At 34.2% G+C, this 57,671-nt stretch carries 50 protein-coding genes (2 of these 50 cut by a window edge); 24 read left to right on the plus strand and 26 right to left on the minus strand.

Features of this window, described 5'->3' with window-relative positions:
* Both DNU06_RS08135 and DNU06_RS08140 read right to left on the minus strand, forming a co-directional pair.
* Positions 1–476 carry the beginning of an FAD-binding and (Fe-S)-binding domain-containing protein gene (locus DNU06_RS08135; protein WP_111062758.1) on the minus strand. The gene continues 2,464 nt to the left of window position 1, outside the view, so the window shows 476 of its 2,940 coding nt (coding positions 1–476); its start codon is at positions 474–476; its stop codon lies off the left edge, out of view.
* A 124-nt stretch (positions 477–600) separates the two neighbouring features.
* A complete protein-coding gene (locus DNU06_RS08140; protein WP_111062961.1) occupies positions 601–1,239 on the minus strand; it encodes a cysteine hydrolase in 639 nt (212 codons plus the stop codon).
* A 169-nt stretch (positions 1,240–1,408) separates the two neighbouring features.
* Here DNU06_RS08140 and DNU06_RS08145 point away from each other — a divergent pair, with 169 nt between their 5' ends.
* From DNU06_RS08145 to DNU06_RS08160, 4 genes are all read left to right on the plus strand, one after another.
* Entirely contained in the window at positions 1,409–2,338 is a 930-nt protein-coding gene (locus tag DNU06_RS08145; RefSeq protein ID WP_158526850.1) for a helix-turn-helix domain-containing protein, read from the plus strand.
* 166 nt (positions 2,339–2,504) lie between these two features.
* Positions 2,505–3,416, plus strand: coding sequence for a hypothetical protein (locus tag DNU06_RS08150; protein ID WP_111062760.1), 912 nt, complete (start codon positions 2,505–2,507; stop codon positions 3,414–3,416).
* 47 nt (positions 3,417–3,463) lie between these two features.
* Positions 3,464–4,243: a HipA family kinase gene (locus DNU06_RS08155; protein WP_111062761.1), complete on the plus strand. Its 780-nt coding sequence runs from the start codon at positions 3,464–3,466 to the stop codon at positions 4,241–4,243.
* The gene (locus DNU06_RS08160; protein WP_111062762.1) at positions 4,233–4,616 is read left to right on the plus strand and encodes a DUF3037 domain-containing protein; all 384 of its coding nucleotides are present in this window, start codon (positions 4,233–4,235) and stop codon (positions 4,614–4,616) included. Before DNU06_RS08155 ends, DNU06_RS08160 begins: the two co-directional genes overlap by 11 nt.
* Positions 4,617–4,851: 235 nt before the next feature.
* Here the strand turns inward: DNU06_RS08160 and DNU06_RS08165 are convergent, their stop codons facing one another.
* The 6 genes from DNU06_RS08165 to DNU06_RS08190 form a co-directional block, all read right to left on the minus strand.
* Positions 4,852–5,667: a ZIP family metal transporter gene (locus tag DNU06_RS08165; RefSeq protein WP_111062763.1), complete on the minus strand. Its 816-nt coding sequence runs from the start codon at positions 5,665–5,667 to the stop codon at positions 4,852–4,854.
* A gap of 5 nt (positions 5,668–5,672) precedes the next feature.
* Entirely contained in the window at positions 5,673–6,338 is a 666-nt protein-coding gene (locus DNU06_RS08170; RefSeq protein ID WP_111062764.1) for a metal-dependent transcriptional regulator, read from the minus strand.
* Between the two features lie 81 nt (positions 6,339–6,419).
* Positions 6,420–7,058: a pyridoxamine 5'-phosphate oxidase gene (gene pdxH / locus DNU06_RS08175; protein ID WP_111062765.1), complete on the minus strand. Its 639-nt coding sequence runs from the start codon at positions 7,056–7,058 to the stop codon at positions 6,420–6,422.
* 9 nt (positions 7,059–7,067) lie between these two features.
* The gene (locus DNU06_RS08180) at positions 7,068–7,604 is read right to left on the minus strand and encodes a DUF4494 domain-containing protein (RefSeq protein ID WP_111062766.1); all 537 of its coding nucleotides are present in this window, start codon (positions 7,602–7,604) and stop codon (positions 7,068–7,070) included.
* A 113-nt stretch (positions 7,605–7,717) separates the two neighbouring features.
* Complete coding sequence (locus DNU06_RS08185) at positions 7,718–8,806, minus strand: hypothetical protein (RefSeq protein ID WP_111062767.1); 1,089 nt, start codon at positions 8,804–8,806, stop codon at positions 7,718–7,720.
* A gap of 99 nt (positions 8,807–8,905) precedes the next feature.
* Entirely contained in the window at positions 8,906–10,468 is a 1,563-nt protein-coding gene (locus DNU06_RS08190) for a S8 family peptidase (RefSeq protein ID WP_111062768.1), read from the minus strand.
* A gap of 164 nt (positions 10,469–10,632) precedes the next feature.
* Here DNU06_RS08190 and DNU06_RS08195 point away from each other — a divergent pair, with 164 nt between their 5' ends.
* Together DNU06_RS08195 and DNU06_RS08200 are read left to right on the plus strand one after the other, a co-directional pair.
* Entirely contained in the window at positions 10,633–13,191 is a 2,559-nt protein-coding gene (locus DNU06_RS08195; protein WP_111062769.1) for a S8 family serine peptidase, read from the plus strand.
* Positions 13,192–13,233: 42 nt separating this feature from the next.
* Positions 13,234–13,644 (plus strand): DUF5606 family protein, encoded by a 411-nt coding sequence (locus DNU06_RS08200; RefSeq protein ID WP_111062770.1) that lies wholly within the window; start codon positions 13,234–13,236, stop codon positions 13,642–13,644.
* A gap of 23 nt (positions 13,645–13,667) precedes the next feature.
* Here DNU06_RS08200 and DNU06_RS17815 read toward each other — a convergent pair whose 3' ends face one another.
* Positions 13,668–13,826: a hypothetical protein gene (locus DNU06_RS17815; RefSeq protein WP_158526851.1), complete on the minus strand. Its 159-nt coding sequence runs from the start codon at positions 13,824–13,826 to the stop codon at positions 13,668–13,670.
* A gap of 162 nt (positions 13,827–13,988) precedes the next feature.
* Here DNU06_RS17815 and DNU06_RS08205 point away from each other — a divergent pair, with 162 nt between their 5' ends.
* Positions 13,989–14,483: a nuclear transport factor 2 family protein gene (locus tag DNU06_RS08205; RefSeq protein WP_111062771.1), complete on the plus strand. Its 495-nt coding sequence runs from the start codon at positions 13,989–13,991 to the stop codon at positions 14,481–14,483.
* Positions 14,484–14,543: 60 nt separating this feature from the next.
* The gene (locus DNU06_RS08210; RefSeq protein WP_111062772.1) at positions 14,544–15,191 is read left to right on the plus strand and encodes a YiiX/YebB-like N1pC/P60 family cysteine hydrolase; all 648 of its coding nucleotides are present in this window, start codon (positions 14,544–14,546) and stop codon (positions 15,189–15,191) included.
* Here the strand turns inward: DNU06_RS08210 and DNU06_RS08215 are convergent.
* The 5 genes from DNU06_RS08215 to DNU06_RS08235 all read right to left on the minus strand — a co-directional run bounded on the left by DNU06_RS08215 (position 15,178) and on the right by DNU06_RS08235 (position 22,970).
* A complete protein-coding gene (locus DNU06_RS08215) occupies positions 15,178–18,129 on the minus strand; it encodes a T9SS type A sorting domain-containing protein (protein WP_111062773.1) in 2,952 nt (983 codons plus the stop codon). The two genes, DNU06_RS08210 and DNU06_RS08215, sit on opposite strands and share 14 nt — an antisense overlap.
* A gap of 132 nt (positions 18,130–18,261) precedes the next feature.
* Positions 18,262–19,188: a 1-aminocyclopropane-1-carboxylate deaminase/D-cysteine desulfhydrase gene (locus tag DNU06_RS08220; RefSeq protein ID WP_111062774.1), complete on the minus strand. Its 927-nt coding sequence runs from the start codon at positions 19,186–19,188 to the stop codon at positions 18,262–18,264.
* Entirely contained in the window at positions 19,181–20,092 is a 912-nt protein-coding gene (locus DNU06_RS08225) for an AAC(3) family N-acetyltransferase (RefSeq protein WP_111062775.1), read from the minus strand. The genes DNU06_RS08220 and DNU06_RS08225 overlap by 8 nt, the downstream gene beginning before the upstream one ends.
* Positions 20,089–20,850, minus strand: coding sequence for a hypothetical protein (locus DNU06_RS08230; RefSeq protein ID WP_111062776.1), 762 nt, complete (start codon positions 20,848–20,850; stop codon positions 20,089–20,091). Before DNU06_RS08230 ends, DNU06_RS08225 begins: the two co-directional genes overlap by 4 nt.
* Positions 20,850–22,970 carry a WG repeat-containing protein gene (locus tag DNU06_RS08235; protein WP_111062777.1) on the minus strand — a complete coding sequence of 707 codons (2,121 nt, stop codon included), beginning with the start codon at positions 22,968–22,970 and terminating at the stop codon, positions 20,850–20,852. The genes DNU06_RS08230 and DNU06_RS08235 overlap by 1 nt, the downstream gene beginning before the upstream one ends.
* 141 nt (positions 22,971–23,111) lie before the next feature.
* On the opposite strand from DNU06_RS08235, the gene DNU06_RS08240 reads away from it, so the two are divergent.
* Positions 23,112–23,984 (plus strand): lysophospholipid acyltransferase family protein, encoded by an 873-nt coding sequence (locus DNU06_RS08240; RefSeq protein ID WP_111062778.1) that lies wholly within the window; start codon positions 23,112–23,114, stop codon positions 23,982–23,984.
* Position 23,985: 1 nt separating this feature from the next.
* On the plus strand, positions 23,986–25,263 hold the full coding sequence (locus DNU06_RS08245) for a replication-associated recombination protein A (protein WP_111062779.1): 1,278 nt from the start codon (positions 23,986–23,988) through the stop codon (positions 25,261–25,263).
* On the opposite strand, the gene DNU06_RS08250 is transcribed toward DNU06_RS08245, so the two are convergent.
* A complete protein-coding gene (locus DNU06_RS08250) occupies positions 25,264–26,139 on the minus strand; it encodes a nucleoside phosphorylase (protein WP_111062780.1) in 876 nt (291 codons plus the stop codon).
* A gap of 2 nt (positions 26,140–26,141) precedes the next feature.
* Positions 26,142–27,143, minus strand: a complete 1,002-nt coding sequence (locus DNU06_RS08255) for an endo alpha-1,4 polygalactosaminidase (protein WP_111062781.1) — start codon at positions 27,141–27,143, stop codon at positions 26,142–26,144.
* 83 nt (positions 27,144–27,226) lie between these two features.
* On the opposite strand from DNU06_RS08255, the gene pheT reads away from it, so the two are divergent.
* Positions 27,227–29,650, plus strand: a complete 2,424-nt coding sequence (pheT, locus tag DNU06_RS08260) for a phenylalanine--tRNA ligase subunit beta (protein WP_111062782.1) — start codon at positions 27,227–27,229, stop codon at positions 29,648–29,650.
* A gap of 68 nt (positions 29,651–29,718) precedes the next feature.
* On the opposite strand, the gene DNU06_RS08265 is transcribed toward pheT, so the two are convergent.
* Positions 29,719–31,269, minus strand: a complete 1,551-nt coding sequence (locus DNU06_RS08265) for a DEAD/DEAH box helicase (protein ID WP_317048235.1) — start codon at positions 31,267–31,269, stop codon at positions 29,719–29,721.
* A gap of 129 nt (positions 31,270–31,398) precedes the next feature.
* Between DNU06_RS08265 and trxB the strand changes: the two genes are divergently transcribed.
* Positions 31,399–32,349: a thioredoxin-disulfide reductase gene (gene trxB, locus DNU06_RS08270; RefSeq protein ID WP_111062784.1), complete on the plus strand. Its 951-nt coding sequence runs from the start codon at positions 31,399–31,401 to the stop codon at positions 32,347–32,349.
* Between the two features lie 60 nt (positions 32,350–32,409).
* Here trxB and DNU06_RS08275 read toward each other — a convergent pair whose 3' ends face one another.
* The 6 genes from DNU06_RS08275 to recR all read right to left on the minus strand — a co-directional run bounded on the left by DNU06_RS08275 (position 32,410) and on the right by recR (position 38,362).
* Positions 32,410–33,165: a glycosyltransferase family 2 protein gene (locus DNU06_RS08275; protein ID WP_111062785.1), complete on the minus strand. Its 756-nt coding sequence runs from the start codon at positions 33,163–33,165 to the stop codon at positions 32,410–32,412.
* On the minus strand, positions 33,155–33,706 hold the full coding sequence (locus DNU06_RS08280; RefSeq protein ID WP_111062786.1) for a WcaF family extracellular polysaccharide biosynthesis acetyltransferase: 552 nt from the start codon (positions 33,704–33,706) through the stop codon (positions 33,155–33,157). The genes DNU06_RS08275 and DNU06_RS08280 overlap by 11 nt, the downstream gene beginning before the upstream one ends.
* Positions 33,703–34,860 (minus strand): glycosyltransferase family 4 protein, encoded by a 1,158-nt coding sequence (locus tag DNU06_RS08285; RefSeq protein ID WP_111062787.1) that lies wholly within the window; start codon positions 34,858–34,860, stop codon positions 33,703–33,705. Before DNU06_RS08285 ends, DNU06_RS08280 begins: the two co-directional genes overlap by 4 nt.
* On the minus strand, positions 34,844–36,718 hold the full coding sequence (gene asnB / locus DNU06_RS08290) for an asparagine synthase (glutamine-hydrolyzing) (RefSeq protein ID WP_111062788.1): 1,875 nt from the start codon (positions 36,716–36,718) through the stop codon (positions 34,844–34,846). The genes DNU06_RS08285 and asnB overlap by 17 nt, the downstream gene beginning before the upstream one ends.
* A 3-nt stretch (positions 36,719–36,721) precedes the next feature.
* Positions 36,722–37,666 carry an NAD-dependent epimerase/dehydratase family protein gene (locus DNU06_RS08295; protein WP_111062789.1) on the minus strand — a complete coding sequence of 315 codons (945 nt, stop codon included), beginning with the start codon at positions 37,664–37,666 and terminating at the stop codon, positions 36,722–36,724.
* A 75-nt stretch (positions 37,667–37,741) separates the two neighbouring features.
* Positions 37,742–38,362: a recombination mediator RecR gene (gene recR, locus DNU06_RS08300; protein WP_111062790.1), complete on the minus strand. Its 621-nt coding sequence runs from the start codon at positions 38,360–38,362 to the stop codon at positions 37,742–37,744.
* Positions 38,363–38,413: 51 nt separating this feature from the next.
* On the opposite strand from recR, the gene DNU06_RS08305 reads away from it, so the two are divergent.
* Positions 38,414–39,436, plus strand: coding sequence for an o-succinylbenzoate synthase (locus tag DNU06_RS08305; protein WP_111062791.1), 1,023 nt, complete (start codon positions 38,414–38,416; stop codon positions 39,434–39,436).
* On the opposite strand, the gene DNU06_RS08310 is transcribed toward DNU06_RS08305, so the two are convergent.
* Positions 39,402–40,529 carry an NAD(P)/FAD-dependent oxidoreductase gene (locus DNU06_RS08310; protein WP_111062792.1) on the minus strand — a complete coding sequence of 376 codons (1,128 nt, stop codon included), beginning with the start codon at positions 40,527–40,529 and terminating at the stop codon, positions 39,402–39,404. The genes DNU06_RS08305 and DNU06_RS08310 overlap by 35 nt on opposite strands.
* Positions 40,530–40,635: 106 nt before the next feature.
* The gene (locus DNU06_RS08315; protein ID WP_111062793.1) at positions 40,636–41,199 is read right to left on the minus strand and encodes a hypothetical protein; all 564 of its coding nucleotides are present in this window, start codon (positions 41,197–41,199) and stop codon (positions 40,636–40,638) included.
* Positions 41,200–41,519: 320 nt separating this feature from the next.
* Between DNU06_RS08315 and DNU06_RS08320 the strand changes: the two genes are divergently transcribed.
* The 3 genes from DNU06_RS08320 (at position 41,520) to DNU06_RS08330 (ending at position 47,169) form a co-directional block, all read left to right on the plus strand.
* Positions 41,520–42,176, plus strand: coding sequence for a YceI family protein (locus DNU06_RS08320; RefSeq protein WP_111062794.1), 657 nt, complete (start codon positions 41,520–41,522; stop codon positions 42,174–42,176).
* Positions 42,177–42,366: 190 nt separating this feature from the next.
* Positions 42,367–45,972 carry a S8 family serine peptidase gene (locus DNU06_RS08325; RefSeq protein ID WP_111062795.1) on the plus strand — a complete coding sequence of 1,202 codons (3,606 nt, stop codon included), beginning with the start codon at positions 42,367–42,369 and terminating at the stop codon, positions 45,970–45,972.
* 90 nt (positions 45,973–46,062) lie between these two features.
* Entirely contained in the window at positions 46,063–47,169 is a 1,107-nt protein-coding gene (locus tag DNU06_RS08330) for a CotH kinase family protein (RefSeq protein WP_111062796.1), read from the plus strand.
* 48 nt (positions 47,170–47,217) lie between these two features.
* Here the strand turns inward: DNU06_RS08330 and htpG are convergent, their stop codons facing one another.
* The gene (gene htpG, locus DNU06_RS08335; RefSeq protein ID WP_111062797.1) at positions 47,218–49,110 is read right to left on the minus strand and encodes a molecular chaperone HtpG; all 1,893 of its coding nucleotides are present in this window, start codon (positions 49,108–49,110) and stop codon (positions 47,218–47,220) included.
* 246 nt (positions 49,111–49,356) lie between these two features.
* Between htpG and DNU06_RS08340 the strand changes: the two genes are divergently transcribed.
* The 8 genes from DNU06_RS08340 to DNU06_RS08375 all read left to right on the plus strand — a co-directional run.
* A complete protein-coding gene (locus tag DNU06_RS08340) occupies positions 49,357–49,857 on the plus strand; it encodes a hypothetical protein (RefSeq protein WP_111062798.1) in 501 nt (166 codons plus the stop codon).
* Between the two features lie 135 nt (positions 49,858–49,992).
* The gene (gene meaB, locus DNU06_RS08345) at positions 49,993–51,045 is read left to right on the plus strand and encodes a methylmalonyl Co-A mutase-associated GTPase MeaB (RefSeq protein ID WP_111062799.1); all 1,053 of its coding nucleotides are present in this window, start codon (positions 49,993–49,995) and stop codon (positions 51,043–51,045) included.
* Entirely contained in the window at positions 51,038–51,256 is a 219-nt protein-coding gene (locus DNU06_RS08350) for an RNA-binding S4 domain-containing protein (RefSeq protein ID WP_199399004.1), read from the plus strand. The genes meaB and DNU06_RS08350 overlap by 8 nt, the downstream gene beginning before the upstream one ends.
* Positions 51,257–51,279: 23 nt before the next feature.
* Positions 51,280–53,571: a hypothetical protein gene (locus DNU06_RS08355; protein WP_111062800.1), complete on the plus strand. Its 2,292-nt coding sequence runs from the start codon at positions 51,280–51,282 to the stop codon at positions 53,569–53,571.
* Between the two features lie 91 nt (positions 53,572–53,662).
* Positions 53,663–53,797, plus strand: a complete 135-nt coding sequence (locus DNU06_RS18105) for a hypothetical protein (protein WP_262510046.1) — start codon at positions 53,663–53,665, stop codon at positions 53,795–53,797.
* Positions 53,798–53,918: 121 nt separating this feature from the next.
* Positions 53,919–56,435 carry a T9SS type A sorting domain-containing protein gene (locus DNU06_RS08365; protein ID WP_111062802.1) on the plus strand — a complete coding sequence of 839 codons (2,517 nt, stop codon included), beginning with the start codon at positions 53,919–53,921 and terminating at the stop codon, positions 56,433–56,435.
* Between the two features lie 104 nt (positions 56,436–56,539).
* Positions 56,540–57,493 (plus strand): LemA family protein, encoded by a 954-nt coding sequence (locus DNU06_RS08370; RefSeq protein WP_111062803.1) that lies wholly within the window; start codon positions 56,540–56,542, stop codon positions 57,491–57,493.
* Positions 57,494–57,671, plus strand: partial view of a TPM domain-containing protein gene (locus tag DNU06_RS08375; protein ID WP_111062804.1) — the 5' portion only. The gene runs 1,118 nt beyond the window's last position; 178 of the gene's 1,296 nt are visible here — the first part of the coding sequence; the start codon lies at positions 57,494–57,496; its stop codon lies off the right edge, out of view.

Genomic DNA, 57,671 nt, shown 5'->3' on the forward strand with positions numbered 1-57,671 from the left:
CCATAAACAATAGAGGTGGTTCCTGAAGAGTTATTGCCAACCATACCACCAATCATTGCGCGATTAGCGGTGGAAGTAATTGGACTGAAAAATAAACCATGGGCTTTCAAAAAGAAATTCAACTCATCCCTTACCACGCCCGGTTGTACTTTAACCCATTTTTCTTCTGGATTAAATTCTAAAATCTGGTTAAAATGCTTCGAAATATCTACAATAATACCATTACCCACTATTTGTCCGGCCAAAGATGTCCCTGCAGCTCTTGGAATTAAAGAAATATCGTGCTGATTTGCAAAATGGATCAGTTTTTTTAAATCCGTTGTGTTTTTGGGAATCGCCACCGCCAAAGGCATCTCACGGTATACCGAAGCATCCGTCGCATAGATAACCTTCATCATATCACTATCGTGTAGTTCTCCCGCTAAATCTTGTTGGAGTTCCTTTAAAATCAATTTAGTTTTTGCTGAATTTATCATTTAAAATAATTAGGTATCTATACTACAAAAGATGAAACATTAAATTAAATGATTCACCTTTTTTATTAAAATAAAAGGAGCACATTGTACAACAATGGCTCCTAAATATAATCTAAACTTTTTGTTATTCGTATCCTTTTCCTTCTAAAACTAATGCGTCTTTTCCGTTTACTACGTTCATAAATTCAACACTGCTCATGGGCTGACTAAACATTGGGAAATCTTTTTCAATCGCGTTGTTATGCTCTTCTAAACTTAAACCTGCACAACAATCATTTAAAGTAATGACATTATAACCATTTTCATATGCTGTACGCATGGTTGACTCCACACAACAGTTGGTTAAAAATCCGCCTATTGCAATATTTTTAATCCCTTTACTTCTAAGAATGAAATCTAAATTAGTACTGTGAAAACCACAAAGACCACGTTTGCCTTCTATCACAACCTCTCCATTTTTAGGTGCCAATACATCAATAATTTCAACGCCCCAAGTTGTTTTTTTAAAAGCATCATTATCCACAATTCCTTTTAAAATACCATAAGGCGTATTGGTTAATTCACTATAGTTTTCTGCAAAAGAAATTGGAATATGAATTACTTGAATTCCTTTACTTCTCGCCTCTTCTACAAGTGCTACTGTATTGGCTAACATATTAGTCTCGTCCATAACTGTCTTCACTGCATCATGGAATATTCCTCCTTCTGTGGTAAAATCATTCTGAAATTCAATTAACACAATCGCTGTTTCGTCTTTATTCATATATTTAATTTTAAATGTGGTGATTATTCTATTAATAGCAAGATGTGCCATTTATATTTTGTCTAAGTTACTTCCTATAAAATAGAGAAGATGTCACATTCTTGGCAATGAATAGCACATTCTTCCCATTGGATTTGGAATAGCATATTAAATGTATTACTTTTCCATTATGCATCAAATCTCAACTGTTCCTTTAATTCTAAATTCTCAAATCAATCAATTGGTGGAACAGAGAAGTGGTTTTAATCTAAATATTTGTGAACTCAATATTTATGAAACCCGCAAAGAAGTCATGGATTTTCCGCTTAGTTTTAATGGTTTTACCATTACTTCCATGCTGAGAGGTGCAAAAAAAGTGCGTTTTCAAGACACCATCACTAGGGAGTATTTGCCTGGAAATACCATCATTGCTCCTTCTCAAGCCTTATTGAATATCGACTTTCCGAAAGCATCTCTTGAAAACCCTACCCAATGTTCGGCATTGACTTTGGATAATACTTTTGTTAAAAATCAGATTGATGAGTTTAATGAGGTGCTTCAAGATACCGCATTTATCAAAAATTGGCAGGTGTTAGACAATGCAGTATTACTTTATAATAACGAAGAATTAGTCAATATTCACAAAAAGATAACCAGAATTACAGCCACTAACGATCCTTTTAAAGACATACACATAAAAATTTTACTCAAAGAAATAGTGCTCTGTGTCTTAAAGATGCAAAACATAAGTGTTTTAAAAGCAGATGCACAATTGAATGCAAATAACACCCCTTTTGCTGCTATCCTTAATTTTATCCGTCAAAATATTTACAATGAAATTAATATTGCCGATTTGCTCAAAGTTTCTGGCATGAGTAAGTCCACTTTTTACCGGGCATTTGTCAATGAATTAGGTCTTTCTCCTTATCAATTAATTATTGATGAAAGATTAAAAGTGGCAAAAAAACTCTTATTAGAAGAAAACTTATCCATCAAAGAAACGGCCTATGCTTCTGGTTTTTCGAGTGCGAACTATTTCATTAGATTATTTAAAAAACACGAAGGGTTAACCCCAAAGCAATTTGTTAATAGCAAATTGAAATCCCCTTTACTTAATTGATTTTTCCAGCTGATTAAAATAAACAACAAACCATTTTAGCTACTGGCTTAAATTAGAAAAAAAACACCTTTTCGGTTCAGGATAGGTAAATACAACGTTTCTTTGATTAAACGGTACCTTTGTTACCAAATAAACTGTCTATTTTTACCCTTCAAAATATACAATTATGAATATTAAAAAAATTACATTTTACGCTTTAATTAGTCTGAGCTTTATTGCTTGTCAAGAAAACAAAGAAAATTCATCCAAAACAGAAGTCGAAAAACCTAGTATTGATGCCTCCAATTTGGCCGTAAAACCAAGTTCATGGATTGAAGAAAGAGTAGAAAAAGCTAAATCCAAATTAGCCGAGTCAGAAGCAGGTCAATTAATATGGCAGTCTATGGAAGCACATGGAGGTTTAAACCAATGGTTTTCAAATGGCGTTCTTTCTTTTAGATTCGATTATATTCCGGTAAGTGGTCCTGAAAGAAAATCGACACAACAAATAGATACTTGGAGTAATAGAGCCGTGCACCAAAGTGTAATTAACGACCAAGATTCATTTGGTTGGGACGGAGAGAATGCTTGGGTAAGCATGCAAGATTCTGCTTCCTTTCCTTTTAACATGCGATTTTGGGCACTTACACCTTACACTTTCGTTGGACAACCATTCATCTTTGATGGTGCAGGTGTAGTACTGGAAAAATTAGCCGACCAAATGATAGACAGTGTAGCATATGATGTAGTTAAAGTTACCTACGAAGCTGGTACAGGAGACGCGCCAGACGATTATTATGTAAACTATTTTGATAAAAGCTCGCATTTACTAAAAGCAATCAAATACATAGTATCTTACCCTACTTATTTTAAAGATGGTGGTCATTCTCCAGAAAAACTAATGGTCCTTAATGCATACACTACTGTGGAAGGTATCACGTTACCTTCTGCTTACACTACTTATGCTGTTTTAAATACAGAAGCAGAAAAAGGAGATGCCATGACAGAAGTTACTGTTTCAAACCTTTCATTTTTAAAAGAAGTACCTGCAGACTTTTTTGAAGTTCCTGTAGATGCTGAAATTATTTCTGCCATGTAATGGTATAGCCATTTCATAGATTAAAATTCGCTTTTTAAAATAGTAACATGAATAAAATTGATATTCGAACTGCAAATGTAGTACAGTACATCTCACCTTTAAGAGAAGGAGGCTCAATGCCTGCTATTATAAAAGCGGATGATGATTTTTTATATGTATTAAAATTCAGAGGGGCTGGTCAAGGCAAAAGGGCCTTGATCGCCGAACTGATTGGTGGAGAGCTAGCAAGAGCAATCGGCTTAAATGTACCTGAATTAATTTTTTTAAATCTAGACGATAGCTTTGCCAAAACAGAACCAGACGAAGAAATTCAAGACCTGCTAAAATTTTCTGTCGGTTTAAACTTAGGACTTCATTTTTTATCTAGTGCCATCACATACGACCCCTTAGTAAATAAAGTGGATGCACTTACCGCCTCCAAAATTGTTTTATTAGATAGCTTAATCAGTAACATTGACCGAACAGCTAAAAATACAAATTTACTCCAATGGCGAAATGAAACATGGGTGATTGATAATGGTGCAAGTTTTTATTTTCACCACAATTGGGATACTTGGGAAAATCATTTGACCCGTACTTTCCCCTTGATTAAAGACCATGTGCTTTTAAAACAAGCGACTGACTTTGACGGCGCTAAAAAAAGTATTCAAAACGCTTTAACAACGAATAAGATTCATGAAATCATTCACTTGATACCGCTAGACTGGTTAGAAGATGATACTGAAAAAATGTCCCCCGAAGAAAGAAGAATGGCTTATGTTAACTATTTAGAAGGCAAATTAGCAATGATCGACTCACTGATTAAAGAAGCGAAAGATGCAAGATAAAGTAACCTATGAATATGCCATAATTAAGATTGTTCCAAAAGTGGAAAGGGAAGAATTTTTTAATGTAGGGGTATTACTTTTTTCTAAAAGAAAGAAATTCTTAGGCATGGCCTTTCAAATAGATGAAGCCAAACTAAAGGTCTTCAAGTCGGATTTAGAAATGGTACATTTAAATGCATATTTAAGTGCTTGGAAAAGAATTACAATCGGAAATCCGAATGGTAACCCCATTGAACAAATGGAATTGTCGGATCGATTCCGTTGGCTAGCTGCAGCAAAAAGTTCGGTTATACAATGTTCAAAAACACATAGTGGACTATGCAATGAACCTGAAGAAGAATTAAAGCAATTGTTTAAAATGTTTGTCCAATAAAGATAAACCGATTACATTTGGTTTAATACTGCTTTAAAGAGCAATTGAAGATTGTTTTTACTTTGAAATCACCTGTAATTTTAGCATAAAATACTAGTGAATAAATTGCAGACTAATTGATCCCAAATGCACAATTTTGGTCAGAATGGCTTCGTACAAATAACAGAAAATAATACACTACCGCAATTCTACTTGCATTTAGTTCCCCTATCCATAGGGTAAACAGTAATGCAGTCTAACCTAATCCAACGTCTAAAATCATCATTACTACAAAACCAATCATAAATCCCATGGTTGCCAAATCCGTATTTTTGTCTCTTTGTGTTTCAGGAATCACCTCTTCCACTACGACAAAAATCATGGCCCCAGCTGCAAAAGCTAAAGCATAAGGTAAAATTGGCGTAAACACCATTACAGCTGCTGCACCAATCACGGCAGCTATCGGTTCAACAATGGCAGAAAGCTGACCGTAAAAGAAACTCCTCCCTCTACTCATTCCCTCTCTCCTCAATGGCATGGAAACAGCAAAACCTTCTGGAAAATTTTGAATTCCAATCGCAATTGCTAGCATTACAGCATCTTCAATACCAGCTCCACCAGAAATTCCTAATGCCGCTGCACCAAATAAAATACCTACTGACAATCCTTCTGGAATATTGTGGAGAGTAATGGCAGAAACCAATAACATGGTTTTGTGCATTCTACTCTTTGGTCCTTCAGACTCTGACTCTTTAAAGTTAATGTGCACATGCGGAATCACCTTGTCTAAACCAAATATAAAAAATGCACCCAATAAAAAACCGACTGCTGCGGGGACCCAGCTACCATTCGACTCTTCAATTGCTGGGGCTAAAAGTGACCAAAAACTGGCAGCAACCATCACCCCTCCTGTAAAACCTAAGGCTACATCTAACACCGTTCGATTTAATGTTTTAAAGAAAAAGACAAAAGATGCACCAGCCGCAGTTACTAACCAGGTAAAAACACCTGCCACTAATGCGGCGAAAATTGGATCTTGTGCCGTAAACCATTCAATTATTGAATTCCACATATATTTTATTTTACAATGATATTTTTACTTACTTTTTTGGATAAACTCATTTCAAATTCTCCGTCTATTTTAACATACATAGATTGATCGAAATCATATTTTGCAATACAAGTAATAGCAGAACCTATTTGAATGGCATGTTTGGTCAAAAACTTTAAAAAAGATGGACTGTCTATTCCAATGTGATGTACCGTACCGGTCTCACCTTCTTGTAACTCAAATAATTTTGAAGTTTGAATAGATTTAGGAAATTCTCCTTTTTCATTTGGAATAGGGTCTCCATGTGGATCATAGTCCGGATGATCTAAAAATTCACTTAATCGATTGGTCAGTTTTGAAGACTGAATATGTTCTAATTGTTCGGCAATTTCATGTACCTCATCCCAACTAAACTTAAGCTTGTCGACTAAAAATGTTTCCCACAATCTGTGCTTACGGATAATGTTAATAGCGTGGCTAATACCAGAGCGTGTTAAGATACTGCCTTTGTATTTTTCATAAGTCAATAACTCTTTTTTAGCCAATCGCTTAATCATTTCTGTAACAGAAGAAGCTTTAGTGTCTACATCTTCCGCTATGGAATTTGTCGCTACAGGTACATTCTCTATTTCACTTAACCGATAAATAGATTTTAAATAATTCTCTTCGCTTTGACTTAAATTTAGGGCCATATACTATTACTTACTCGACAAAGTTAGTAATAATTTTAAATTATTTTTAGTCTACCCTAAAAATTTTATTAGCTCATCCTTTTAAGGCGCAATTCTTTTGATTTCCCAATCCTCTCCTTTTCGCACATAGCAAATTCTATCGTGCAAACGACCCAATCGTCCTTGCCAAAACTCAAAATAATGGGGTTCAATCAAATAACCTCCCCAATGTGGTGGACGAGGTACTTCATTTGGATATTTAGCTTCAAATTCTTCTACTAAAAGTTCTAATGCTGCACGATTTTGAATGGTTTCACTTTGGTGAGAAGCCCATGCACCGATTTGAGAAATTCTCGGTCTAGAAGCAAAATAAGCATCTGACATTTCAGGTGCTATTTTTATCACTTTACCTTCTAAACGCACTTGTTGTTCGGTCACTTCCCAAAAAAATAAAGCCGAGATATGTGGATTACTTTCCAAATCACGGCCTTTTTTACTTTTATAATTGGAATAGAAAACCAATCCTTCTTCCAATACTTCTTTCATATAAACCACCCTACTAGAAGGTTGACCTATTGCACTTACAGTGCTAATAACCATAGCATGTGGTGAAGGACAATTTTTCTCAAAAGCAGTTTGATACCATTTTTGAAACATCAATAAAGGATTAGGTAAAAACTGTTCGAGACTGCCTTTTAAAAAATCTTTATGGTCGTTTCTTGTGGAATCTAAATGGTCCATATTGTTTTGTTATTCTTCTTCGTTTCCGATTGCGTATGCTACATTTACAGATGAAGTTGGTTCTTCCTCTTCTTCTGTAACAGCTGCAGTTGCTGCAGGATCCTCTCCTTCATCTTCCATAGCTACATATGGGAAAATTTCAACAATTGGCGTCACCGAAATGGTAGGGATTTCGAAAGTAACCATCAAACCTTTTAAGCTTTCTTCGATTCTTTCGTATGCTTCTTTCACATTACCTGCAGAAACTAAATAATTGGTATTTACCTTTTTTTCTTTTCCTGAATCAGCATCTTCAGAGACATAAGAAACTTTAGCTTTATACCACACTTCTGCATCATCATATTGAAAAATATCATTGAAGTCTGTTTTAGCAATAGAAGTTACCATAAATTCACCTCTGATAAACTCACCAACTTCTTGATAAATTCTTGCTTCCGCATCTGTGAATGAAATGGCGCTTACTAAATAAGGTTCTGTTACTCTTTTTAAAGTACCGTCTTGAAATTCTTTCGTATATTTTACTTTTACAGTATGCCAGCTATTCATGTTTGTTAATTTTTATTTCAATGCACAAAAATAACATTAATAAGCTGAGTTTAATTCCTAAATCACAAATTATTTTGACTAATTAAATGCTTTTTTGATTTCAACCGCTTTTCTTAATAATTAAAGCGCTTTCCATTCCACCACACAGCGAAAGAGGAAGGTGTAAACACCAAAGAAACAGTATTGCCATTCAGTGTAAAGGATTGTACCTTTTGTCTGGTTATTTCGGTCTTGACGCCCCTGATTAAAGCATTCACACCATTGCTTGAATTCATGTACGCAATGCTGCCACCACTCACTTGATAATTCTTTACAATATCGTTGTAAATGGTAAATACTTCGCCTTGATACCACACCTTTGCATAATCAGCTTCTTTAAAAAAAATCAATGAATCGTATACCGCAATTTCTTGTAATTCGTATCCCAATTCTTGTATCTCATTATTATAATACACCTTATTGACACCACTATTGTCTTGGTAATAAACAAAATCATGTCCTGCTTTATATTGCTTAGCATATTGATTTTCCAAATCGAGTACTTCTCCATGATCAAATACCGCAAAAGAATAATTCGCATAATCATTAAACGCAATCATATTCATGCCTGCACTAAAAGTAATATCTTGGTTGGTAGCCGTTAAATTATAGTATTGGTTTTGGTAAAAAGCTTTATAATTCCCACCTGTTTCTCTGAAAGCAAATAAATTATCCCCAATTGCTCCTGGATCAAACATATAGTCACCTACTACTTGGCTAAATTCAACAATATTTCCTCGGTAATAATATTTCAAATTTCCACCAATCTTATCTTGAAACATGACAATACTATCTCCAACCGCAAACCCTGAGACAAAAGAACTTAATATGGTACTTTCTCCCCGGTCAAAAACCCGTAATACGGAAGCCAATTGATATACCAGATGATTATTGGTCATTATGATATTAGTTTCTCCTTGGGTCAGCCTAGTTTTTTCACCTTCGTAACAAACCATCACATCTCCCCTTCTATCCGTATAAGTCACATAATGGAATCCCATTAATAAATTAGAGATTTGCTGAAATTCAATAATATTACAGTTTCCTTTATTAAAATAATACAATTTATTAGGTTGCACAGTAACAGCATTAACTGCTTGTGCCCAAGAAGCGACCTGTTGAGATAAACAAATCATGACAAATAATAGGTGTATTTTTTTCATAGTTCAAAAATAATTGATTTAAAGTCCCTGAAGAAATTTAAAGCAAAAAAAATGCCGCAGTTTAAAAACATGCGGCATTAGATATAGAATTTGAGAATTTTAATTTGCTGTAATCACTTCTGCCGCTTTAACTGCATTGTAAGTGTTCGCAATACCTCCAGTAACGGAAAGCTTATTGAATTCAATTTCTTCTTTAGCTCCAGGCAATGGCGTTTCTCTATCTCCTGTACTTTTCGCTGTCGTCAAAATAATATTTTTTATTTCAATCATACTTAATTCAGGGTAGTAAGATTTTAATAAAGCAGCTAAACCAACTACCATTGGCGCCGCCATGGAAGTACCTTGAGTAACTAAATACTCACTTTGTGGCACTGTAGAATAAATCTCTAAACCTGGCGCAAATATATCTACCATTTCATCACCGTAGTTAGAAAATGAAGCTGCAAGACTTTTCTTGTAACGTGTAGATGCACCTACTTCAATCCAGTTGGTGAATTTTTCACTCATAGATGGGTATTTTGGGCTTGGATAGTTTTTTTCAATATCAATATCTTTTGCTGAATTACCAGCAGCATGCACTAATAAAACACCTCTTGATTCTGCATATCTGATCGCAGCTATTACTTCATCTTGGTAAGGAGAATAAGCTTTACCAAAACTCATGTTTACTACTTGCGCCCCATTGTCTACCGCATAACGAATTGCCATGGCAATATCTTTATCTCTTTCATCACCATCTGGCACCGCTCTAACCGACATAATTTTAATGTTTGTTGCAACACCTTCATTTCCTAAGTCATTTCCTCTAACTGCTCCTATTATCCCAGAACAATGTGTACCGTGCATTGCATCCGGACCTTCTACATCATTTGAGCCATAAATTGAATCTGAAAAATCAGAAGGATCATCCCCTTGAATTCTTGCGTTAAAAGCTGTGTTATAATGAAAATCTAAACTATTTTGTAAATAAGCAATATATTTTTCTAGTCCTTCCATTCCTCCTTGCGGAATAATTTTCAACATTTTTTGTGCAGCGTCTCCCATTTCTGGATCTTTTTCAAGACTTTTTAAATCATCTGCCGTATAATCACCATTAAAATGTTTTTTTAATTTTTCATCTATTCCTTGGTAAAAATCTAATGCTTTGTCTAAGTTTTCAATAGTAGATTCTTTTGACTTTACATTTTTTTCTACTTCTTCTCTAACTTGTGTATACAATTCATACTCTTCCTTGTCACTTGCTGGAACATCTACCACACTAACCCCTTTGTACTTTTGGTCTAGTCTTGCATAAATTCTTGTTACTTCAAGTTGCTCTTCTTTTACATTTTCACCCTTTGCGTTTCCTAAAAAACTCCAGCCATGTACATCATCAATATAACCATTGTTATCATCATCAATACCATTACCAGCGATTTCACCTGGATTCGTCCAAATTTGACCTTTTAAATTCTCGTGCTCAATGTCCACACCTGAATCAATTACTGCTACAATTACAGTAGTGGAAGTTTTTTTATTCAAAACTTTCTTATAAGCTTTGTCGGTACTCATCCCGAATTTTTTTCCGTTATACCAATCAACAATTTTTTTATCTACTGCTTGGGCGTGAACTTGACCTGCAAATAATAAAGTAATCAGTATTAAAATACTATTAATTTTCATTCTCTTTAAATTTTAATTTTGGCTAAAAATAAGCAATATTCTCCTATTTTACCACCCTAAAGGATTAATGGTTGATTTTTAATTGTAATCGTACTAAAAATAATATAGATTTGTACAAACGTTTAATAAAAGCAACACGTTTTATAAGTATAACAAATTGTTTGATGATGAGATTACTCCTTTTTTTATTCTATTTTTCTACCTTATCTATTATTGGACAAGAACAGTATAAAGGGAGTATCAGTTTTCAAAAACAATTTGAAAAAGCACCAGAATTAAAAAGTAATTTTGCCGTAAAAGGAGACTTAAACACACTGAAAAGAATGGAAACCGTCCATTATAAATATACCAGTGGTCCATGGCATTATATCTATTGTACTTCCGCAGCACTTGCCAACCTTTTAGGTCAAGGTGGTGTTTCTCAGGTTTACTTTCCCCCATCTATTCCAAAAGTCTTAAATGATTCCATGCGATTATATCAAAATGTAGATTCTATATTTAATGGTAACGCACCTTTGCAAGAAGCTTACACCGGAAAAGGGGTGATTGTAGGTTATGTAGATACCGGAATTGATTTTGAACACGAAGACTTTAAAAATCCTGATGGTTCAACACGGGTTATAGCATATTGGGACCAGGCACTTCCTTTTAATGCGGCTAGAACGCCTATAAAATATGGTTATGGTCAGGTTTGGTCAGAAGCCGACATTAATAATGGAAATTGCACTTCTACCGACAATGCTGCACATGGATCTACCGTGAGTGGCGCAGGTTCAGGAAATGGTTTGGCCTTAAATAAAAATAGAGGAGTTGCTCCTGCTTCTGACCTAGTAATAATTGAAACGAGCTTTAGTCTACCCAATTGGACTTTGACCGTTGCAGATGCTATAGATTTTGTTTTTCACTTGGCGGACTCCTTAAATAAACCTGCTGTAATCAATACTAGCGTTGGCGATTATTTAGGTAGTCATGATGGGTCGGATCCTGCCAGTGTAATTATTGATAGTTTATTGCATGAAAAACCGGGAAGAATTGTAGTTGCTGCTGCAGGTAATTCAGGTAATTGGGACCACTACCATGTAAGGGGAGATGTGACTGCAGATACCACTTTTACTTGGTTGGAGGTGAACCCTAGTTCTGCCTTTGGTGTGCCCGCTGTATTTATGGATGTTTGGGCAGACAGTGTAGACTTTAAAAATGTAAAGTTTGGCTTTGGTGCAAATGATCCCAATAATAATTTTATTACCAAAGGAAAAAGTAACTTTTACGACATTCAATCTTTATTGAATACCACTACCCTAGACTCTATTATGATAGGTGGCGCAAAAGCAACCCCTATTGAATTTTCTTGTGAAGAAATAAATGGCTTATACCACATTGAAATCTATTTTGAAGATCCGGACTCTCTGAGTTTATTGTATAGCTTTTTAACTGTAGGTTCTGGTACCTACGACCTATGGTCTGGATTTAGTATTGGTCTTTCTAAAATTAGAGAGACGAATCTCCCTACGGCTGTTACTTATCCTGCCATTCAACATTACCAATACCCCGACTCATTAATCAGTACTGTAAGTTCATGGGCTTGCTCAGAACAAGTAATTACAGTGGCAAATTACGCTAACCAACTCGACTATATTGACCAAAATGGCAATACGAGAACCTTGAATCATACGCCCGGAAAACTATCGATTAATTCGAGTAAAGGTCCGAATAGAATTGGTGAAATAAAACCAGATATTTCAGCTACTGGAGATGGTACACTCAGCAGTTGTCCCCAATATTTAATTGATGCGTTAATTGCAAATGGTAGTACTTCTTTACAAGCAGGAAAAAAACACGTGCTCAATGGCGGTACCTCCATGGCCTCTCCTGTAATAGCAGGAATTGCTGCCCTTTATCTTGAAAAGTGTAATAATGCAACAAATATCGACTTTAAAAATGATTTGATTAGTGAAGCCCATGCCGATAACTTTACAGAAAGCACCCCTAATTTTGCATATGGTTACGGTAAAATTGATGCCTTTAAATTATTAAATAAAAGTAACTTTTCACCTGCTTTAGTTGGTGATACTTTAATCTGTGAAGATTTATCCACAGTAAACACTGCAGCCAATAATTACAGCACTTATATGTGGTCAAATGGCTCTACTAAAAGTTTTGCTGAAAGTAATAAGGACGACACCTTATCGGCTTTAGTAACAAACTCGCGAGGATGTAGAGCGTATTCCGACACCTTAATTGTAGTGAAAGGAACTGTGCCAATGTACCCTGAAATAAACAACATTGGTGGAGGTTTGGTTGCCACACCAGCTGTACAACACCAATGGTATTTTAATAACGTGATTATTCCTACAGGAACAGAACAATATTATAACCCAGTGGTAACAGGGTATTATTATGTGAAAGTAACTGGACCAAAAGGCTGTTATTTACTTTCCGATTCGGTTGAAATAGATATTGAAAAAATAAAAGAATTAGAAAAAAATCAATTTATTATATTCCCGAACCCTTTTATTGACAACCTTCAAATCATTAAAAAAGATTTTTACACCATAGAAATTACAATTGTTGACGCTATCGGTCGAAAAGTATACGAGTTTAATGAATTTGATGAAACAAAATTATTCGCCTCTTTAGATTTAGCATACTTGACTTCAGGAATCTATTTAATGAAGTTAAAATACAATAACAGTTATAAAGTTTATAAAATTGTAAAAGAATAAAAAATAATTATAAATTTACGCCTCAATAAAATTAAAGCATTCATGGATTTAAAAGGTATTATCTCAATTTCTGGTAAAGCAGGTCTTTACAAAGTAGTTGCTCAAGGAAGAAACAACATCATTGTTAGCGCACTAGGTGATAACAGAAAGTTTCCTATATTCTCAACCGATAAAGTATCGGCATTGGAAGACATTAGTATTTATACTTATGAAGAAGACCTACCACTGATTGATGTTTATGAAAAGTTAGCAACACACGAATCATACAAACCATCCATTAATCATAAAGCAAATGGACAAGAGTTAAGAAATAGAATTGAAAAGTTCTTACCTAATTACGATCAAGAACGTGTTTATGATACAGATTTAAGAAAACTATTTCAGTGGTACAATATACTTATTGACCAAAATATTATTAATGCCGAAGCGGCAACAGCTTCAGAAGAAGAATAAAAAAAAGCCCCTTTGGGGCTTTTTTAATTTAATACCAATTCGATAATACAATGGTTAATCGATTGTTTCACCTCATAAGCCTTAGAAAAATTAAGAATATTTGCTAAGGTTTCATTTTTGGGCGATACTGCCATTTTTACTTTATCTGTTTGTGGTTTTTGAAGAGTGTAGCATTTTGCCATAGGCTGATTTAAATTTTAAATTTATATTTTATTGTAAAACGAACTTACCTAGGTATTATTGTTTCATACTTGATTTTTTTACGAAAATCTTATAATTATCTTTAGTTTGATTTTTAAAAAAAGTAAGTTACATTTGCAACAATAAATTAATTAATTTAAGTTATGAATTTTAAAACTGTAGTATTAGGCGCAATTGGATTATTATTAATTTCTTGTGGAGGCGCAGGTAATGGTCCTGAAAAAGCAACAGAAATGTATGTTAAAGCAATAGCCGAAGGAGCTTATGAAAAAGCTTTAGATCTTTCCACTGGTTCCGCTGCTGAAACCATTAAGCAAATGCAAGAAACAGAAGCTGCAGGATATGAAACAAAAATAGTGGAAGTTCAATGTGAAACAGACAATGAAACAGAGACTGCAAAATGTAAATGTACAGAACGTAAATCTGATTCATTAGCGTTTTTAAAATACAAATATGATTCTTTCCAATACGAATTAGAAAAAGTAGATGGAAAATGGAAAGTAATTTCTCAAAGCAAAGATATGGTGATGCCTGATTTAGGGGACATGGGTGGCTTTGGAGATGAAGACATGATGGAAGACATGCCTATGGAAGAATCTATCATGACGGAAGAAATTATTGAAGTAGAAGAAAATTAAAATAACTTATCCCAATATTAAAACCCATCTCTCTTTTTTGATTGATGGGTTTTTTATGACATGAAATTTATACTTGGCCATATCATTATCCTCCTTTTGTTAAGTTTTGCTTGTACGCCAAGACAACAAAATAAATATGCCCCAATTTCCCAATCTACAATACTTGAATTACCGGACACAGTGACCACGCAATTAAAAAATGGGGATATCGTACTAAGGAGAGGGGATGGCCCCCTATCCTACCATTTAAGTCGCGTAAATGGTGAACCTTTTACACATTGTGGTATTATTTTTAAACACAAGAATAAATGGGGGGTAATTCATTCACTCGGTGCCGACGCTAATCCTAATGGAATTGATGGTGTTCAAACAACCAGTTTAGCTTCTTTTGTAAAACAAACTGCAGACTCGGTACTCTTTATTTGTCGACCAATTTTTAAACCCAATATTGGGGATAGTATTGTCAAGCAAGCCAAATTTTACTTATCGGAAAAAATTCCTTTCGACCATTCTTTTAGCCTACTAGATAAAGATAAATTTTACTGTAGTGAATTATTATACTATACTTTTAAAGCTGTCAATCAGCAAAAGAATGTCTTTAAAATCGAACTCAAAAACAAATCCTATTTATTGAAGTTTTCTACTTTTTTTAATCCAAAAAATTTTAAACCTCTATTTTTACTCAAAGGGAGCATTAATCTTGAATGATAATTTTTTCTAATACACGTATTCCTTGCCCTTTTATACTTAAGTAATATATACCATTTGACAAAGTACTGACATTAATTTTCCCTTCATTTTCCATAAAAACAGTTGGAACCATCACTTGCCCCAATTGATTTAATAGCTTTACTTCATATTGTCCTGAATTGGTAAAGGAAATCGTAAAATCATTTTTAGCCGGGTTTGGATACAGTGAAAAATTAGTCGCTACATTACTTTCCCCTATAGATAAATCATCTAATACAAAAATAGTGTACTTGGCCGAATCTTCACAACCATTTTCATTGGTCGCCACATAGATATAGCTAATACCTGAAGGAAAAGTATTTGGATCGAATAAAGTGGTATTTAGGGTTACCCCTGTGGTGTCTCGCCAATAACCTGTTGTGCTTACACCTGTATTTAAAACATCAAACAAATCAAACACACCACTATATAAACCAACATAAACAGTGGAATCCAGACCAGCATCTGGTAATGCTGTGATATAAGGACTTGGAGCTCCAGGCGGAACATCACAATAACCAAACATATCAAATATTACATAACTAGAATCATAGCAGCCAAAACTATTCTCCGTCACATAAATAAAGGTCGTTGGGTTGCTCAAAGAATCTGCTTTAACCAAATGATTGATGCTGTCTCCTGTAATGGAATCGAGCCAAACACCATTATTTACTGCGCCAGAAGAGGTGTAGTTATACAAATCGATAACACCTTGATATAAGTATACATTAAAACTGGTATCCACCCCAGTATAAGAAGTTGGATTCACACCAATATTTATCGTATCTCGTTCAAAACAATTGAATTCATTGTAAGTGGTTAATACATATTGTCCTGGTACATTCGGACAAATAACCGCATTCGCTTGTTGTGGCAATAGCATACCAGATAAATTACTCCAAGATAAAGAATCTGGACTTCCAGAAATAATGGAAGGCTCTGAAAAATCAATGGACCAGCTAATTATAGCTGCACTATTAATACTCGACGTATTTTCTACTTGCAATTGCCAAATTCCTTGAACATTTTCTCCTACAAACAAATTAGTGAGGGGACCACCTTCTGGAATATAAGTATTTGAAAAAGGAGCAGTTCCATTGATCACATTGGTTACCCCATTAGTTTCAAAACAAGTACCTGAATAATTTGCTCCTGCTCCATTGCCTGTACTCAACTCAAAGCTTGTGCCAGCGGGTGATATTAAATAAATATTCAATGCCCCAGTAAATGCATGATCGATATCAATACAAATTTTAGAAATATTATTAGGACTAATAGTGGCACTACTCAATGCCATAGCAGGAATAAACATGGTACTCAATACCGTTGAATTTGTAGCAACAAACGAATTACTGGTATTAGCAAATGTTTGATTATTATATATTTGATTGTATTGAACAGCATTGACATTCAACTCAATACATTCACCTATACAGACTGTAGTGTCTGCTGTTAAAATAGTCGTTTCCAAATCACCTAAATTGGTATCAAATACATTTATGGTAATGGTATCAGAATCATTACAATCATTTAAAGTCTCTACCAAATAAGTTGTGGTAACTTGAGGAGATGCAACTGGACTACTGCAATTGTTGCAGGAGAAATTATTGCCAATTACAATGGGATCACCAGTTAAAACAGACCATTGATAAGGTGTATTTTGATTGGAATTCAAATTAACAGTCATGTCACCACAAATCTTATCGTCATAAGTAAAACCTATTGGTTTATCGGCTTCAACTCTAAATCTAAAAAATTCAAAACCATATATAGGACAATCATCATCTCTTCCCATGAACATTACATCATAATTCTCAAAGCCAGCTGTAAAAGTCCAACATAGGGTTGCCGTTTTTGGATTAGTCCCCGTGATACTCATTGTTGCATTGGGTAACATATCCGTCAGGTTGGTGATAAAAAATAAACTGTCATTTACATCAGCTGTATCATTTAAGGTAATATCAAAACAAAATTGATCGCCTTCACACATTTTAATCCGATTAGGACCGGTTAAAAATGTAGCATTCGTTCCAAAATTATTGAAGTTGGAGATCGTACTATCAAAAAAAGGAAAATGATTCATTGCGTAATTAGGCTGTGCATTATAATTATTAACAAAAACAGGAAAATCAATGAGGGAGGATCCTGTAAAGACGCCATTAGAATTGTATTCTTCAATTAAAATAACCACCGTATAAACCCCATACATTGTTGGTAAGAAACTGAAAATTCCAGTTTGCGCATCAATGCTCATTCCTTGAATAGGAATTAAAGCGCTATATCCTGTAGCGTATTGCACATAACTATTACTTGCCGTTCTTGTGCCCACTAAAGAATAGACGAGCGAATCGTTATCTGCATCAATTGCACCAAGTTCTAATGAAATTGGTGTATTAATATTAACATATACTGCTTTTGGTGCATGTATTATTGGAGAAGTATTCTGAATACCATTGGAATTGTTTAATTCTACTTCTAGATACAAATTACGTGGACCTATAGTATTGTCGGAACTAAGACCATGAATTATGGTACTCTTGAGCTGATAATTTGAACAATTACTTGGCAAAGTGATATAGCCTGAATAAGTATAAATTTCAACGCCACCTAAACTACTTGTACAAAACTGACTCATTTCCGAAGTACATAAATTGGGCTGTACCACGGATTGATTTAAATATAAAAAGGAATTAGTAACAGTTGTATTACAGTCGTTACTAAATTCTAATGCAACTGTATTTGTAGTTGTAGCCACGTGGCCACATGCTGAAATTACGTCTAACACCACTTTAAATTGATTCGGTTGACCAGTTTTTTCATAACTCAAATGTCCCCCATAAATATGCGAAGCGTACCCATGAATGGATGGAATAATAAATAGTAGAAAAAGTATTTTTTTTGCGAATTGAAACTTCATATCAGTTTGGATTATGGATTCATATTAAAGCCATTCAACCTACTTTCTAAAAAAATAAATTGAATACAACAATTAATACTAGGACGATAGAAACAAAAAATGGTTGCCTTTAAAAACTTTAAAAGCAGTCCTTTAGAAATGCAAACTGGATGAAAACGCTTGATTTCCCTGCATTCCGCCGGTATGAATTAATATAATTTCACTACCTATGGGAAAGAAATCTTCATTTAATAATTTAAAAAATGTATACATCATTTTCCCCGTATAAATCAGGTCTAATTTAAGCTGAGTCACCTGATAAAATTCATTGACAAAATCAATGAGTTCGGGCGTTACTTTACCATACCTCCCAAAGTGAAATCTGTTTTCAATGTGCAATGCATTTATTTTTTCTGCGATATCCTCTTCACTCAACCCACAATACATCAATAATTGCTTGATTTCCTCTAATAAAGATTCACTATTTTTAAAAGCTGGAACACCAATTACCTTTGTTTGATCCGCTTGAAAAGTCAAACCCGCAACAGTTGTACCTGTCCCCATGGGGGCAATCACATAGTCAGGTTGTTTTTCAAATTCATTCATGATTCGAGCACACCCTAAAACACCTAAATAATTAGCGCCACCTTCTTCAATAATTAAAACATTACCAAACTCATTCCGCAAATCGGCCCAATACCATTTTTCATATCGGTATTGATACTTTTCTCGACTGACAAAGACGAGTTCCATGCCGTTGGCTTTGGCCTTTTTTAGCGTATCATTTGAAGTTTCATTCAACTCATCTCCCCTAATAATTCCTATGGTTGGAATATTCATCTCTTTGGATAGACTTGCTAGAGCTGCAATATGATTAGAAAAAGCGCCCCCAAAACTAAGAATGGCATCATAATTACCTTGTTTAAACTTTTCGACGTTCAAATTTAATTTACGCCATTTATTACCCGAAATTTCAGGATGAATTAAATCATCTCTTTTTACAGCAACCTTCACCTTTTTATCCTCAAAAAGTGGATGATGAATAACCGTTAGTTCGGAAGGTATATTGAAATTAGACATTTAACGTTTCTCCATTTGGGGTGTACATGGTAATACCCTTTTCGTTATAAAGCTTGACCATGGTATCAAAAAATCCTTTTGCGTCCACCAGTAAAGTGTTCGCTTGACCAATTTTCACTTGTTTTAAAACGCCTGCAGCAACAAAATGAGGTATTAATTGATCGCATTTACGTAATTTAGAGTATTTAGGATCGTGCACTTTTGTTTTTACTAAATGTGCATTACCCAATTCATCAAACACCTGTATTTCCATTATTTCTGGATAATAAACAGGGTACTTAAAGTCGGGAATCGCATCTTCTAATGTATGCAAACTGGTGCCCGCATTGTCTAATGTTACGCCAACATATAAAATTTTCCCACCCATTTCGCCAACTTTATAAAATGGACTATTTTTATTGTACGGGGTAAGTTGATTAAAGTGATCTTTGATAAAATAATCTCCCAATGGACCAATCGCCGAAACTGGTTCAGTTGGATGTAAACTTCTTTTTGAATCAGGAAGAGCTCTAAAGTATTCTGTAATTTTTCCAGTTTTAGAAGGACTATTCAGGACATCAAAAAAAGGCGTGTTTCGAATGTAATTTAATTGGTAATCTGCATTTGGTGAGGTGGGCATTAATAAGTTTCCATTTGGCCCAATTGCAGACAACAAAGCATCAATAAAAGTTTTTGGACCTTCTGATAGATGACCAATTCTACTTAAAGAAGAATGTACTAATAAAGTATCTCCAGCTCTTATCCCCATGCGTTTTAAGTCATTTAAAATAGTTTGAGCAGTCAAACTTTGACCTGTTTCTGCTAACTTTTGGAGTGTTTTATTTCGCTTGTTTTTTTTTCGCTTTCTATTCCAACTTAATAAATATGCTGGTGTAATAGCGCGTAAGGTATCTTTCCAACTCATTGTCCAATAAACTTATAGATTATTGTTCCTGTCTGAACCCCTCCTTTTTTAAAATCAAAGCGGGCTTTTGCGGCATATTGAACTGCCCGATTAATCAAACACTCTGTGGCATTATAGGACCCTAAGGCCCGATATTTTGCATCTTTTACCGCACCACTTTCGTCTACCTTAATTTCAACTACCACAGTACCTGTATTTTCACAAGTATATCCTGGGTTTGGCAGACTATGTGCTTTTCTGCCTTCTAAATTAAATGAAATCATTACTTTTCCAGCATAAGATTTTGACCCACTTTTACCGCCCGTTCTATCTTGAACCTTAATTTGATCCGATTTAGTTTTTATTTGTACATGTGATTCGGCTTGTATTTGATTGGCTGGATTATTTGCTGCTGCTTCTTCAAAATATGCAGCTTCCAATGCCTTAGCACTTTCGTATGCATCCTCGCTTAAATCTTCACTATTGGTGCTATAATCTTCATAAGACTTCTCTCTACTATCATTTGCATCACTGGCAATATTAGCTACCTTTTCATTCTCTTGCGGAACCACCTCCTCATTTTGCTCTAAAATCTCTTGCATGGCAGGATCGAACTCAATGTCATCTAAAGGAATTTCAATTCTTATTTCTTGCGGTGGCATTCTCGAAACATTTTGGACCTGAGAAAAACTAGAAACGACAAAAATTAATATATGAAACAGCACAGTACCCAAAATGGCCACCCGATACTTTTCTATATTGATTAAAAATTGTTCCATTAGTCGTTTTCTTTTCGAAGATAAGCTTTTGTCTCCAAATTGTAATAATAGGTATTATTACTGTTACTTATTAATACCCAATTGTCTTCAAAAAGTTCAATTTCTTGTACTTTAAAATCTAACAAGGTATCGCCTTGTAAACTAAGTAATCCCGTTTTTCCTTTCCCTTCAGCTAAAATGATATTTTCATTTAAAAAAGTCAAACTTTCATAATAAGCCGGAATTAAAAACTGTCCCTTAGTATCTATCATACCCCAAAGTGGACTTAAAGATACAATTCCTAATCCATTTTTAAAGGACTGTGCATTATCAAACTGCGGCTTTATGACTTCTTTTGGTGGATTTACAGATAAATACCCCCACTTTCCGTCTAATTCAAAAGCAACTATATCACTGAATGTTCCCAAATTATCTTTTTGTTTTTTAAATATTTGCTTCCCATTAATTTCAATAAAATTATAGCCATTTTCATTTAAATATAATATTGGATCACCCGTGTATTGCGCCATTACTTTATATTCTCGGTATACCGGAATGGATTTTTTTAAGAGTAATTGACCTAATATATTACTATAATTAAAGGAATCATTTTTTGTGACAATAAAAAAGCCTTGACTCAAGGGGCCAATATAAGTATATTCGAAGGGAAGAATGGTATCTTTAAAATTACTAATCACACCCCAATTCTCCTCATTTTCTAAGGCAAAAACACTATCCTTAATGCTGCTAATTGAATAATAAATTGCTGGTATTAAAAAATTATTCTCTTGGTCAATAACCCCTAATTTATCACCTAATTCCACTTTTGCGTACCCCGCGTGAAAATTAAATGCGTCCGCATAAGTTGGTGCAATCACAGTCTCTCCTTTGCGATTAAAATATCCGTAATGTTCATTTTTCTCAAAAGGGACAAGCCCTTCGGTCATAGTACCCAGATAGGACAATTCTGGAGAAACAATATATTTGCCTTGTCGATTAATCAATCCGTATTGCTCGTCGATTTCAACAACTGCCGTTCCTTCATTAAAACCTAGTCCTTCTTCATATTGAAAATCAATTTTTACTTTACCTGATTTTTCAATATACCCCACTTTTCCATCTTGTGTAACTGCAGCCAACCCCTCTTGGAATAATTCAACAAAATCATACTTACAAGGGATACTGAAATTGCCCTCCATAGTCGTAAATCCCCACTTTCCTTTATGTTGAATAGGGTAAAACCTTATGCTTGCGTAGCGTAATTCTTCTTCAATAATTTCTCGCATTGGATTATTCGGGTACTTACTCAAAAAAGCAGCTAAAGCATTACTGGTATTTTTATCTGAATTTTCAGCGAGATAAGTATCATATAAATTTATCCAGGCTTTTGCCACATTGCTATTATTTGGATATTGTTCAATAAAATTCTCAAAGGCGCGAATGCTATTGTCTTTCGTCGTAAGGTCAAAAATCCTGTTTTCAGCATCTACTCGAAAAGGACTATTTGGATAGTCTTCAATAAACTTTGCATAAGTATTTACATCCTCTCTTTTAGTTTGTTCAATATATAATTGTTGTTCGTATTTATCTTTAGCATCTGGTGCAAATAAAGAATGGGGATATTTTTTTAAAAAGGACAAAAAACTAGCAGCAGTATGCGTTGCATAAACTGTTTCATAAAACAGACTATCGCGATAAAAAGAAGCCATTTTAACAAGATCACTCCATGGATTTTTATCCATAAAATCTTGAAAACCAAATTCTGAATTGACTAAGACAGCACGCTCAAACATATCTTCAGCAACCTGATCTCTCAATTTAAATATCGCAACACTGTCAACCCCATATTTAGCGTATTTAATTTGCGTCTTGTCACTTATATCTTTAAAATGTTTGCTTGCATAATTAGCATATTTATAAGCGGAATCTAATTGATAAAAGGGATTGTCTTTTCGCTGATAAATTACGCCTAAACCATAGGAAGCTGCAACAGGATGCCGTTTCATAGATTTTTCAAAATACTTTTTTGCTTTAAAATAATTATAAATCTCAAGCGCTTTAAAACCGCTACCTATTCCACCTGCTTCTGCGCTATTGCCCAAGCAAATAAAAAATAATACTATGAAAACTTTTTTTACCATTTTGTCGTTTACAAAATTAGTATTGTTTCTTTAATCCATTTCACATTATTCAATTAATTCACCAAACATTTAGAATTAATTAAGGCTTTTTTACTTTGATTTGGTTTATACTTTTAAATTTGCATTTTCCCGAAAATTCACATGGTAAAAGTTGGTGATAGATTAGTTTTTTATTTGGTGATAAAACCATTGTCTTATCTACCATTGCGTGTGCTATTTTTTTTTTCTAATATCACTTATTTTTTAGCTTATAGCATAGTAAAATATCGCCGTAATGTAGTACGGGAAAATCTTATAAATTCTTTTCCAGAAAAAAACCTGTTGGAAATTAAAAAAATTGAAAAAGACTTTTATCGCCATTTTACAGACTTTATTTTTGAAAGTATTAAGTCAATAAGTATCACCGAGAGGGAAGTTTTAAAACGCACCCAAATAAAAAACCCTGAATTATTAGATAGGTATTATCAAGAAGGAAAAAACGTATTGGTGCTTTGCGGACATTATAACAATTGGGAGTTTTATGCTTTGAGTTTACCAAAAAAAATAAAACACACCGCCTACTCTCTTTACCAACCTTTGAAAAATAAATTTTTAGATCGCGTTATTTTAAATTCTAGAAAAAGGAATGGCATGAAGTTGATTGCTTCAAAAAAAGTAGTTTCTTTTTTTCAAGAAGAAAATAATAAACCTAAATTAATTGTTGTGGTCAACGACCAGTCTCCTACCAACCCCAATAAAGCATATTGGAATACTTTTTTAAATCAAACCACAGGTTGGAATATTGGCCCAGAAAAATTGGCGAAAAAGTATGACTACACGGTATTATTTGGTCATTCCGTCGCTTTAAGTCGGGGAATTTATCAAGTTGAATTTAAATTAATTTCCGAACACGCTCAATCGACCGACAATGATTATATTACCGACAAATACGCTTCTTTACTTGAAGAAATCATAAGAATACACCCTGAATCATGGTTATGGTCGCACAAAAGGTGGAAGCATAAAAAGGAATAAAATGAATTTCACTCCCTTGGCAGAAAGAATGCGTCCGCAGTCTTTAGAAAATTATATTGGTCAATCTCATATTTTAGGTCCAGACTCTGGTTTAAAAAAAGCCATTATTTCTGGTCAAATTCCTTCTATGATTCTATGGGGACCACCAGGAATTGGCAAAACTACTTTGGCCCAAATTATAGCCAATACAGTAAAACGTCCTTTTTACAACCTTTCGGCTATAAATTCTGGCGTAAAGGAAATTAGAGAGATTATTCAGCAAGTAAAAAGTCAGGGGTTATTCGGCCAACAAAATGCCATTTTATTTATTGATGAGATTCACCGCTTTTCAAAATCACAACAAGACTCTTTATTGGGCGCTGTAGAACAAGGATTACTGACATTAATTGGCGCTACGACAGAAAACCCATCCTTCGAAGTTATCTCCGCATTACTATCCCGTGCACAAGTCTACACCTTACAACCCCATACCAAGGAAGAGTTAGAATCATTACTTGAAAATGCCATACAAAATGACGTGGTATTAAAGCAAAAAAATATTCAATTAAAAGAAACTAACGCACTATTAAGAATCTCCGGTGGTGATGCGCGTAAGTTATTAAATGGACTAGAATTAGTAATATCACAAATCAATACCGAAGAAGTTTTGGTTACAGATGAAATTGTGCAATCCATTATTCAAAATAACCTGCCTAAATACGATAAAAACGGAGAACAACATTACGACATCATTTCTGCTTTTATTAAATCCATACGTGGTTCTGACCCTAATGCTGCGGTGTATTGGTTAGCGCGGATGATTGAAGCTGGCGAAGATCCTAAATTTATAGCGCGTCGACTTTTGATATTGGCAGCGGAAGACATTGGATTAGCAAACCCTAATGCACTTGTTATGGCGAATAATTGCTTTCAAGCAGTTGGAATAATCGGTTACCCAGAGTGCAGAATCATCCTCTCGCAATGCGTATTATACTTGGCAAGTTCACCGAAAGGAAACGCGGCCTACATGGCCATTAATTTAGCGCAAGATTTGGTAAAGAAAACAGGAGACCTTTCTGTACCCATCCCATTAAGAAACGCGCCTACAAAACTGATGAAAGATTTAGGATATGGCAATGAATACAAATATTCACATGACCATCCTGGAAATTTTGCAGCACAAGAATTTATGCCAAAAGAAATATCTGGACATAACTTTTATAAACCAGGCAGCAACAAAAGAGAACAGGAATTAGCCCAAACTATTCAAAACTTATGGCAAGGAAAATACGGTAAATAATTACAGCTTAAGTGTCTTGTCCAGTACATTTTTAATCAATTGACACATGGTTGCTTCAAAATCGGAAACGAAGGAATGGTTGTACCTATTTGCTATTGCTAAACAAATGGTTACCGCTTGATGCCCCAAAGCTTCGGCAAGGGATAAAAGACCTGATGTTTCCATCTCTAAATTCAAAACCTGTTCCCCGTCCCATTCAAAGGTTCTTATTTTAGTTTTAAAATTTTCATCTTTTAGTGGAATTCTAATACTTCTCCCTTGTGGTCCGTAAAATCCATTTGCTGTAATGGTAATACCCTCCTTTCCTAAATCGGATAATAAATTTACTAGGCCCTGGTCTGCCATTGCCATGTAAGGTATTACACTTGGTTTTTCCCAAGCCATATGCGCGTTAAATGCTTTTAACCCATCTTGAATTTTATCCCCAAATGGTATGTCATAAAAATTTGCTACTCCATCCATACCTATGGCGTATTTTGAAATGATGGCTGACCCTACTTCTATCTCTGCCTGTAAAGCTCCACAAGTTCCAATTCTAATTAAATTTAATTGGGTTAAACCACTTTTGACCTTACGGGTAGCCAAATCTATATTTACAGCAGCATCAATTTCTGTCAATACAATATCCATATTATCGCATCCAATACCATGTGAAATCACGGAAATACTTTTGCCTTGATAAACACCAGTAATGGTTGCAAATTCTCTGTGTTGGGTTTCAAAAGTAATGGCATCAAAAAAAGAAGCTACTAATTTCACTCTAGTTTGGTCGCCTACTAAAATAATGGTATTTGCTATATCTTCATTCCCAATATTAAGATGGTATAGTTTGCCAGCATCATTTAAGGTTAATTCAGAGGAAAGTAATTCGGACATAATTATTCAGTTTTTGATTCAAAAAATTCATAAGCATCAATGATATCTAAATAAGTACCGTCGAAACCTGCAGACAATACTTTATCTAAATACCCATTTTCGTCGCCAAAAATAATGTTTTGCCAAGCCTTTTCCCAATAGAACACTTTATAATTGCCTTTCCATTGTTTATTTTCTTCGTACAACCAAGTAGGTGCGTTTTTTTTCTTTTGCCATTCCTCATGCCAATAAAAACGATAATCCTCTGCCTCTCCAATACTCATATAAGCAATCACCAAACGCTTGGCTCCATTTGGTTTTGTTTGTAACCTCACCACCTCCTCTTTCGTCAAAAGCACTTCTTCATTAAAAAACAAATCAAGGATAAACGCATCATAATTTGTGGCATCCAAAGCATCTACAAAACTCTTTTTACTTTCAAAACCACTTGGGTTGATTAAATACAAAAAGTTTTTAGCCATACTTAAATCTGCAATAGCGCCATTGTTTTCATGGTTAATATCCTGTGTAGGAATATTATTTAATTCTCTTTCAGTAGCCGCGAATGAAACATATCCTTTTGCCGAATTCTTTGCGTATGCATCCACCATATTAGCCTCAGTAGAGCAGTAATCTGTGCTCAAAATGGTCACCCCGTTCGCTACTGCCAAGTCTAAATATGTGATTTTTTCATTCGTACTTTCTAGTGGCGAAAGTTTATCGTCTTTTTCGTACCCGTAGAATAAATCTTCTTGGCCTTGTCCATCAATGGCATTTATATAAGCTGCCGCTATCCCCAATGAAACAGATTCCTCTATCGCTAATAAAGGAATACCGTTTTGAGGTATCACCATAAAGCCTGGTGTTTTATCCTTGGCATAATTGGATAAATTAATGACAAAACTGCGCATTTCATCTGCATAATTTAAACTAGGCACTTCCTTTTTATTACACGCAAAACAAAAAAAAAGTAAGCCAAACAGTAAACCATTTATGCCACTTATCTTCACAAAGAAATTATCCATATTTAAAATTAACAATAAAATACTGATATATGTCTGAATAAATATGGGTTTTTCTTAACTTTATCGCCTTATTATTTTAGAATATGAAAATTTCATTCAATTGGCTTAAACAATACATTCAAACAGAATTACCTGTAGAAAGAGTTTGTGAAATATTAACGGATACTGGACTTGAAGTAGAAGGACTTGAAAAAGTGGAATCCATCAAGGGCGGACTGGCTGGATTGGTGATTGGAGAAGTGTTAACCATGGAAAAACATCTAGACGCTGACCGATTGAATATAACAACCGTAAATATTGGCGAAGCTGAAAATTTACAAATTGTATGTGGTGCACCTAATGTTGCTCCTGGACAAAAAGTAGTGGTTGCAACAGTTGGCACAACATTATACCCTTCTCCCACAGAATCCTTTAAAATAAAAAAATCTAAAATTAGAGGCGTAGAATCTTTAGGAATGATTTGTGCGGAAGATGAAATTGGTCTAGGCAAAGGGCATGATGGCATTATGGTACTCCCTGAAGACACAGCAGTAGGACAATTAGCGAAAACATTTTTTAAAGTAGAAGACGACTATTTAATTGAGATTGGGTTGACGCCTAACCGTGCTGATGCAATGGGACATATTGGTGTTGCCAGAGACTTAAAAGCATATTTAAATGTACATGAAAATGAAAATTTAAAAATCAATTTCCCTGCGGTTACAGCTTTAGACTTTACAGGGGAATTTCCGATAAACATTCATCAAAATGACGAATGTCAACGCTATGCTGGTGCCATTTTAAATCAAGTAAAAGTTGCCCCCTCACCTGATTGGCTTCAAAATAAATTAAGAACCATTGGCTTAAGCCCAATCAATAATGTGGTGGATATTACCAATTTTGTTATGCACGAAATGGGACAACCCCTGCATGCATTTGATTTAAAGAAAGTAGGCACAGAAATTAATATTAGGTTTGCTAACCCAAACGAAAAAATAACCACTTTAGATGGTGTAGAAAGAGAATTAAATGAAGCCGATTTAGTTATTGCGAATGAAAAAGAGGCCATGTGCATGGCTGGCGTATTTGGCGGTATTGATTCTGGCGTTTCAGATCAGACGGAAAGTATATTTTTAGAATCTGCTTATTTTCAACCGGTTTCCGTAAGAAAAACAGCCAAACGTCATGGTTTAAACACCGACTCTTCCTTTAGGTTTGAACGTGGTGTAGATCCTAACACTGTAACTACTGCATTGGCTAGAGCAGTATATCTTTTAAAAGAAATTACTGGTGCAAATTTAGTAGAAGCACAAGACAATTATACCAATCCAATCCAAGACTTTAAAGTCAGCTTTAATTTTGGGAGATGTAGAACCTTGATGGGTGCAAATTTATCGAACGAGTCTATTACAAAAATTTTAAATGAATTGGATATAACAATAGATTCTATGACAGGAGATATGGCAGAATTAATTGTGCCTGCTTACCGTGTAGATGTGCAGAGAGAAGCCGACATTGTGGAAGAAGTTTTGAGAATTTATGGCTTTAATAAAATTGAATTACCAGAAAAGTTAAACACTTCAGTTACTTTTTCGACTAAGCCAAACAAAGAGAAAATGTATAATTTGATCGCTGATTTATTAGTAGCAAATGGATACTTTGAAATTATGGCAAATTCACTTTCAGCTGCTAAACATATTGAGCAAGTAAAGAGTGAAGTATTTTCTACCGCAAACAACGTAAACATTCTAAACCCTTTAAGTGTAGAGTTAGATGTCATGCGTCAAACTATGCTTTTTGGTGGACTAGAAAGTATTGCGCATAACCAAAATCGACAAGCCCCTAACCTCAGTCTATTTGAATTTGGTAAGGTTTACGCCAAGCATGAACAAGATTATATAGAAACAGAAAAACTAGCCATTTGGTTAAGTGGAAATGTAAATAAAGAGAATTGGGCGGATGTAAAAAAAGAGCAATCTTTCTTTACTTTAAAAGGTATTGTAGAAAGTATTTTTACTAAACTAGGACTAAATCAACAATTAAAACAACAAAGTATTCATAACGACTTATTCGAAGACGGTATCAGTCTCTTTATTGGAAAAAAGGAAGTTGGCGCTATAGGTTGGGTTAAGGAAAACGTTTTAAAAACCTTTGATGTGAAACAAAGCGTATTTTATGCAGATTTAAATTGGGGGGAAATAGTAGGGCATTATTTTATGAATAAAATAAACTTTAAACCATTGCCTAAAACACAGTTTGTAAGAAGAGATTTTTCTTTACTATTGGATAAGGACATCCGATTTGAACAAATTGAAACAATCGCAAAAAAAGCAGACCGTAAGATTTTAAAAGAAGTTGGACTATTTGATGTTTACGAAGGAAAGAACTTAGAAAAAGGTAAAAAGTCCTATGCGGTTAATTTTATATTCCAAGACCAGGAGGAAACTTTAAAAGATAAAGTGGTAGATAAAATTATGGATAAAATTAGAAAAGGATTAGAAGAGGAATTAAAAGCAGAATTGAGATAAATCGCCATTTAAAAAGCATAAAAAAACTCAAGCTAAATGGCTTGAGTTTTTTTTTATGTCTATTCTTTTTATTCAGCAGGCAGTTCTTGCCTTAATTTCTGTGTCAATTGTCGGTTATAAGTCTCCTGCAGCCAATTTAAATAACTATCCGTTGCCTTGGTGATACATTTGGAGTAATGCTTCAACCTGCGCTCAATATCCTCTTGCAATTCATTCAACAAATTCAACCCATCATATACATCTTCTGAGTTCTCTGCAATCACTTCAAAATGGTTTTCCATGGAAACCTCTACCGCTTCTTTTCCTTTTTTACCCGATTCAATACATTTATCGTATACTGCTTTCATTGAAAACTTTTCAATTTTCTCTGGATGAATTAATTTAGATTTAATGCCTTTCGATAATTCATAGTCAGCCTCAAACAACATGTCATCCTCTTCACTTAGCCTAGACTCTAAAAATCTATCCGGATAATTAAAGGCGTCTTGCCAATCAATATATTCTTGCCAATAACCAAAACGACGAACATTGTTACCAAGGTCAATCACTTGAAAGTGAAATTTATCTTTTAATACACGTGACCCACGACCAATCATTTGGTGATATAAAGTTAATGATCGGGTTGCTCTATTTAAAATAATACTTTCAACAGTCGGTTCATCAAATCCGGTGGTTAGAATACCAACAGAAGTTAAAATAGCCCCCGGTGTAACTTTAAACCATCTTAGTATTTCCTTTCTATCGGTATCACTAAAGGTACTGTCCAAATGTCGTACTTTATATTTATGTTTTTTAAATAAATTATAAACAGATCGAGAGGATTCAATCCCAGAATTAAAAATCAAGGTTTTTTTCCCTACAGCAACTTCTTCATAGGCAAAAAGAAGTTTTTCTTGCATAAAATAATTACTGTAAACTTTATCTGAAGAACTAACCGTAAAATCACCATTAGAACCAATTTTCAATCCATGTAGATTTACATCATAGGTAAATGTTTCTGCATCTGCTAAATATCGACTTTCAATAAGGGATTTAATACTGTGTCCAACAATTAATTCACCATAATTATCATTTAAAGGCAAAGCCCTATTTGAACTTAATGGTGTTGCTGTAACCCCCAAAATATTAATATCAGAAAAGTATTGGAATATTTTTCTAAAGGAATTATTGTGTGCCTCATCAACGATTACCAATCCAATATTACGTACAAAATCGATATCCTCTTGTAAACGATTGTTTAATGTTTCAACCATAGCAGTATATGAGTTGAATTCATCATGGTTTTCAATCGACTTCACAGAAGAGTTAATAACCTTGTTTTTAATACCTAAAGCATTTAATTGCTTAGATGTTTGCACACACAATTCTATCCTGTGTGTTAATATTAATACCTTTTTCTTCTTTTGTTCTATATAGCTTTTTGCTATGTTAGAAAAAATTACGGTTTTACCTCCCCCAGTTGGAAGTTGGTACAATAAATTCGAGTTTTCATTGTTCTCATTTAGTTTTCCAATTATCTTGTCAACTATCTCTCTTTGAAAGGGGTATAACTGTTTTTTGTCGAATAAACTTTGGTCAATCATGTAGTAGGAATGGTAATATTTTTGCAAAAATACCACCTTTTAATTGAAAATCAAATAATATTAAAGCATTATTTGGATTTAGATTTTATTAAAATTTAAGAATAAGGTAATTCAATCTTAATATAAAAAGTGCTTATATTTGTAGGATAATAAAACATAACACAAATGAGCGAAATAGAAAAAGTAAAGTGCTTAATTATAGGTTCAGGTCCAGCAGGATACACCGCAGCGATTTATGCAGCAAGAGCTAATATGTCGCCTGTACTTTACGAAGGATTACAACCAGGAGGTCAACTGACAACTACAAACGAAGTGGAAAATTTCCCAGGATACCCAGATGGTATTACTGGTCCAGAAATGATGATTCAATTAAAAGCCCAAGCAGAACGTTTTGAAACAGATGTTAGAAGTGGTTGGGTAACAAAAGTTGATTTTTCGGGAGACATTCACAAAGTATGGGTAAATGAAACCAAAGAAATTCATGCTGAAACAATCATTATTTCTACTGGTGCGTCTGCAAAATATTTAGGCTTAGAATCAGAACAACATTATTTAAAAATAGGTGGTGGTGTTTCTGCTTGTGCGGTATGTGATGGATTCTTCTATAAAAATCAAGAAACTATTATTGTTGGCGCTGGTGATTCAGCTTGTGAAGAAGCACATTATTTATCTAAATTATGTACCAAGGTTACTATGTTGGTTAGAAAATCAGAGTTTAGAGCTTCAAAAATTATGGCGGAACGTGTTAAAAACACACCAAATATTGAAATTTTATTCAATACCAACACGGTAGAGGTGTTAGGAGACGGAAATGGTGTTACTGGTGCAAAAGTAAAAAATAGTGTAACAGGAGAAGAGCAAGACATTCCTGCAACAGGATTTTTTGTTGCCATTGGACATAAACCAAATACAGATATTTTTAAAGGTCAAATTAATTTAGATGAAGTTGGCTATATTAAATACGAACAAGCTGGTACTTCAAAAACAAACGTACCTGGCGTATTTGTGTCGGGAGATGCTGCAGATAAAACTTACAGACAAGCAATAACTGCTGCTGGAACAGGTTGTATGGCTGCCTTAGATGCAGAGCGTTATTTAGCTGCTAAAGGACATTAAGTCAAACTTTTTAATAAAAAAAAACATCCAATTTATTGGGTGTTTTTTTTTATCCTAAAATTATCGTTTTATAAATTGTAAAATCTTAGATAATGGCTTCCTGATAAAGGTAAAAGCATTGGGTTTAAGGCCATTCATTTGCCAAGCCATCCGGTCTTCTTTATTTGCTTTCAGTCTATTTTTAAAGGATGCATTACTCACACCTCCGGTACGCATCCGTACAATGGTTTGCGGTAAATAAACTGGATTTAAGCCATGTTTGTGTATCATCCGTAACATCAATTCATAATCGGCAGCCGATCTTAAATTAAGCTGGTAAAGACCAAATTCAGTATAGTATTTTTTTCGAATAAAAAAGGTCGGGTGTGGTGGCATCCATCCTTTTAGAAAAGCACCCTTTTGATACGTTTTTGCTTGCCAAGTTCGGGTTACCTTATCCGTATCGTCTGGATCGACATAAACTAAATCTCCATAAACACAGTCAGTTTTTGGATCTTTAAATAAATCGACTACTGCTGACAACACAGAAGAATTTGCATAAAAGTCATCCGCGTTCAAAATACCTATCACTTCCCCACTCGCCATATTAACCCCCTTGTTCATGGCATCATAAATCCCGCTATCTGGCTCCGAAAGTATGGTCGAAATTTGGTCTTTGTATTTTTTGCAAATCTCCAAAGTACCATCTGTAGAATTGCCGTCAATAATAATATATTCTATTGAAGAGATATCTTGCGCTAATACCGATTGGATAGTATCTTCAATGTATTTTTCAGCATTATATGCTACAGTAATAATGGATATTTTAGGCTTCATTTATTTTTCTTTCTCGAACAATTTTAGCAGGGTTTCCCTGATAAATCATATAGGCGTTTAATTCATTTATGGCAACTGATTGCACGCTTAAAACAGCATGACTTTTGCAAGTAACACCTGGACAAACAGTGGACTGTGCACCAATCCAAACGCCATCTTCTAAAATAATTGGTTTTACCATTAAATCAAAAGTTGGTTTTTTGTAGTCATGGTTACCACACAATAACATAGCTCCCTGTGAAATACAAACATTATTTCCAATGCTTACTTCTGCTAAATTATCAATCCACACCTTTTCACCAATCCAGGAATAATTGCCCACTTTTAATTTCCAAGGATATTTTACGGACACCATTTGCTTGATAACCACTCCATGTCCAATTTTTGCACCAAATAACTTTAATACAAATACTTTTAAAGCACTAGAAGGGTTATATTTATTTTGCAAGATGAATGCATTGACAAAGTACCAAAGCAATATCTTCCACTTATTACCGGGTTGATACCAATCATTTTTGAAGGAAGCCAGATCTGTTATCATTTTTCAAAGAGATTTTTGTGCTTTTCTACCAATTTTTCGTCTAAAACCTTTTCTCTAAAATAACTATAGGACTTAATTACCATCTCTGCATGTTCCTTTGGGGATAGATTAACCGCTTTTTCGATCGCTGAAGCATAATTGGCTTCATCAGAAATGTCAACATCCCATCCTACTCCTTTTTCTTCTAATTTATGCCAAGGTGTGTTTTGACTAATAATAACCGGACATCCGTTTGCCCAAGCTTCTACAATGGTATGTCCAAAGTTTTCATGTTTCGTTGGTAAAACCATATAATGCGATCCGGCATAAACTTTTGAAACTTCGGCAGGTGTAACCACTCCCTTGTAATGCATGGAAACAGATTCTGACAAAGGCTTAAATCCACTTTTTAATTCTGCATAATATGCCTTATCCTCAATCAACCCATACATGTTAAATTCAACTTTTTTAGCGGTCTTCAAACTATTTAAAGCTTGAATAATTAAGTGTAAATTTTTCTTTCTGGAAATTCTACTGACAAAAACTAAAACAATTTTATCACTCGGTTTTAAGGCATGAACAGCTGCAAGCGTATAAGTTTGTGCTAGCGGAATATTTTGTGCAATCACTACATTAGCATACCTTCCAAAAACAGATTGAATTTCTTTTTCTTCTTCCGTGGTAGAAGCGTGCCAAGTAATATTTTTATAAAACCCTAAAATTTTTGCTACGGATAAAAAAACCTTTTTCTTGCTTTGTTTAATTTCAAGTGCACCTTTGCCCAACATCCCCCTTGGCGCTAATATTACTTGCTTATTCTCTTTTCTGGCATAGCGTAAAGGGTACAAAGTGAAATTTTTTGAAAACAAGCTATTCAAATATATAATATCTGCATTGACTTCAAATAAATTTGTTTTAATACTTGCATAGGTCATGGCGTACTTATCTAAATACTTAATAAATACACCGTCAATATCATTCCATTGATTTGCTTCTATGTTTGGATAAGGTTTTGTGTCTCCCAAATCATAAGCACTTGTTAAAATGTAAAAGTCAAAGTAACGCTTAAAAGCATTCACCATGTTATTCACCGAACGAATTGGTCCACCAGCTTTATAGCCAGGCGTATACCAATCCACACATATTAATATTTTTTTTTTATCCTTCAATTCCATTTATTGTCATCCAGTGTCCTAAAATTACCAATGGCCAAATTCTTGACCAAGTTACTCTTTTATCATTTTTTAAAAAACGTTTCCATAAATTATCGATTCCGTTAGCTTTAAAGTTAGGATTATTTTTTAATTGATTTAAATTGGTTTCGCAAAACGATTTCAATTCATTTTTCATCCATTTTTCATAGGGTAAAACAAAGCCCATTTTTTTTCGATTATAAATCGATTCTGGCAAATCGTCTATAAATGCATCTACCAATAATTTTTTTGGTGTACTTGGCGATTTAATATCGTCTGGAATTCGCAACACATATTCCACAAATTCATGGTCTAAAAATGGTACCCTTACTTCCAATGCACTAGCCATACTCATCTGGTCTGTATCCCTTAACAAAACATTAGACATATAAGTACGCATTTCAGCGACGGATATTCTACTCAATGCTGGTAAACCCCAACCTGACTTTTGATAACCAATGTGTTCATGTGCAATTTCAAAAGTCCTATTTAATGGCAGTTTATTGGTCTTGATTAAACCACTGATCTGATTATCCATTAATACTTGTCGATAATATTGATACACGTACTCCGTATCAAAATATTCTTGTTTTAATAATTCTTTAATTTTCCCTGAAGCAACATCCCTTTTGATGGCATCATATACATAACCGACTTGCTTTCTGGCATAATTGGGAAAACTCCCTAACCATTTATTTTTTTGGAGGTTAGGAATTTGGTTAAAAATAGAATAGCCTCCAAATAATTCATCCCCTCCTAAGCCCGACAGTGCCATGGATACGCCTGCTTGCTTTGTTTCTTTAGAAACAACATAAGTATTTAAACCGTCGCCGCTTGGGTGATCTAAAAAGCTAAGTGCTTCTGGAATAAGTGATTTAAAATAATCTGCTTCTAATTCAATTTCGTGGTGATTAGTTTTGTATTTCTTGGCTATTTCTTTTGCAAATTTACCTTCAGAAAACTCATCTTCTTTAAAAACAACTGAAAAAGTATCTATCTTCTCCTCTCTTTGTTTTGCCATTAAAGCTACAATAATAGAACTATCAATTCCACCGGATAAAAACGCCCCAAAAGGGACGTCACTCATCAGTCGCTTGTCGACCGCTTCGTTTAGTTTAGTTTGAATTTGTATTATAGTTTCTGTCCTATTCTGTTTAGGAATACCCGGAACTGTTGTTGGGTCCCAATAGGTCTTAATTTCCTCTTTTTCTTCATTGAAAAACATATATTGACCAGGCAATAAGCTATACACATTTTCAATAATAGTATATGGTGCATGTACGGTTTGAAACCTTAAGTAATCCACCAGTCCATTTTTATCTATTTTTTTCTTTATCAATCCTGTACTCAGGATAGATTTTAGGGAAGAGGAAAATATTAACTGTTCTTGGTCTAAACAATAATATAATGGTTTAATGCCTATTCTATCTCTTGCTATAAATAATGATTTGTCCTGTTTATCCCAAATTGCAAAAGCAAACATGCCATTAAATTCATTCACACAAGCCTTTCCCCAAGCCATATAAGCAGCAATCACAACTTCTGTATCCGAATTGGTTTTAAAAGGATAGTCTGGAAGCTTGGCTTTTATTGCTTGATAATTATAAATCTCGCCATTAAATACCAATACATACCTTTCATCATTACTCAAAAATGGTTGATTTGCTCTATCTGAGGTATCGATAATAGATAGTCTTCTATGTCCCAAATGAATAAATTGATCTTGAAAGACGCCTTCGGCATTTGGTCCCCTATGTGCCATGGTATCATTCATTTTTTGAATAATACTAGCCTCATAATCAATTCCCGAAAATTTATAAATTCCGTTTATTCCACACATAACTTATACTCCAATTTCTTTTCTAAAAGCTTCAGAATCTAATAACTTTTGAATGCCTTCTTCTATTGAAATCAAATCTCGATTTAATAAATTTAACATCTTTCTATTATCAGGTTGTCTTCTTTTCATGTCGCCAGAAGGCAACGGCGGTAAATGAATGATTTCCGATTTACTTTTAGTAATTTTTATTATTGTTTTTGCAAGATCAATAATCGTAATTATTTTATCTCCGCCAACATTCACTACGTCGTTTACTATTTTATTTTCATTCAAAGCCTTTATACACATGTCAATATTATCTTCAACATAACAAAAGGTTCTGGTCTGTTTACCGTCACCAAAAACAGTAATTGGTTCATTTTTTAATGCTTGTGAAATAAATTTCGCCATCACAAAGTCCGTCGTTTGATGCGGTCCGTAAGTATTAAAAAACCGGAATATCGTATAATCTAAACCATATTCTTGCTGGTAGGATCGACAAAAAGATTCTCCAACATTTTTTACTACAGCGTAAGGTAATTTAGAGTTTAATGGTGTAGTAGATTCATTCTGAGGAATACTAACTGGCTCTCCATATACTTCAGAGGAACTTGAAAAGAAAAATCTTTTTACGCCAATATTTTTTGAAATATTTAATATGTTTTTTATCCCTTGGATATCTTCTAGCACTTTAACTGGATTTTCCTGTGTTCTTTGTACACCTACTAACGCAGCATAATGAAACACATAATCAAAGCGATTGGCCAACATTATTTCGGACAGTTCCGTTTTTTTATTGACATCTGCTTTAATAAATTTTAAATTGGATTGTGTTAAATCTAATTTTGAGAGTGAACCCGTTGACAAATCATCCACAACGGTAACTTTATTATTTTGATCTTCAATTAATTTTGCAGCTAATGCACTCCCAACATTTCCAGCACCTCCAGTAATTAAAATTTTTCTCATAAAGTTGTGATTCAGGTCTCAAATTTAACCAATTTATTAAGGAATGAAAAGGAATTAAGAAATAATTAACAGCCTTTACTTTTGAGAAAAATTCAACTCAAATGGCATTCGATTTACAATAGATCTACCCAAAGTAATCTCATCTGCATAATGCAATTCTGTTCCTACAGAAACGCCACGTGTCAGCGTGGTGATTTTTACTTTAAACGCACTAATCTTTCGGTATAGATAAAAATTAGTCGTATCCCCTTCCATGGATGTCGGTAAGGCCAAAATAACTTCCTCTACTGTATTCGATTTTAAGCGTTCAGAAAGCAAGGATATATTAAGGTCATTCGGACCAATACCTTCCATTGGGGATATTATCCCCCCTAAAACATGATAAGTCCCAAAATACTGTTCGGTAGACTCTATAGCCATTACATCTCGGATATCCTCGACTACACAAATTATATTTTTATTTCTATTGGGCAACAAACAAATACTACACAACTTGGCATCTGTAATGTTTCCACAAGTTTCACAAGATGAAATATTTGCTTTCAAATGTTGAATAGAGCCTGCAAACTGCTGTAACTCTTCTTCATCTCGCTTTAGTAAGTTTAAAACAAGTCTTAAAGCTGTTTTTTTGCCTATCCCCGGAAGAGACGCAAAATGCTCTACCACTTCCTCTAAATATTTTGAAGGTAAATTCACGGTGCAAAAATACACTTTTTTTTCTACTTTTGTTCTTTAAGAAAACCATTCATGTACGAAGCCTATTTCAAAAAAATCACTTTAAATTTTAAACAAGCAAGCGGCACTTCACGTGGTATATTGACCCAAAAAGATAGTTGGATATTGCATTTATTTCAAAGTGAAAATCCAAATTTAATTGGAAAAGGAGAAGCATCTATCCTTACCTCTCTCTCCCCTGATTGGGACAGTCATTATGAAGAGAAGTTATTGGAAGTAGCAAAAAACATCAACCTTTACCTCCACCGTTTGGATTTACTGAATGCTTTTCCTTCGATTCAATTTGCCATAGAATCGGCACTATTAGATTTGAATAACGGGGCCAAGTTCATTCTTTTCCCTGCCATTTTTGAAGCTCCCGACACAAAAATTCCAATCAACGGATTAATATGGATGGGTTCTGAAAAATTTATGCTGACGCAAATAGCGGAAAAAATTAAAGCGGGATTTACTTGTATTAAAATGAAAATAGGCGCTATCGATTTTGAAAATGAAATAAATATCTTAAAATCAATTAGAGCACAATACCCCCCAAACGAAATTGAACTTAGGGTAGATGCAAATGGTGCTTTTTCTCCCGACACTGCTTTAGACAAGCTAAGAGCACTTAGTGACCTAGCCATTCATTCCATTGAACAACCAATCAAACCAGGCCAAAGGGAAGCAATGGCTGCCCTATGTAAATTGACTCCCCTACCCATTGCATTAGATGAAGAATTGATAGGTATTTATGATAAAAAAGAAAAAGAAACTTTACTTAAAAACATAAAGCCACAATTTATTATTTTAAAACCTAGCCTAATTGGCGGTATGCGTGGTACTGATGAATGGATTGAACTTGCCGATAAATATGAAATTAAATGGTGGATTACCTCAGCCTTGGAAAGTAATATTGGTTTAAATGCGATAGCACAATATACTTTCACTAAAAACAATCCCCTTCCCCAAGGATTAGGTACTGGTAGTTTGTTTACGAACAATCTCCCTCCCTTCCTTCAAGTTAAGAAAGGTCATCTTCATTTAAATCTTGTATGATCATATTGGCCAACTGCGCTCCCACCATACTCCCAATTGCTATGCCCATTCCACCTAATTTTACGGCGACAAATTGATGTAAGCCTACTTTTTTTACAATCGGATTCTTATCTGCGCCAAACGCCATAATTCCGCTCCAATAATAATCGATTTCAAAGGCTTGATTTGGTAATATAATACGCGCCAATTTATCCTTTAAATCAAGTTGAATCTTTTCATTAATGCCAAATTCCGTGGTTGCTTCCCCAGCCTTATCTATGGATCGGCCACCTCCAAAAATTACTCTGTTTTTATAATTCCTAAAATAATAGTAACCTGCATCAAAATGGTAAATCCCCTGAAAAGAAAGTTTTTTTAATGGCTTGGTCACCAAAACTTGGCCTCGACCAGGTGCTATTATTAAGTCTGGCAATATCAGTGAGGTAAATGCATTCGTACAAAAAGCTATTTTTTTAACCAATAATGGAAGTGATGAATGAACCAAGTGAATGCCGTTTTCTGTCCTTTTAATACTTTTCACTGTATAGCCTGTTTTAATTTCTACACCTAACCTTAAAGCAATATTTATTAAGGATTGCATCAATAAACCAGTATTCAAACTGCCCTCTAAATGATTTTCAATTAACATTTTTACGCCACCACCAAATACACTTTTTTTATGAGATACAGAGAAAGCTTTACGCCCTAAAATAGCATTGGTTTTTTCATTTACAGCTGCCATTATATCTAAGTCAACTTGGGCTTCACCAAACAATAACTCGTGACTACCATTTTCCTGATAATCCATATTTTTCTCTCCTAACCTCCCTTTCAACATGGCCAAACCCTCGTAACGCATTTGCATTAAACCAACTACCTCATCTAGGGAATTATGCTGCAAATCATCCACGATTTCTGTAAAGCTTCCTACACAAGCAAATCCAGCATTTTTAGTACTCGCCCCCGTTGGTAACAATCCCCTTTCTAAAATAACGACTTTTAAATTTTTATCTGCCTCTTTAATCGAAATAGCGGTTGACAAACCAACAATACCTGCACCTACAATACCTATGTCGTATGATTGAAAGTGTTCTTTTTCCCAAAATGATAACATGTACCTTTTTTCTGTGAAACTAATCAATTCTATTAACTTGTAATAACAGCCATAAAAAAACCATGTCTTTTACAACATGGTTCATTAAACACAAAAATAAAAAAAATTAACTCTCTACATCAATACTGATCGTATACTCCCCTGAAGTTAACCCTGTTGCACCTGCCACACCAATAATAATAGAATATGGATTCGTTGTTGCATTTAAATACAAATGCTTTTCACCTGTTATAGCATAAGAATTGGACGGTGCTGCTTCACAGCTAACACAAGATGAAATATTTGGTGGAATTGTTTTATCTCCTGCTCCTTTAGAATAAGCATAAATCGCAATATCATCTGAAGAATTTGTCGCATTTAAAAAAATATCAATGGTTGTTTGTTTCGGTATATCTATTTGATAAAACACATGATTCCCCTCAAACCAAGACTTTCCTGGTTCCACAAAACAAGCCATTGAACTGTTCCATGCCCAAGATAAATCACTTAATTTCTCGCCATTAGAAAGGTTCCCTTTAAAGGTTTGGTCTCCATCAGGCAACTCTGTTAATTTACTACCGACATTAGATATAGGTTCCTCTATCACTTCTTCTTCTTCTTCTTTCTTTTTACATGCTGTAAAAGCAATTATTACCACTAGTAAAAGTGAAAATAGTCCTGATTTTTTCATAAAATATTGTTTTAAATTAAGTTGTTTTAGGAATTAAATTGTCCCTGTTTGTGTTACAATTTTAATTAATTACGAGGCTTACAACCAAGTAAAAACAGCCTAATCTTCGCAAAACAGGCAAATTTCATCCATTCGGGTGAGTCTATTTGAGCAAGCTTAACCCAAATTAGTGAGTGTATTTATTATATCATTTGGAGTCCATCCACATTTTTATCAAAATTAACATAGGTTAAAAAATCAACATCACTTACTTTTTCGATAAATTATTAGTTTAAAAGAAACTATATTTGCAAAATATATAATTTAAAAAAAGAACTCAAATGAAAAAATTAATTTTATCAGCTTTCACATTAGCATTACTGGTTTCATCTTGTAATAATAACGGAGAAAAAGTGGACGCTAAAGACGCAGAAAATGTAGAAGTGATTGAAACAGAAAGTACAGTTACGCTTTCAACTATTGATGAAGCAAGTACAATTGAATGGTTCGCCTCTCACTTAGGTGGAGTTGCACCAAGATTTGGTAAAATAGGTATCCAAAGTGCAGAAGTTTTAGTAAACAATGGAGAATTATCTAATGCAACAGTAATCATTGACTTGAATACTTTGACGGTTGAAAATTTTGAAGGAGACGAAGAGCAAACCAACAAATTAACCGGTCACTTAAAAAGTGCTGATTTCTTTAATGTAGAAGTGAATCCAACTGCTAAATTTGAATTGACAAGTATTGCAGACGGTGACGATACTTATAACAGTAAGGTTACAGGAAACTTAACAATCCTTGATTCTACTAAAAGTATTTCTTTCTTAGCTAATATCTCTAGCTCTAATGAAGCTGTTTCTATACAATCTCAAAAATTTGCAATTGATAGAACAAATTGGGGTATGTTATACCACGTAGAAGGTAGTGAAGGTGTACCAACTGATTATTTAATTTCTAATGAAGTTGGATTCATCATCAGTGTAAACGTTAAATAAAATTACCTAGTTTTATATTTTATAAAAAACACGCCCATAAAAAGGCGTGTTTTTTTTGTCTCAAAGTTTTTTTAAATGCTGTAATTTTGGACTTAGGATTACAAAATTATTCTGTTTTTGTTGGCGATACATTCTTCTATCCATACAATGTTTCTTATCTTTAAAAGATCTATTTTAAAATCAAAACTAAATGATTCCAAATTTAAAAATCTACTTACTAGTAACCTTTTGCTTAAGTTTTATTTTTCATGGGCAAGTTTTTGCGCAAACGACAATTCCATTGTATTTAAAAGCAAAGACCATTCAAGTTGAAAAAGCAGAGAAATATAAAGAAGTAGCCATTAAATTAGAAAATGAACTTAGTATCAATGGAAAGATATATCGAATAATTCAATTTAAAACATTGCCTAACCATACCGAAAAATTAGCCCTTAAGAAATTAGGCGTGGAACTGCTTAATTATTTACCAAAAAACAGTTTCTACGCTGCAATTAAAACAAACACTAAAAAAAGCGTACTTAATGCTTTTCATGTCCATAATATTATTTCCATAGCACCAAGCTATAAACTTTCTAAAGAATTATACTTAGATGAAATTGGTTCATGGGCAATAAACAAAAACACCATTAGCTTGAATGGTATTTATTTCAAAGGCATACCTAAAGAATCAGTAATCCGTAAATTAGAAAGCATTGGCGCAACTATTATACAGGTAAATGAAGTAGAAATTGTACAATTTTCTATAAAAAAATCTCAACTACCATTGGTATATAGTTTACCTTCATTTTATTACTTTGAACAAATTGACGCCCCTTCAGAACCTGAGAATTTAGTCGGTGTTACCGATCACCGAAGTAATACTTTGGCTACCGCTTATGAAAATGGTTTGAAATATGACGGAACAGGAGTTACTGTGATGATGCAAGACAACAGTGTATTAAATCAACATATCGACTACCAAGGTCGTTTTTTTAATGGTAATGCTGCCCAAACAGGCGATCATGGAGAGCATGTGGGAGGTATTATTGGCGGCGCAGGAAACCTTGATCCAACTTCAAGAGGTATGGCTTTTGGCGCAGATATACTCGTTTACAATTTTAACAATACCAATTACAACACTGTTCCTAGTCTAGTAACCAATAACGATTTAACAATCACCTCAAAAAGTTATGGTAATGGGCTAAATGCAGGATACACCAGTTTGGCAAGTCAACTTGACCAACAAATAAGGATGATGCCTGCCTTGGTGCATGTTTTTTCTGCTGGAAATTCAAACGGTAGTGGTACTACTGCTGCGGGTAGTCAATGGGTAAATATTACCGGAGGCCATAAAGCAGGGAAAAATGTAATCGCGGTAGGAAATGTTACGGAATCCGACGCAATAGCAAGCTCCAGTAGTCGTGGTCCTAGTGCAGACGGACGAATCAAACCAGATATCTGTGCCGTAGGTACTAATGTGTATTCTACTATAGAACCTAATAATTATGGGAATAAAACAGGCACTTCCATGGCTTGTCCTGGCGTGGCAGGAACATTGGCACAATTATATCAAGCTTATAAGGAATTGAATAGTGGTAACAATCCGCCTTCAGGACTAATTAAAGCCACCGTTTTAAATACAGGAAAAGATTTAGGAAATCCCGGACCAGATTATATTTATGGCTGGGGTAGAATAAATGCCAGAAAGGCATACGAAACAGTTTTTAATAATGCATATATTATAGATAACATCACCAATGGAACAAATGACTTACATACTGTTACGGTACCAAATGGCATTAAACAATTAAAAGTAATGGTTTATTGGACCGATTATGAAGGTTCTGCAAACGCATCTTTGGCATTGGTGAACGATATTAATATGACCATTACAGATCCCACTTCTACGCAGTTATTACCATGGACATTATCCACTACTCTAAATGCTACTGCCTTAAATACACCTGCCGTACCTGGGGTGGATAATCGAAACAATATGGAACAAATTAGTGTTAACAATCCAATACCAGGTGTTTATACGATTGATATTAATGGCTTTTCGATTCCACAAGGACCACAAGAATATTATATTGTATACGAAATGGTTACTGAAGACGTGGTTTTAACTTACCCTATTGGCGGTGAAAGTTTTGACCCTACCAAAAATGAGATTATTAGATGGGATGCACAGGGGGATACTAATCCTTTTAGTATTGACTATTCTGTTGACAATGGTGTTTCATGGACAAATATTGCAAACAGTATCCCTGCGAGTTCCCGTTTTTATACTTGGAATGTTCCGAACGGCATAGCTACTGGGGAAGCTTTAGTAAGAATAACTCGTGGCGGAAACACCAGCGAGTCACACGAAAATTTTTCTATCATAGGTGTACCAACAGGTTTAAATATTGATTGGGTTTGTGCCGATTCAATGCATGTGTCTTGGAATGCAGTTACTGACGCTACTGGTTACGAAGTAAGTTTACTCGGTAATAAATACATGGACTCCATTGGGTTTACTACGAATACTGAATTAACCATTTCAATAAATGCTGGACAAGAAAATTGGTGGAGTGTAAAAGCGCTAGAAGCAAGTACGAATTGTATTGGACGTAGAGCGCTTGCTGTTTATCAAGCCATTGGAGTGGTAAACTGCTTAATTCCAATAGACGCTGCCATTACCAATGACGGTTCTTTTAATGGCACCACTTTTTTAGAGTGCATTGCGCCTAATGGTTATGATTTGTCTATAGAATTATTCAATAACGGTTCCTCTTCCCTTTCTAACATACCCGTCTATTACCAATTAAATAATGGGAGCATCATTTCAGAAAGTTATAACGGAACACTGAATCCAGGTGCCAATGTAACACATACTTTTTTAAATCAAGTAGCTGCATTAAATGGTGCAAATGAACTCGTAATCTGGGTAAATTACGCCAATGATGGAAATGGCTTAAATGATTCTTTATTTTATAATTTCAATTATAGTAATAGCCCTCCAGTCTCTTTGCCATGGTCTGAAGATTTTGAAGACTTTCAGTTGTGTGGAACTGCAAGTAATTGCGAAGAAGAAATTTGTCCAACTATTCATGATTTCATCAATGCAGCAAATGGCATAACAGATGATATTGATTGGAGAACAAATGAAGGAAATACTCCTTCTGCATCTACTGGACCAACAACAGATTTTAATCCAGGAAATAATAGTGGAAAATACCTGTATTTAGAACCTTCCGCAACACCTGTTTGTACAAACAAGGAAGCATACTTAATTAGTCCTTGCTTAAGTATTGAAGCAGCTTCTATTTTAAAATTTGGCTACCATATGTATGGCACCAATATTGGATCTTTACATGTTGATGCATATGTAAATGATAACTGGGTAAATGATATTACACCTGCTATAGCAGGGAATAAAGGAAATCAATGGTTAGTCCAAACGGTAGATTTAAGTGCCTATAATGGGCAGATTATTAACCTTAGATTTAGAGGGATTACTGGAGATGGATTTAGAAGTGACATGGCAATTGATGATATTCAAGTGCTAAGCACCCTGCATACAACTGCCTTTGATTTAGAAAAGGAATTCTCCATCTATCCTAACCCTTCTAATGGAAATTATAACTATTCATACCATGGAGATGAAGCAATTAAAATAAGTATTAGTGATGCAAATGGTAAAGTTATTTATACACAACAGTTATCAGGAACAGAGGCTGGTGCTATTGATATAAGTAATTATGCAAACGGTGTTTATTTCGTTGAAATTCAATCCGACTTAAATAAATCAATCAAAAAAATCATTAAATATTAAGACTGTTTTAAATAAGTATTATTTTAACATTTAATTTAAAAACCTTGGCCTTAAACGACCAAGGTTTTTTACTTTTGAATAAAAAATTATATGAAGACTTTTGGTAGTATTTTCTTATTCACCCTTTTATTGATTAGCTGCAAAAAAAATCAGCCATTCTCCTCCTTAGATATTCAAACAGAAAACATGATAGACTTTGACCAGAAAAACAAAGCGAATATTGCATATAATGAAGGCGAAATAAAGGTGCAACTATTGGGTGACTTTAAAGTAAATAAGAAGGATAGTAAAAGTACTTATACGGTAGAATTAAACCAACCATTTCCTTTAGGTGGATTGCAGATGGATGACGATTGGGTTTTAAAAGGAAACAATAATGATCCAAGTTTTGTGCGAGAATTCATTTCGTATGCATTGTTTCGTCAAATGAGTAAAGAAAATATAGCGCCGGCCTGCACTTATACCAACCTATATGTTAATCACGAATACCAAGGACTTTATCTTTTATTGCAAAAAATAAACGCGGGATTTCTTGACTTGAAAAAATCAGACTCCCTTAGTATGTTATTTAAAAACCCGCCTTTCTTCTCTATGGAATCTACGTCAATAAAAAATGAATTCAACCAAAAGTTTCCAAAAGTTAAAAAGAAAAATTTAAATCCATACTTAAAAAATATCCAGCAAAATATTTTAACCTATAGTAAAGATTCTTTATCCTTATTGGTCCGTAATAATTTTGATTTGGAAAACATAATGGATTGGCACCTGTTAGTGATGTTTACAGAAAATAAAAAAGGATATACCGACCATTTTTATCTGTACAAAGAAAAAAGTGGAAAACCGTTTAAAATTGCTTTGTGGGATTTTGATAAAACTTTTGACAATGGTAAAAACCATAAACTTATTTCTGCTTCAAATTGGGAGAAAAATATTTTATTGAAAAGATTATATGCCGAAGACATATTGGACTACAAATCAAAATTAAAAGCCAGATGGAAAGAATTAAGCGGCCAAGATATATTCCAAGTAGAAGCTATCCAAAATTTAATGGAGCCTATTTTATTAAAACTAACACCTCAAATTGAAAAAAACAACAGCCATTGGCATCTCACAGATTATATTTTACAAGAGGAAATAGAAAAAATTAAATTAAGTATCGAAAGGAGAAGAAATGAAATGAATATATTTTTTAAGTAAAAAAAAAGGAGGACAAATTGTCCTCCTTTTCTCTTATTAGAATTTAACTTAATCAATCAATTCTACACTTCTATTAATAAATTTAGAAAGTGCTTCACCTTTTAACATCCCTTGTGATAACATGGCTAAATCAGCAAGCTGCTTTGCTACTTTCTTTTTATTAGCTCCTTTTTTACTTAACAATGCGGTAATAGCTGGGTGGTTTGCATTTACTGTAAAATTGAACATTTCAGGGAAAGCACCAAACATACCACCGCCACCCATGCGTTGTTGTTCTTGCATTCTTCTCATAAACTCTGGTTGTGTAATAATAACCGGTGCTTCTGTTTCACTCATGTTTTCAAATTGAACCGTGAACTTCTCTTTGTTCACTACTTCTTCAAACAATGGTTTTAATTTTTCTTTTTCTTCATCCGATAATTTAGAAGGCAATTCAACATCTTTTTGAATTAACTTATCTAATGTATCTGAATCTACTCTTGAAAAGCTTACATTCTCTAAAGTGGATTCTAATTTTGCGATAAAATGTGGTGTTAACGGACTGTCAAATAACAATACATCATAACCTCTTTCTGTAGCATTACTAATAAATTGGTGTTGTGCATCCTTACTGTTAGCATATAAAACAACTAACTTTCCATCTTTATCTGTTTGTGCTGCCGCAATTTTTTCTTTGTATTCTTCCACAGTAAAATATTCACCATTGGTATTTTTCAATAAAGTGAATTTTGCTGCTTTTTCTGCAAATTTATCATCCGTTAAAGTACCATACTCTACAAATACTTTTAAATCGTCCCATTTTGCTTCAAAATCTTTTCTGTCCTCATTAAACATTGACTGTAACTTATCCGCTACTTTTTTAGTAATGTGTGAAGCAATTTTTTTCACATTTCCATCACTTTGTAGATAAGAACGAGAAACATTCAATGGAATATCTGGTGAATCAATAACACCATGTAATAAAGTTAAAAACTCAGGTACAATTTGTTCTACTGAATCTGTAATAAAAACTTGGTTAGAATACAATTGAATCTTGTTCTTTTGAATTTCAACGTTTTCTTGAATTTTTGGGAAATACAATACCCCAGTTAAATGAAAAGGATAGTCCACATTTAAATGAATGTGAAACAATGGTTCATCAAAACTAGCTGGATACAATTCTCTATAAAAAGCTTTGTAGTCTTCCTCTGTCAAATCTGCAGGCGCCTTTACCCATAAAGGTTTTGTATTATTAATGACATTTGGTTCTGTAACTTCAATTTGCTTTACTTTACCTTCTTCGTCTTTTTCCCCTTTTGGATCATCAATTTTTTCTGTTTTTTCACCAAATACAATTTCAACTGGTAAAAATTTACAGTATTTATTTAATAAAGTAGATATTCTAGCTTCTTCCAAAAACTCTAAAGAGTCTTCTGCAATGTGCATCACTATTTCTGCACCTCTATCTTTTTTATCTATTGGCGTAATGGTATATTCTGGTGTACCATCACTCTCCCACATAACTGCTTGCGCACCTTCCTTATAGGATAATGTTTTAATTTGAACCTTTTCAGCCACCATAAAAGCAGAGTAAAAACCTAAACCAAAGTGTCCTATAATTTGTTCTGCTCCTTCTTTACCTTCGTATTTTTTTACAAATTCCTCTGCGCCTGAAAAAGCAATTTGGTTGATGTATTTTTCAAGATCATCCTCTGTTAAACCAATCCCTCTATCTTTTACAGTTAAAGTCTTTGCTGCTTTGTCGATTGAAATTTCTATTCTAGTATCTCCAAGATCTCCCTTTACTTCTCCCGCTACACTTAATACTTTTAATTTTGAAGTCGAATCCACTGCATTCGAAACCAATTCTCTTAAAAAGATTTCATGATCGCTATATAAAAAGCGTTTGATTAATGGAAATATATTTTCCGTTTGTACGTTAATTGTTCCTTTTGTTGCCATGTCTAAAATTATATTTTAATAACAATACAGCTTGTTCAAAGTTTGTACCATTTGCAGATTAACTGACAAATTGACTGACACTAGTATTGTTGAGGTAAGTTTTGGCATTATTCATTCAATTAAAGCCATAATGAAACTACAAGTAACTTATTTTCGTACTTTTAAGTGATGTCTATTTTATGGTATAAAAAAATATGCTGGCGGTTTTCGTTTTTGCTACTCCTATCACTAATCCCTTTGGTAGGTATGGCGCAAAGAAAAACTGAATTTGCAATCGGATTAATCCCTGGCGCAAACAGTAGTATTTTATCTTTTGCTATCGTCACTAGAAATGGGGAAACCTTTACTGGAACCCAACTCATCACAGAGCAGCAATTCATGTATTTTATTCTTGGCTACTGGCCTTGTAGAGCAAATCCAAAAAAAGAAGACTTGATGAAAAAAAATGAAGTCCCTAATTTTGCACTGAGTTACGACAGATACGATAAGGTAAATGGCTTTTATAATCCACCGATTCATGAATTATGGAAAATAAAATATCCCGAACATCCTATTAGAAGAGATTTAGGTATCGGTTGGAGTTTAGGAAAGTATAACCCTTCTCCTAAACAGGCAGAATTCTTATATGAACATTATGGCGTATTACATATAAATACTCATTATTTTGTTGGTGAAAAACTCTTTCAAATATTAAAAGATGTACAAGACCCTGAATGGGTTTCAGCTTATCAAGGACTCGTCGAATAAATGGAATATGTCGGTATAAACCAGTCGTTTTATACACTTAAATCATGGTTTAACCCATAGTGCCAAAAATTGACTAGGCATAGCCATTTGTTCCAACAATTAAATTAGTATTTTTGTAGTCAACTTTAAAGCAACGTGAGTAAAAGTACCAATCCCAATACAAAACAAATAGAAAATTTGATTGCGATTAAAAAGAATCGACAGTCCACACAATCTATTAAAATCTTGAGTAAATCCATCATTGAAGGAAATATTCAAGCATTAAGCGAATCTATTACTTTATTAGAATCCACTAAAAATTCCGACCAAAAATTAGCACAAGGCATTATACAAACCTGTTTACCACATGCCGGTAATTCTATTAGAATTGGAATAACAGGTGTACCTGGGGTAGGAAAAAGTACCTTTATTGAACAGTTTGGATTAAGTTTAATTGAAAAAGGACACCAAGTCGCCGTTTTAGCCATTGACCCAAGTAGTGAAAAAACCAAAGGGAGTATATTGGGTGACAAAACTAGAATGAATGAATTGGCCGTCCATCCAAAAGCTTTTATACGGCCCAGTGCAAATGCAGGGTCCTTAGGTGGTGTGGCTAGAAAAACCAGAGAAAGCATTATATTATGCGAAGCAAGTGGTTTTGATATCATCCTTGTGGAAACTGTTGGCGTAGGTCAATCCGAAATTGCAGTACATTCTATGACTGACTTTTTTTTATTGCTCATGTTAGCGGGAGCTGGTGATGAATTACAAGGTATTAAGAGAGGAATCATGGAAATGGCTGACTCTATTTTAATCACCAAAGCGGATGGCGAAAATGTAAAACATGCCAATTTAGCGCGACTGGAATATAAAAATGCACTACATTTATTTCCCCTTACAGCAAACTTATGGACACCAAAAGTGGAAACCATAAGTGCTTTAGAAAAACACGGCATTGAAAAAGCAATTAAAATTATCAATGATTTTAAGGCACACACCAAAAAAAATGGCCATTTTGCCGAAAAAAGAAGCCAACAACAAAAATATTGGATGAGCGAGACTTTAAAAGAAATGATTCTCAAAAATGCTTATGCTAAACCTAATTTTAATACCTTAAAAACTGACATGGAAGCTAAAATTCTAAAAGGAGAAATAAGCTCTTTTCATGCCGCAGAACAAATTTATAAAAACCTATACCCAAATGAGTGAATTACAAATGGCTTTAAAAGCTGACCAATCTTTTATTGAATTGAATAAATTACTACAAGTAATGAAAATTGCCCAGACTGGTGGTCATGCAAAAATTATGATTCAAAACGAGGAAGTAAAAGTGAATGGACAAACCGAAACCAGAGTTAGAAATAAAATTAAAAAAGGAGACTTAGTACAAGTAAATAATTCTTCAATCCTAGTGCAATAATTCTGCTCCAGTTAGAAATTCAAATGAAACCAATACTGTTATTCTTTTTTACAGTCCTTTTATATACTAATGTTCATAGTACCCACTTCTCAGGAGGACTAATCAGTTATGAACCTACAGATCAAACTAATGAATATATTTTCACATTGGTGAATTATTATGATTGTACAACTGGTGATCCAAATTTTTTATATCCAAATTCTTTAGAATTGAAACTAATTAATACTTGCGATCAATCTTTCATTAATATCACATTACCTGTTATTTCAAATACCGAAGTCACTGCACTATGCGATAGTTCTTTATATTTTTCAAACTGTGGTTTAGGATCAATTGCGGGGATAAGAAAGGCAATTTTTAGTGTAACTTACACACTTCCATCCACATGTAATGAATGGAAACTTCATCATACCCTTTACGCAAGTTACAGAAATAATCCCGACAACCTCAACACAACTCCTTATTCTTTAATGACGACGCTTAATAATTTAGATTTCCCTAATAATTCTTCTCCAGTTAGAAATTCAAATTTCCCTATTGTTAACCTTTGTACTGGGCAAAATAGTACACTTTCATTATTTGTAAATGATCCAGACAGAGATTCATTAAATTTTAAACTAACAAGCGCTTTGGACAGTTATTTGGGTTCTGGTCAATATTCGCCTGGGTATTCAGGTACAAATCCAATCAACGGAATTAGCATTGATGCCTTAACTGGTGAATTAAATTTCCAAGGTGCCTTTGCTGGAAAATATACAATTGCAATAGAAATTGAAGAGTTTTCAAATAATGGCATTTCAATAGGGACTTCACTTTTAGAGTTTCAAATTATTTTAGAAAATTGTAGCAACAACCAACCACAAATCGGAAATGTACAAAACTTCAACAACTTAGGCACCAATACCACTCATATTGGAAATCACTTCGAGGCGTGTACAGGAGACCAGTTTTGTTTCGATATTGTGGTAAATGATCTAAATACGTCAGATAGTATCTATTTATCCTCAGATGTTGATAGTATTTTTCCGGGAACTACATTTTCACAAACTGGATTTAATCCCGCTACTGCAAGCGTCTGTTGGAATTACGACCGAGACTATAGTAGCGCAATTTTTTCCATTTCTGCCAACGACGGCGCTTGTCCAATGCTTCCTGAAGTCAGTCGTGCCTTTCATATTAAATTACCGCATTCAGCTGAAATTCTGTACGATACATTATATTTATGTGACACTACCACCGCCTTTTTGTTGAGTAATTACCACTCTCCAATTTATTGGTACGATTTAAATGGTAATTTACTTAATGTGGGTACGGATATAAGCTGTAATCCTTGTAATACTGCATCACTTAAGTTTACCCAAGACACTACCATTATTGGCTCCTATTTAACGAGTGGAAATTGCTTTACACCCGACACTGTCTTTATTAAGACCAGCTTCATTCAGGTAGATTTATTACCTGATACTATTCTATTTTGTGTTGGAGATACCATTACCATTCATTCTCCCTATCCTCAATATACAAATGTTTGGAATGATAACATTTACGCAGACTCTCTTGTAGTCGATTATATTTCTGAAGGTTATGTGTCATTAGAAGTGAATTTTAGCGGAAACTGTTCCGTAACAGATTGGGTATTTGCCAACCCTATTTCTAGTAGTGACTTATTAATCGACACATTGATCCATTGTGGGGCCAACCCTAATATTGCCATTGCCCCAAACAATACAAGTTGGTACGATTTAGGTGGAAACTTATTAGATATCGGCATGGATGTCAGCTGTAACCCTTGTGGCAATCCAGCGTTTTTGTTCACGAACGACACCATGGTTATCAAACCCATCAATCAAGCATGTCCGGAGTTTGACACATTGTATATTCAACCTAACGCATCAATTGATAATTCCTTTTCCGATACGATCTTCTTCTGTGATGAAGACACAGTTCAACTCGTTAATCCATTTCCTAATTATAACAGTCTATGGCATACTGGTTCAAATAACGATACCATATTCATTCATACCGACAGTACTCAAAATGGATTTTTAAACATTTATATCAGTAATGCCATCTGTGATACCAAAAAATTTCTGCTCTTTTCTCAGGTGACAGAAGCCACCATTACCCCTTCCGCTTTCGGATTATCCACTGGCAACTTCACAAATTATCAGTGGATTTTTAACGATACAAATATTGTAAGTGCAAATGCTATAAGCCATTTTCCACAATTCAACGGAAATTATCAAGTTTACGTAGTGGATAGCATTGGGTGTACTGATACTTCTGATATACATCATCAACACAGCTCAAGTTGATAATTACAAGGTATCTAAATATATTCAAAGGGTGAACAATGAAATTATCGTAAAGGATGCACCAGTTAATGCTACCCTAATGTGGTACAACATGAGTGGTAAACTCGTTGACAAAAGGCTGATTTCTGACACAAAAGTTGTTATTCAATTACCCAAATCAAAACAAATTTACATTGCAAAACTTATTTCAGCAGCTGGTGAAATCTTAGAAATAAAAAAGCTTTGAGCTAAACTGTAAGTTTAAAAAAAAATATAAAGTAAGTAGTGTTGATTGAGTCCATACAGCTCATGGTCTATAATTCTTATTTCATTAATTTTCTTATATTTATAGCAGATAAATTAATTTTATGTTGAAATCGATTCTCTATACACTCATTACATTTTTCACATTCACATTGCATGCTTCACACGTTGCTGGTGGTAATATTTCATACAAAGCCACTAATAATCCTAATGAAGTAGAATTTACACTAACATTTTACAGAGACTGTTCAGGAGTTTCATCACAAAACAGTTATGCTCTAACTATTCATAATGGTTGTACTGGTCTTGATTCATTTGTAATTGTAAATAATTTCATGGAGGAAGACATCTCTCAATTTTGTCCAGCAGCTGCTTCTATATCACCTTGTAATGGAGGGAATATTGGCTCTGGATTTATAAAAACAGTATTTAAAGGCACACATCAATTCAACAGCTTTTGTGACGATTGGGTATTTAGTTTGGGAATATGTAACAGAAACCCTTCTGCCAACCTTTTGGGTAATCCTTGTTTTTACATAGAAACAACCATGGATAATTTAAATTTCCCAAATAATTCCTCTCCGTTTGTCACAGATATCTTTCATATTCCAACATATACATTAGGGTCTACTGCCCATTTATCAAATTACATAGTAGATCAAGATCAAGATTCACTTCGGTTTAGTTTGGTAGCTGCATTAGAATTTTCTGGTGATTCAGTTGATTATGTTTCACCTTACTCTGGAACTTCTCCCATCACCAACATCAGTATTGACCCCGCAACAGGTCAATTGAGTTTTCCATATTCCATGTCGGGAAACTATACGATAGCGGTCTTAGTTGAGGAGTTTTCTGAATTGGGTCAATTAAAAGGTACTTTTATCAACGATTACATTATTTCATTAGATGATCAAATGGTTAATGCTCCCCCATCATTTGGGAATATCTCTAATTTCAATAATTTTGGTACCAATGCAAGTTTTGGTAATAATGAACTCACCCTCGGTGTAGGCGATCAATTTTGCTTTGATGTTCAAATGACCGATACAGATGCCAATGATTCTATTTCCATTACTTCTGATATACAAACTGTTTTGCCCAATTCAACCATCACATACAGTGGGTCAAACCCAACAACTGCAACAGTCTGTTGGAATTTTCAACCCAATTATATGAGCAATGCTTTTTCAATTAAAGCAACCGATAATGCATGCCCCTATTTAGGTTCTAATTCTCAGACTTATTTGTTGAATATGCCGCCTGCTACTTCTAACATCATTGGCAGCAATTTATCTTATTCCACCACCAACAATCCCAATGAAATAGCGTTCACCCTTAATATACTCGCTGATTGTAATGCCTTTTATTTTGAAAGTGATATGCAAATAAACATTCAAAACAACTGTGGTTTTTCTGACACTTCCATTGTGTTATTTATTGATTCCGAAGCTGAGATATCACCATTATGTCCGGCTGAAATCAATAATTCTTCTTGCAATGGAGGCACACTTCCTTTTGGCTATAAAAAATTCACCTATAAAGGAATTCATCAATTGGCTGGAAATTGTAGTGATTGGAATTTTAATTTCACTTACAGCAACCGTGGTGTAGCTAATAACTTACAATCAAGTGATGCAGTTTACGTTGAATCTACGCTGAACAATAGCCTTCCGAGCACAAACTCATCTCCTTATTTAAGCGATTTATTTGAAATTCCTTTTTTAATTAATGGCCAAACTATGAATTTATCAAACTTCATTATTGATCCCGACCAGGATTCCTTAAAGTTCAGTTTAGTTTCAGCATTAAACAGCCAAGGAGCTGCTGTTACGTATTCAAATGGGTATTCAGGAACAAATCCAATGCCCGGAATTAGTATGGATGAATCTACAGGTCAATTAACTATTTCAAATGCAGTTGAAGGTAAATATAGTATCACCGTCTTGGTCGAAGAATTTTCGAACCAAGGAGATTTGAAAGGAACTTTTATGCATGATTTTATCCTACAGGTAGTGAGTAACTCAAATTCAGCACCAAGCATAAGTCCAATTGTCAACTTTAATAATTACGAAACTTTTGCATCATTCAATGATTATAATATTCAATTAGTGAATGGTGAACAATTTTGTTTTGATTTAACTTTTACGGATGTAAATTCTGCTGACAATATCAACGTTGAAACTGATATTCTTGAAGCATTGCCGAATGCCACTATTACTGCTTCGGGAAACAATCCTTATACGGCAACAATTTGTTGGGCATTTGAACCAGGATTAAAAAATGTATTCTTTTCTATTAAAGCAAAAGACAATGCTTGTCCAATTGTGGGGGCAAATTCTCAAACAATTCATATCAGTCCTGGAGATTTTGTACCCAGTAATCTAGCACTAGCTGAATCAATTGCTAATTCAACTAAAATATATAAAGTTGCCGACAAAATTCATATCGAATCGAGTTTAACATATGGTACAGTGCAGGTGTATGACATGACAGGGAAATTGTTAATTAATAAAAAAATCAATGGACAGCAAGCCCAAATTAATCTTACTTTTCCGACACAGATTTTTATCGTTAAGTTATTTGATGCAAATGGCAGTTTAATTAAAACTCAAAAATTATAAAATACATAGTCTGCCAATCGTTTTAATGTTTATTTATTATGAAAAGACGGTATTTAATACCGTCTTTTTTTTAATTTTACACAAACCCAAAGTATAATTAATAAATGGACTTTAAGGAAGAAAAATACCAAGCTCAACTCAGGGCCATAGTAAATGCGACTGAAGCTAGTGGCGATCGTCCACTTTCTCTTTCTGAATTAAAAGAGTTGGCCAATTCCATGGGACTAAGCGATAAGGAATGGGAACAATTATTAGAAGAAGGTAACCGTTTATTAGCACTCGCTAAAAATCATTTAAAAGCCCGAAATTATACAGATGCAGTTACCGCTGCAGATGAAGCAACCGCCATAAACCCTTATTTAAAAGATGGCAATGCGGTATTAGCACAAGCTTACTTAATGCAATGGCTTGATGACCAAGATTTGGTTAAAATGCAAAAAGCGGAATACTATGCGCGCAAAGAATTAAAAGTAGATGCACACGATACACAAGCATTAAACGTCCTAAGTACGGTACAGAATAAAAAAAGAATCTTAGGAAAAGATGGAAAGTTGAAAAAATACTTATTTATTGGCCTAGGTGTAATATCCCTACTTATTTTAATCAGCTATTTTTCAATCAGTGGAAACAGCAGTAAGGGAACAGCATTCAAGCTTATTGAATTAGAAGAAGAGGTAAATGCAAAATATGAATTAATTCAAACTGCTACAGAAAGAAGAAATAATTTAGTGCCGGAGTTATTAAAAGCTGTTCAATCTAATGATAATAATAGAGCCATTATTAATGAAATTGAAAATCTACAAAAACAAATTAGTTCAGCAAATGCTACAGAAATAATTCCATTAGAAATGGCATTAGAAAAAAAAATAAACGAAGCCAAAGGCTTAGTGAGTACCAATGATAGTAAGTCGAGTTTAATTATTAGCATAGAAGGAGCCGAAAATAGAATCTCTTTCGCAAGAAGTGCTTATAATGAAGCGGTAAAAAACTACAACGTACTTGTGAAACAAAATCAAGCTGACTTTCCACAATTTGAAACAAAACCATATTATCCATAAATGAAAAGTTTAAAGTTAAGTTTTCTTATTTTATGCTTACAAATTGGCTTGTCCAGCAAGTGTGCTGCAACAGCTATCATGGCAAATGCAACCGTTGCGGCCATGCATCAAAACAATTCATCTTATGGTTCTAGCGCTATACAAGATATACCTAACAATAGGGAAACTAATGACATTT

It is taken from the genome of Putridiphycobacter roseus, assembly GCF_003234935.1.
Classification (GTDB): Bacteria; Bacteroidota; Bacteroidia; order Flavobacteriales_D; family Crocinitomicaceae; genus Putridiphycobacter; species Putridiphycobacter roseus.

Bases quoted from the DNA above. Each gene is read 5' to 3' on its own strand.
- trxB (WP_111062784.1), top strand. From the start codon at position 31,399: ATGAGCGAAATAGAAAAAGTAAAGTGCTTAATTATAGGTTCAGGTCCA.
- DNU06_RS08255 (WP_111062781.1), bottom strand. From the start codon at position 27,143: ATGGATAATTTCTTTGTGAAGATAAGTGGCATAAATGGTTTACTGTTT.
- DNU06_RS08355 (WP_111062800.1), top strand. From the start codon at position 51,280: ATGAAACCAATACTGTTATTCTTTTTTACAGTCCTTTTATATACTAAT.
- DNU06_RS08190 (WP_111062768.1), bottom strand. From the start codon at position 10,468: ATGAAAATTAATAGTATTTTAATACTGATTACTTTATTATTTGCAGGT.
- DNU06_RS08235 (WP_111062777.1), bottom strand. From the start codon at position 22,970: ATGGTAAAAAAAGTTTTCATAGTATTATTTTTTATTTGCTTGGGCAAT.
- DNU06_RS08280 (WP_111062786.1), bottom strand. From the start codon at position 33,706: ATGATAACAGATCTGGCTTCCTTCAAAAATGATTGGTATCAACCCGGT.
- DNU06_RS08145 (WP_158526850.1), top strand. From the start codon at position 1,409: ATGCATCAAATCTCAACTGTTCCTTTAATTCTAAATTCTCAAATCAAT.
- DNU06_RS08170 (WP_111062764.1), bottom strand. From the start codon at position 6,338: ATGGCCCTAAATTTAAGTCAAAGCGAAGAGAATTATTTAAAATCTATT.
- DNU06_RS08230 (WP_111062776.1), bottom strand. From the start codon at position 20,850: ATGGAACAATTTTTAATCAATATAGAAAAGTATCGGGTGGCCATTTTG.
- pdxH (WP_111062765.1), bottom strand. From the start codon at position 7,058: ATGGACCATTTAGATTCCACAAGAAACGACCATAAAGATTTTTTAAAA.
- DNU06_RS08350 (WP_199399004.1), top strand. From the start codon at position 51,038: ATGAGTGAATTACAAATGGCTTTAAAAGCTGACCAATCTTTTATTGAA.
- DNU06_RS08200 (WP_111062770.1), top strand. From the start codon at position 13,234: ATGGATTTAAAAGGTATTATCTCAATTTCTGGTAAAGCAGGTCTTTAC.
- DNU06_RS08320 (WP_111062794.1), top strand. From the start codon at position 41,520: ATGAAAAAATTAATTTTATCAGCTTTCACATTAGCATTACTGGTTTCA.
- DNU06_RS08315 (WP_111062793.1), bottom strand. From the start codon at position 41,199: ATGAAAAAATCAGGACTATTTTCACTTTTACTAGTGGTAATAATTGCT.
- DNU06_RS08215 (WP_111062773.1), bottom strand. From the start codon at position 18,129: ATGAAGTTTCAATTCGCAAAAAAAATACTTTTTCTACTATTTATTATT.
- pheT (WP_111062782.1), top strand. From the start codon at position 27,227: ATGAAAATTTCATTCAATTGGCTTAAACAATACATTCAAACAGAATTA.
- DNU06_RS08210 (WP_111062772.1), top strand. From the start codon at position 14,544: ATGAAATTTATACTTGGCCATATCATTATCCTCCTTTTGTTAAGTTTT.
- DNU06_RS08205 (WP_111062771.1), top strand. From the start codon at position 13,989: ATGAATTTTAAAACTGTAGTATTAGGCGCAATTGGATTATTATTAATT.
- DNU06_RS08245 (WP_111062779.1), top strand. From the start codon at position 23,986: ATGAATTTCACTCCCTTGGCAGAAAGAATGCGTCCGCAGTCTTTAGAA.
- DNU06_RS08220 (WP_111062774.1), bottom strand. From the start codon at position 19,188: ATGTCTAATTTCAATATACCTTCCGAACTAACGGTTATTCATCATCCA.
- htpG (WP_111062797.1), bottom strand. From the start codon at position 49,110: ATGGCAACAAAAGGAACAATTAACGTACAAACGGAAAATATATTTCCA.
- DNU06_RS08150 (WP_111062760.1), top strand. From the start codon at position 2,505: ATGAATATTAAAAAAATTACATTTTACGCTTTAATTAGTCTGAGCTTT.
- DNU06_RS08370 (WP_111062803.1), top strand. From the start codon at position 56,540: ATGGACTTTAAGGAAGAAAAATACCAAGCTCAACTCAGGGCCATAGTA.
- DNU06_RS08185 (WP_111062767.1), bottom strand. From the start codon at position 8,806: ATGAAAAAAATACACCTATTATTTGTCATGATTTGTTTATCTCAACAG.
- DNU06_RS08160 (WP_111062762.1), top strand. From the start codon at position 4,233: ATGCAAGATAAAGTAACCTATGAATATGCCATAATTAAGATTGTTCCA.
- DNU06_RS08225 (WP_111062775.1), bottom strand. From the start codon at position 20,092: ATGAGTTGGAAAGATACCTTACGCGCTATTACACCAGCATATTTATTA.
- DNU06_RS08275 (WP_111062785.1), bottom strand. From the start codon at position 33,165: ATGAAGCCTAAAATATCCATTATTACTGTAGCATATAATGCTGAAAAA.
- DNU06_RS08310 (WP_111062792.1), bottom strand. From the start codon at position 40,529: ATGTTATCATTTTGGGAAAAAGAACACTTTCAATCATACGACATAGGT.
- DNU06_RS08165 (WP_111062763.1), bottom strand. From the start codon at position 5,667: ATGTGGAATTCAATAATTGAATGGTTTACGGCACAAGATCCAATTTTC.
- DNU06_RS08295 (WP_111062789.1), bottom strand. From the start codon at position 37,666: ATGAGAAAAATTTTAATTACTGGAGGTGCTGGAAATGTTGGGAGTGCA.
- DNU06_RS08305 (WP_111062791.1), top strand. From the start codon at position 38,414: ATGTACGAAGCCTATTTCAAAAAAATCACTTTAAATTTTAAACAAGCA.
- DNU06_RS08285 (WP_111062787.1), bottom strand. From the start codon at position 34,860: ATGGAATTGAAGGATAAAAAAAAAATATTAATATGTGTGGATTGGTAT.
- DNU06_RS08330 (WP_111062796.1), top strand. From the start codon at position 46,063: ATGAAGACTTTTGGTAGTATTTTCTTATTCACCCTTTTATTGATTAGC.
- asnB (WP_111062788.1), bottom strand. From the start codon at position 36,718: ATGTGTGGAATAAACGGAATTTATAAATTTTCGGGAATTGATTATGAG.
- DNU06_RS08340 (WP_111062798.1), top strand. From the start codon at position 49,357: ATGGCGCAAAGAAAAACTGAATTTGCAATCGGATTAATCCCTGGCGCA.
- DNU06_RS18105 (WP_262510046.1), top strand. From the start codon at position 53,663: ATGAGTGGTAAACTCGTTGACAAAAGGCTGATTTCTGACACAAAAGTT.
- DNU06_RS17815 (WP_158526851.1), bottom strand. From the start codon at position 13,826: ATGGCAAAATGCTACACTCTTCAAAAACCACAAACAGATAAAGTAAAA.
- DNU06_RS08140 (WP_111062961.1), bottom strand. From the start codon at position 1,239: ATGAATAAAGACGAAACAGCGATTGTGTTAATTGAATTTCAGAATGAT.
- DNU06_RS08155 (WP_111062761.1), top strand. From the start codon at position 3,464: ATGAATAAAATTGATATTCGAACTGCAAATGTAGTACAGTACATCTCA.
- DNU06_RS08365 (WP_111062802.1), top strand. From the start codon at position 53,919: ATGTTGAAATCGATTCTCTATACACTCATTACATTTTTCACATTCACA.
- DNU06_RS08325 (WP_111062795.1), top strand. From the start codon at position 42,367: ATGATTCCAAATTTAAAAATCTACTTACTAGTAACCTTTTGCTTAAGT.
- DNU06_RS08250 (WP_111062780.1), bottom strand. From the start codon at position 26,139: ATGTCCGAATTACTTTCCTCTGAATTAACCTTAAATGATGCTGGCAAA.
- DNU06_RS08180 (WP_111062766.1), bottom strand. From the start codon at position 7,604: ATGAATAGCTGGCATACTGTAAAAGTAAAATATACGAAAGAATTTCAA.
- DNU06_RS08240 (WP_111062778.1), top strand. From the start codon at position 23,112: ATGGTAAAAGTTGGTGATAGATTAGTTTTTTATTTGGTGATAAAACCA.
- DNU06_RS08195 (WP_111062769.1), top strand. From the start codon at position 10,633: ATGATGAGATTACTCCTTTTTTTATTCTATTTTTCTACCTTATCTATT.